The sequence below is a fragment of the Leclercia sp. Marseille-Q4284 genome, assembly GCF_916618945.1.
Classification (GTDB): Bacteria; Pseudomonadota; Gammaproteobacteria; order Enterobacterales; family Enterobacteriaceae; genus Enterobacter; species Enterobacter tamurae.
Genome location: NZ_CAKAKG010000001.1, coordinates 690,749 through 748,126 on the forward strand (window position 1 = coordinate 690,749; position 57,378 = coordinate 748,126).

The following is a 57,378-nucleotide window of genomic DNA, read 5'->3' on the forward strand; positions in this document are numbered from 1 at the left end:
ATATGACGGAAACAGTGGCTGTCGATCTTGCTGGTGTTCATCTCCTGCGAACAGGTAAACAACATCTCCAGCTGCTGGTGGGCCTCGTGCAGATGGTGGGTCTTCTCTTCAACCGAAATTTCCAGCGAGCGATACAGGCTGTGCAGCTCGGTGGCCATATGGTTAAAGGTGCGGGAAAGCAGACCAAGCTCGTTCGGCAGATCGGTATCCGGCACCGGGGTATCAAACCGGCCCTGTTCGATGTGCAGGCTGGAGGCGACCAGATGATTGAGCGGGGCGACCACCTGCCGACGGATGCGCCGCAGCGTGTTGAATGCCAGCAGGATGATGCCGATCCCGCCGGCAAAGGAGATGGCGAACACCAGCTGGATTTTATGTTCGGCGTAATGCTGCAGGGAGAGGACAAAGGCGTCAATACGCGCCACATACTCATCCATATGGTTCTGATACCAGACGTAATCGCCCTGATCGAGCTTCTCGCTTACCCCCTGCCACGCCAGCTGCAGCTGGTGATAATGCTGTTGAACCTCATCCGGCACGTACCAGCTTTTCAGCGTCAGCAGGGCGGGGGCGTTCAGCGTTTGCTGCCAGGTCTGGCGATGGGGCAGCAGATCGGCGCTGCCCCGCTGCATATCGTAACCCAGACGATAGCTCTGCATGCGCAATGACCCCGCCAGGTTGATCGCTTCGGCGTCGCGCTGACTGCTGGCGAGAGTAAACAGGGCGATGGCGCTGGTCAGTAGCGACAGCGCAATGATGGCGAAAAAGGCCCGGGCAAGGCTGCGTGAAACCGGTTGTTTTACAATCACAAATCGCGTCCTGAGCTAATACGAAACAAACCTGAACAACGTTTCCGCGGAGGGAATGAAACGTAATTTCATCAGGAATGAAATTAATTGATCTGACACAGGTTCAGGCGAAATAGTTCGCGTTCTTGGGCAATTGAACATTGCCTGAATTCGTTGCGGTGGGTAAATACATTATTCATACAAAGAATAAGGTTATTCAGCCCAGCAGGGGAACCGTGATGAATCATTTTATTATGGCCAACAGCCAGCTCTGCATTGGATGTCGTGCCTGCGAAGTGGCGTGCGTCATGGCGCATCATAATGAACAACATGCCCTCAGCGCGCGCCATTTTACCCCTCGTATCACCGTGGTGAAAGAGGGCAATACACACAGCGCCGTCACCTGCCACCACTGTGAAAACGCCCCCTGCATCCAGAGCTGCCCGAACGGGGCCATCAGCCGGATGCGCGACAGCGTGCAGGTTGACGCGAAGCAATGTATCGGCTGCAAAGCCTGTGTGGTGGCCTGCCCGTTTGGCACCATGGAGATCGTCACCACCACCGCGCAGAAATGCGATCTGTGCCTGGATCGCCCCGAGGGCCCGGCCTGCGTGGCGAACTGCCCGGCGGATGCCCTGATGCGCGTTACGCCCGCTACCCTGAACCAGCTGGCCCGCACGCGGCAGGTACGCACGGCGCGTCATGAGGCGCAGCCGTGGCAGACCGGGGCGGCGCTCGCTCCCCGTGAGGTCAGCAAACGCGAGCGGATGTTTGCCCTGACCGCCCGCGGCGAGCCGGATAAACTGACTCCCGAAGCACGAGCGGGTAATTTCAACGAAATTTATCTGTCGTTCCGCCCGGCGCAGGCCCAGCGTGAGGCCGACCGCTGCCTGACCTGCGGGGAGCATTCAGTGTGCGAATGGACCTGCCCGCTGCACAACCATATTCCCCAGTGGATTGAGTGCGTCAAGGCCGGGGATATCGACGCCGCGGTGGAGTTATCCCATCAGACCAACTGCCTGCCGGAGGTAACCGGCCGGGTCTGCCCCCAGGATAAACTGTGCGAAGGCGCCTGCACGGTGCGCGACGTTGCCGGGTCGGTGACCATCGGCAATATCGAACGCTATATCTCCGACCAGGCGCTGGCCAAAGGCTGGCGGCCCGATCTGAGCCATGTTATCCCCGTCAATAAGCAGGTCGCCATTATCGGGGCCGGGCCCGCCGGACTGGCATGCGCCGATGCGTTAATCCGCCGCGGGGTCAGCGTCACGGTCTTCGATCGCCACCCGGAAATCGGCGGCCTGCTCACCTTCGGCATTCCGGCCTTTAAGCTGGATAAATCCCTGCTGGCCCGCCGTCGGGAGATCTTCACGGCGATGGGCATCCGCTTCGCGCTCAACTGTGAGGTGGGGAAAGATATCCCGCTGGCGCAGCTGCTCAGCGAGTACGATGCCCTGTTTGTCGGCGTGGGCACCTACCGTTCAATGAAGGCGGGCATTCCCCATGAGGATGCGCCCGGCGTATACGATGCCCTGCCGTTCCTGGTGGGCAACACCCGACAGCTGATGGGGCTGCCGTCGTCGGAGGAAGAACCCTATGTCGATACTGCCGGGCTGAACGTGGTGGTGCTCGGCGGCGGCGATACGGCGATGGACTGCGTACGCACCGCGCTGCGCCACGGGGCTGCCAGCGTCACCTGCGCCTACCGCCGGGACGAAGCCAACATGCCGGGCTCGAAAAAAGAGGTCAAAAACGCCCGGGAAGAGGGAGCCGCCTTTGAATTCAACGTTCAACCAGTGGAGCTGACCCTCGACGAGACCGGGCGGGTTAATGGTATTCGCCTGCTGCGCACCCGGCTGGGCGAGCCGGATGCCCAGGGCCGCCGTCGCCCGGAGCCCATCGAGGGCAGCGAGTTTGTGATGCCTGCCGATGCGGTGATCATGGCCTTTGGCTTCAACCCGCATGCCATGCCCTGGCTACAGGCGCAGGGCGTCGAAGTGGACGACTGGGGGCGGATCGCCGCCAGCGTCGAGACGCGCTACCGCTATCAGACCAGCAACCCGAAGATCTTTGCCGGGGGCGACGCGGTGCGCGGTGCCGATCTGGTGGTCACAGCGATGGCGGAAGGGCGACACGCCGCCCAGGGCATCGTCGACTGGCTTGGGGTTCACGCGCCAGCGGCGCATTAAGCCGACGGACGACAACGCAGGCTTCACAGCGTAAAATGACCGGCATGACGCGTAATGGAGCCCGTATAACCTTGAAAATTGAACTGATTAAAGACAAGTGCCTCTCGGATAACTATTTCATTCTGCGCAACCTGACCTACGATTTGACGCGGCGTAACGGCGAAGTGGTGCGCCACAAACGTGAAGTGTACGATCGCGGTAACGGTGCCACGGTACTGCTCTATAACCCTGCGAAGCAGAGCGTGGTGCTGATCCGCCAGTTCCGTATCGCCACCTGGGTGAACGGCAATCCCGACGGACGCTTGATTGAAACCTGCGCCGGGCTGCTGGATAACGATGAGCCGGAAGTCTGCATTCGCAAAGAGGCGATCGAAGAGACCGGGTTTATTGTCGGTGAGGCGCGTAAGGTGTTTGAGCTGTACATGTCCCCCGGTGGGGTGACGGAAATCGTCCATTTCTTCGTGGCGGAATACAGCGATGCCCAACGTGCGGGCAAGGGCGGCGGCATCGAAGACGAAGAGATCGAGGTCCTGGAGCTGCCCTTTAGCGAGGCGCTATTGATGGTACAATCGGGTGAAATACGGGACGGCAAAACGGTGATACTCTTACAGTATTTGCGCAGTTCTGGGTTAATGGATTGATCTTATTATCCTTAATAAGATGTATTTTATATAAATCTATCCGATAAATCCGATTGAGTAAGCCCGGCCTGAGCAGGAAGATACGGTCTGTTTGTCAGTTTTTGCTTCCGGGATCCTGCTATTCATGCGTCACAGCCTTTTTCTTATCTTTATGCTCAGCGTGCTGCCCGCATCTCTGGTTCAGGCGGCACCTGCTCAGCAGTCGTTTACTGACTGGCAGGTGACCTGCAACAACCAGAACTTTTGCATTGCGCGCAATACCGGTGAGCATAACGGGCTGGTGATGACCCTGAGCCGCAGCGCCGGGGCGAAAACCGATGCGGTGCTGCGTATCGATCTCGGTGGGCTGGCGACAATCGATCCCAAAGCGCCCGCCATCGCGCCTCGCTTGCAGCTCGACGGCGAGCCGCTGCAGCTTGCTCCCCCGCACTGGCAGGTTACCCCCTGGCGTCTGACTACCGATCATACCGCCACCATTACCGCCTTGCTGACCACCCTTCAGCAAAAAAAGGCCATCACCCTCGCGGATGGCAAGCAGGTTATCTCCCTTGATGGACTGAAAGAGGCGCTGCAGTTTATTGACGCCCAGCAGAAGCGTGGCGGGAGTGAAACCGCGTGGATCAACAAAGGCGCGCAGCCGCCGCTGAGCGTCCCGCCCGCACCAGCCCTGAAAGAGGTGGCGGTGGTCAACCCGACCCCCACACCCTTGACCCGTGAGGAGCGCAGCGATCTTACCGACTATGGCACCTGGCGCATCAACAGCAGCCAGTGTTCTCTCGATCCGACGCGTCGTGAAGTGCGGGTCACCGCCTTAACCGATGACAAAGCGCTGCTGATCGTCAGCTGCGAGGCCGGGGCGTATAACACCGTCGATCTGGCCTGGCTGGTGTCGCGCAAAAAGCCGTTTGCCTCCCATCTGGTGCGCCTGCGCCTGCCGTTTGTGCCGTCGAGCGACAGCAGCGAAATGGAGTTGATGAACGCCAGCTTCGATGAGAAGAGCCGCGAGCTGACCACCCTGGCCCTGGGGCGCGGGATTGCCGACTGCGGGATACAGACGCGCTGGCGCTTTACCGGCCAGCGTTTCCGTCTGGTGCGTTACGCCGAAGAGCCAAGCTGCGATAACTGGCATGGACCCGACTCCTGGCCGACGTTGTGGATCACGAGGTAAAAGCAAAACGGCAACCATTCGGTTGCCGTTTTTAGTGTGTGCACCCTCTCCCTGTGGGAGAGGGCGGGGTGAGGGCATCAGGCCGCACAGCCGGGCAAAGCACTTACAGCAAGGCCTGCGCCTTCTCCACCACGTTCTCCACGGTGAAGCCGAAGAACGGGAACAGCTTGTCGGCAGGCGCCGATTCACCATACCCGGTCATCCCGACAATCTTCCCTTTCAGCCCGACATACTTGTACCAGTAGTCCGCGATACCCGCCTCGACCGCGACACGCGCCGTCACGTCAGAAGGCAGCACCGACTCACGATACGCTTCATCCTGGGCATCAAAGATATCCGTTGAAGGCAGGGACACCACCCGCACCGCATGGCCTTCTGCGGTCAGCTTCTCCGCCGCCTTAACGGTGATCTCCATCTCCGATCCGGTAGCAATCAGAATCACATCCGGCTTGCCGCCGCTGTCTTTCAGGATATAACCCCCGCGGGCGATATTTTTCACCTGCTCCGGCGTGCGCTCGATCTGCGCCAGGTTCTGGCGAGAGAGGATCAGCGCCGTCGGGCCATTATGGCGCTCCACCGCCAGCTTCCAGCCCACCGCGGCTTCGACCTGATCGCATGGCCGCCAGGTGCTGAAGTTTGGCGTCAGACGCAGGCTGGCGAGCTGCTCCACTGCCTGGTGGGTCGGACCATCTTCCCCCAGCCCGATGGAGTCATGGGTGTAGACCATGATCTGCCGGGCCTTCATCAGCGCCGCCATACGCGCGGCGTTACGCGCATACTCGACAAACATCAGGAAGGTCGCGGTGTAAGGCACAAATCCGCCGTGATGGGCGATACCGTTGGCAATGGCGGTCATCCCAAACTCGCGCACCCCGTAGTGAATGTAGTTCCCGGCCAGATCTTCCTTGAGTGAGGTTGAGCCCGACCAGATGGTCAGGTTACTCGGGGCCAGATCCGCTGAGCCGCCCAGCAGCTCCGGCAGGATCGGGCCAATGGCGTTTAGGGTGTTCTGCGAGGCCTTACGGGTGGCGATCTTCGCCGGGTTGGCCTGCAGGTTCTCGATCAGCGCCTGGGTGGTCTCTTCCCAGTTCTCCGGCAGGCCGCCGCTCATGCGACGACTGAACTCGGCCGCCAGCTCCGGATGGGCTTTCTGGTAGGCGGCAAATTTTTCGTTCCAGGCCGCCTGCGCTTTTTCGCCCTCTTCACGGGCATCCCAGGCTTTGTAGATCTCTTTCGGGATCTCAAAGGCCGGGTATTTCCAGCCCAGTTTCTGACGGGTCAGGGCCACTTCTTCTTCCCCCAGCGCCGCGCCGTGTGACTCCTCTTTGCCGGCTTTGTTCGGGGAGCCAAATCCGATGACCGTACGACAGATAATCAGCGACGGTTTATCGGTCACGCTTTGCGCTTCCTGAATGGCCGCTTTTAGCGCCTCGGGATCGTGGCCGTCAATCTCGTGCACCACGTGCCAGTGATAGGCTTCAAAGCGTTTTGCCGTGTCGTCAGTGAACCAGCCCTCGGTCTCGCCGTCGATGGAGATGCCGTTGTGATCGTAGAAGCCAATCAGCTTGCCCAGCCCCAGGGTGCCCGCCAGGGAGCAGACCTCGTGGGAGATCCCCTCCATCAGACAGCCATCACCCATAAACACATAAGTGTTGTGGTCGACAATCTCATGTCCCGGCTGGTTAAACTGCGCCGCCAGCGTGCGCTCAGCAATCGCCAGCCCGACCGCATTCGCCAGCCCCTGACCCAGCGGGCCGGTGGTTGTCTCCACCCCAGGGGTATAACCCAGCTCCGGGTGACCCGGGGTTTTCGAGTGCAGCTGGCGGAAGTTTTTCAACTCCTCCAGCGGCAGGTTATAGCCGGAGAGGTGCAGCAGGCTGTAGAGCAGCATCGAGGCGTGACCGTTAGAGAGAATAAAGCGGTCGCGGTCGTACCACGTTGGATCGTTGGGGTTATGCTTCAGGAAATCATTCCACAATACTTCAGCGATATCGGCCATGCCCATTGGTGCGCCTGGATGACCGGAATTGGCTTTTTGCACGGCATCCATGCTGAGGGCGCGAATGGCATTGGCTAACTCTTTACGGGACATAGTTCACTCCATGGCAAGGTTACAGTTTGGCGGCGAGCAGATCTTCGAGTTTGCGTTGGTCGACCGCGAAAAGACGGATCCCTTCTGACAGCTTATCGACCGCCATGGCGTCCTGATTATGCTCCCAGCGGAATTCGGCTTCAGTCATCGGTTTTGGTTTTGGCAGCACCGTTGAGGACGGCACCAGGCGGCGGATCACCGACTCCTCTTTATCCTGCAATTCCTGCAGCAGGTTAGGGGAGATGGTCAGGCGGTCACAGCCGGTGAGGGCGAGGATCTGCTCGGTGCGGCGGAAGCTGGCGCCCATCACGATGGTTTCGTAGCGGTGTTGCTTATAGTAATCGTAGATATTGCGAACGGACTTCACGCCCGGATCTTCTTCTACCACGTAGGGGTCCATCGGCTGGCGGGCCTGATACCAGTCATAAATACGCCCGACGAACGGTGACACCAGGAACACCCCGGCTTCGGCGCAGGCGCGAGCCTGAGCAAAGGAGAACAGCAGCGTCAGGTTGCAGTTAATCCCCTCTTTCTCCAGCACCTCAGCGGCGCGGATCCCCTCCCAGGTGGAGGCCAGTTTGATCAGAATGCGCGATTTCTCGACGTCCTGCTCCTCGTAGAGCTGCACCAGACGCCGCGCTTTGGCGATACTTTTCTCCTGGTCAAAGGAGAGGCGTGCGTCCACTTCGGTAGAGACCCGTCCCGGGATGCTTTTCAGAATTTCGCTACCAATATTGACCGCCAGCTTATCGCTGGCCTCAGCGACCTGTTGCTCTTTGGTTTTGCCGCGTCCTTTACCGTACGCAATCGCATCGTCAATCAGGTGCGAGAAGTGCGACAGCCCGGCGGCTTTCAGCAGCAGCGACGGGTTGGTGGTCGCATCCTGTGGCTGGTAATGGCGGATGGACTCGATATCCCCGCTGTCAGCCACGACCGTGGTGAATTGTTTGATGCCGTCTAGTTGGTTCATAAATAATTACTCCTTGGAAATAAAAGAGTTGGTGGAGTGTGTTAGATCACACTTCTGCGAAATTCGCGATGTACTTAACAAAAAAGCATAGCAGACGGACATGGTCTTGCTTTGATGGGCAGGTAACATGATTGTTATAAATTGATAACAATTTTTGTTTTTTGATGGTGAGAGTTTGGCAGCCTTCAAAGTTTGAACGGCGGTCAGCAGCGATACTATCCGCCACCCAGGGTGAACTCCGACCATAACAACATCACCCATTTTGAACGATACGTGAAAGGAACCTTACAATGGACGAGCAGTTAAGACAGAGTGCCCTCGATTTTCATGAATTCCCCGTTCCCGGTAAAATTCAGGTCTCCCCAACCAAACCCCTCGCGACCCAGCGCGACCTGGCATTAGCCTACTCCCCGGGCGTGGCCGCGCCTTGTCTCGAAATCGAAAAAGATCCGCTGGCGGCCTACAAATACACCGCCCGTGGCAACCTGGTGGCGGTGATCTCCAACGGCACCGCGGTGCTGGGGCTGGGCAATATCGGGGCGCTGGCCGGTAAACCGGTAATGGAAGGCAAGGGCGTGCTGTTCAAGAAATTCGCCGGTATCGACGTGTTTGATATTGAAGTGGATGAACTCGACCCGGACAAATTTATCAACGTGGTGGCGGCGCTGGAGCCGACCTTTGGCGGCATCAACCTCGAAGACATTAAAGCCCCGGAATGTTTCTACATCGAGCAGAAGCTGCGCGAGCGGATGAACATTCCGGTGTTCCACGACGATCAGCACGGGACAGCGATCATTAGCACCGCCGCCATCCTGAACGGCCTGCGAGTGGTGGAGAAGAACCTTTCTGACGTGCGCATGGTGGTCTCCGGCGCGGGCGCGGCAGCCATCGCCTGTATGAACCTGCTGGTGGCGCTGGGGATGCAGAAGCACAACATCGTGGTCTGCGACTCGAAAGGCGTTATTTACAAAGGCCGCGAGGCCAATATGGCCGAAACCAAAGCCGCCTACGCCGTGGACGACGACGGCAAACGCAGCCTGGCGGATGTGATGGACGGGGCGGATATCTTCCTCGGCTGCTCGGGCCCGAAAGTGCTGAACGAAGAGATGGTGATGAAGATGGCGCGCGCGCCGCTGATCCTCGCTCTGGCAAACCCGGAGCCGGAGATCCTGCCGCCGCTGGCGAAAGCGGTCCGTCCGGATGCTATCATCTGTACCGGCCGTTCCGATTACCCGAACCAGGTCAACAACGTCCTGTGCTTCCCGTTCATCTTCCGCGGGGCGCTGGACGTCGGCGCCACTGCCATTAACGAAGAGATGAAGCTGGCGGCGGTTCACGCCATTGCCGAGCTGGCGCACGCCGAGCAGAGCGAAGTAGTGGCCTCGGCCTATGGCGATCAGGATCTGAGCTTTGGCCCGGACTACATCATTCCAAAACCGTTCGACCCGCGTCTGATTGTTAAAATCGCCCCGGCTGTCGCTAAAGCGGCGATGGACTCCGGCGTGGCGACACGCCCGATTCAGGATTTCGATGCTTACGTCGATAAGCTGACCGAGTTCGTCTACAAAACCAACCTGTTTATGAAGCCCATCTTCTCCCAGGCACGCACCGACGCAAAACGCGTGGTGTTGGCGGAAGGGGAAGAGGCTCGCGTCCTGCACGCCACCCAGGAGCTGGTAAGCCTGGGGCTGGCGAAGCCGATCCTGATTGGTCGTCCGAGCGTGATCGAGATGCGTATCCAGAAGCTGGGGCTGCAGATCAAGCCGGGCGTGGACTTTGAGATCGTCAACAACGAATCCGATCCGCGCTTCAAGGAGTACTGGAGCGAGTATTACGCCATCATGAAGCGCCGGGGGATCACCCAGGAGCAGGCCCAGCGGGCGGTGATCAGCAACACCACGGTGATCGGGGCGATCATGGTTCATCGCGGCGAAGCCGACGCGCTGATCTGCGGCACCATTGGCGACTATCACGAACACTTCAGCGTGGTGCAGGAGATCTTCGGCTATCGCGAAGGGGTTCATACCGCCGGGGCGATGAATGCCCTGCTGCTACCAAGCGGTAACACCTTTATTGCCGATACCTACGTCAACGACGATCCGACCCCGGAAGAGCTGGCGGAGATCACGGTGATGGCGGCGGAAACGGTGCGTCGCTTTGGTATCGAGCCGAAAGTGGCCCTGCTGTCGCACTCCAACTTTGGCTCCTCCAAATCGGCGGCGGCCTGCAAGATGCGTCAGACCCTGGATCTGGTGCGTGAGCGCGCGCCAGAGCTGATGATTGACGGGGAGATGCACGGCGATGCCGCGCTGGTGGAGAGCATCCGAAACGAGCGGATGCCGGACAGCCCGCTGAAAGGCTCAGCCAACGTGCTGATTATGCCGAACGTCGAAGCGGCGCGTATCAGCTATAACCTGCTGCGCGTCTCCAGTTCGGAAGGGGTGACCGTCGGGCCAGTACTGATGGGCGTGGCGAAACCGGTGCATGTGTTAACCCCGATTGCCTCGGTGCGTCGGATTGTGAATATGGTGGCGCTGGCGGTGGTAGAGGCACAGACCCAGCCGCTGTAAGGGGGCTTCCCCTCACCCCGGCCCTCTCCCCAGAGGGGCGAGGGTGAAAAGACGGCTCCGTGCGGTTCCCTCTCCCCTTTGGGGAGAGGGTTAGGGGGAGGGGTTAAATCCAGTCCCGAACCTGAATAAACTCTTTCAGGGCAGCCTCGCGGCTGCCTTCTTTTGGATCAAAGTTATACTCCCAACGCACCAGCGGCGGCATCGACATCAGAATTGACTCCGTGCGTCCACCGGTCTGCAGGCCGAACAGCGTGCCGCGGTCCCACACCAGATTGAACTCCACGTAACGCCCCCGACGATAGAGCTGGAACTCGCGCTCGCGCACGCCGTAATCGTGGTTTTTCCGCCGCTCGACAATCGGCAGGTAGGCGTCGGTATAGCCGTTACCCACCGCCTGCATAAAGCTGAAGGCGGTATCAAAATCCGGGGTATTCAGATCGTCAAAGAACAGGCCGCCAATTCCGCGCTGCTCGTCACGGTGCTTCAGGTAAAAATAGTCGTCGCACCACTTTTTGTACTTCGGGTAGATGTCTTCACCAAAGGGCTGGCACAGGTCGTGTGCGGTCTGATGCCAGTGGACAGCGTCTTCTTCAAAGCCGTAGAAGGGGGTTAAGTCGAAGCCGCCGCCAAACCACCACACCGGATCGGCACCCGGTTTTTCGGCGATAAAAAAGCGCACGTTGGCATGGCTGGTGGGCACGAAGGGGTTATGCGGATGCACCACCAGTGAGACGCCCATCGCTTCAAAGCTGCGGCCCGCCAGCTCCGGGCGGTGCGCGGTGGCCGAGGCGGGCATGGCATCGCCGTGCACGTGGGAGAAGTTAACCCCGGCCTGCTCGAACACGCCGCCGTTACGCAGCACGCGGCTGCGCCCGCCGCCGCCGGCTTCGCGCTGCCACTCATCCTGCTGAAATTCACCGCCATCGACGGCGCTCAGTTTCTGGCAAATTTCATCCTGCAACTGGAGCAGGAAGGTTTTGACCAGCTGTGCATTGGGTTTCATTAACGTTTCCTGGAGTGCGCTTTCTGGTTATCGAACCAGTTGAAGTAACTGATGATCCCGGAGGCGATGGCGTTGGCGATCTTCTGGCGAAACGCCGTGGTGCCCAGCAGTCGCTCTTCTTCCGGGTTGGTGATGAAGGAGGTCTCCACCAGCACGGAGGGAATCGACGGGGATTTCAGCACCACAAACGCCGCCTGCTCGGTGCCTTTGCTGTGCAGACGGTGCACCGGCTTAATCTTTTTCAAAATATGCGAGCCGAGGGTGAGGCTGTTCTTGATGGTGTCGGTTTGCACCAGGTCAAACAGCACCTGCTGGAGCAGATGATCTTTGTCGGTAGTTTTCTTTCCGGCCACTTCATCCGCACGGTTTTCACGGTCGGAGAGGTATTTTGCCATGGCGCTACTGGCGCCACGATTGGAAAGGGCAAATACCGAAGCACCCGCCGCCGATGGGTTAGTAAAGCCGTCCGCGTGAATCGACATAAACAGATCCGCGCCGTGCTTGTGGGCGATCTCCACGCGGTCGTACAACGGAATAAAGGTGTCGCCGGAGCGGGTCAGGCGGGCGTCAATGCCGTTGCTGCGTAAAATTGACCGGACGTTTTTTGCAATCGCCAGTACAACATGTTTTTCTTTAGAGCCGTTACGGCCAATGGCGCCGGTATCGATGCCGCCGTGACCCGGATCCAATACCACCACGCGTTTTCCGCCGCTTTTTTTGGCTTTGGGTTTACTGTGTCCGTTGCTGGTTTTAAGCGTGCTCTCGTCTTTTGCCTGAGCCTGCCTGGCGATGCCCGTTAACGTCAATGCCGCCAGCCCCGCTTTAAGAACCTGACGACGCGATGTGAGTGTTTTTAAGGGTTTGAATGTGCTCATGCGGCCTGAAGTGTAAAAAATGAGTGTCCTGGTGTTATATCGTATCGTCTTTTCCGTTACGACAGTCCGTGTGGTGAATTGTTTTACTTTTCATTTCAATACGTGACAAAGTGCCATTATGCCAAATTTCCTGACGTTTTTCGCTGGATATTGGCGAAAGAGGGCGTTCGCGTCATAATCACTGTTTTTGAACCCAAAAAGGCGGTTAATACCATGGAGATACGCGTTTTTCGCCAGGCAGACTTCGAAGAGGTGATCACCCTTTGGGAGCGCTGCGATCTACTGCGGCCCTGGAACGATCCGGAGATGGACATCGAGCGCAAGCTCAATCATGACGTCAGTCTGTTTCTGGTCGCGGAAGTGAATGGCGAAGTGGTGGGCACGGTGATGGGCGGTTACGACGGGCATCGCGGCTCGGCCTACTACCTGGGCGTTCACCCGGAGTTTCGCGGGCGTGGCATTGCCAACGCGCTGCTCAATCGTCTGGAGAAGAAGCTGATTGCCCGCGGCTGCCCTAAAATTCAGATTATGGTACGTGAAGATAATGACATGGTGCTGGGCATGTACGAGCGCCTCAACTATGAACATGCCGACGTGCTGACGCTGGGCAAACGCCTGATAGAAGATGAAGAGTATTGATTTTCACCCTGGCGACTATGACAGCCACGGCCGGGTTCGTCTGCCGTTTCTGTTCTGGTGCGTGCTGCTGCTTCAGGCGCGGACCTGGGTGTTGTTCGTGCTGGCCGGTGCCTCCCGCGATCAGGGCAATACGCTGCTGAACCTGTTTTATCCCGATCATGATAACTTCTGGCTCGGACTGCTGCCGGGGATCCCGGCGGTGCTGGCCTTTTTACTCAGCGGGCGGCGTCATCTGATGCCGCGAATCTGGCGCGCGCTGCGCTGGCTGTTGATCCTCGCCCAGGTGGTGCTGCTGGGCTGGCAACCCCTGCTGTGGCTGAAGGGTGAAGCGCTGAGCGGCATCGGCATTAGCCTGCTGGTGGCCGATATCGTGGCGCTGCTGTGGCTGGTGACCCATCCCCGTTTACGCGCCTGTTTCACGCCCGAGAAAGATTAAACGGCACTTTTTAGCGATGCTGCACTCCAACAAGCGTTAGATTAACCAGAAAGGAACTCCCGATGAAATCGCTGCGTTTACTGTTATGCGCGCTCCCCGTTGCCCTGACGGGCTGTTCAACGCTCTCCGCCGTGAACTGGTCTGCGGCTTATCCCTGGAACTGGTTCGGCTCATCTACCGAAGTGACCGAACAGGGCGTGGGCAATATCACTGCCGCCACGGCGCTGGAACAGAGCGCTATCGAATCGGCGTTAGGCGGTGATTACCGTCTGCGCAGCGGCATGAGAACGCAAAACGGCACCATCGTGCACTACTTCGAAGCGCTGAAAGATGACCAGCTGGCGCTGGTGATTAACGGTGATAAATCCACTGTCGGGCGCATTGAGGTACTGGACAGCGAAATCGAAACCGACACTGGGGTAAAAATCGGTACCCCGTTCAGCGACCTGTATCAGAAAGCCTACGGCAACTGCATAAGCGTGCCGGGTGACGACAGCGTGACGGTGGAGTGTAAGGCCGACGGTAGCCAGCATATCAGCTACCAGTTCAGCGGAACCTGGAACGGCCCGGACGGATTAATGCCTGCTGATGACACGCTGAAGAACTGGAAAATCAGCAAAATTATCTGGCAGCAGTAAATTGCGCCTGGACAAGCCGCCTCGCTGAAAAAGCGGGTATAATCGCCGCCATCTATGCCACGACGTCGTGGCATCTTTTTTTTCAGGAGGAGCGATGTCTCAGGTTCAGAGTGGCATTTTGCCAGAACATTGCCGCGCGGCGATTTGGATCGAAGCCAGTGTTAAAGGGGATATCGATGCCCTGCGTGCGGCCAGCAAAATTTTCGTTGATAAACTGGCCACCTTCCAGGCCAAATTTCCGGATGCCCACTGCGGCGCGGTAGTGGCGTTCGGCCACAACGTCTGGCGTCAGCTGAGCGGTGGGGAAGGGGCTGAAGAGCTGAAAGACTTTGTCCCTTACGGCAAAGGTCTGGCTCCGGCCACCCAGTACGACGTGCTGATCCATATTCTCTCCCTGCGTCACGACCTGAACTTCTCCATTGCCCAGGCCGCGATCGCCGCGTTTGGCGACTGCATTGAGGTTAAAGAAGAGACCCACGGTTTCCGTTGGGTGGAAGATCGCGATCTGAGCGGCTTCGTTGACGGTACTGAAAACCCGGCAGGGGATGAGACGCGTCGTGAAGTGGCGGTAATCAAAGAGGGCGTGGACGCGGGTGGCAGCTATGTGTTCGTCCAGCGCTGGGAGCACAACCTCAAGCAGCTTAACCGCATGAGCGTGCCCGATCAGGAGATGATGATTGGCCGTACCAAAGAGGCCAATGAAGAGATCGACGGCGACGACCGCCCGGCGACCTCCCACCTGAGCCGTGTGGATCTGAAAGAGGATGGCAAAGGACTGAAGATTGTGCGCCAGAGCCTGCCGTACGGCACCGCCAGCGGGACGCACGGCCTCTACTTCTGCGCCTACTGCGCGCGTCTGTATAACATCGAACAGCAGCTGCTGAGCATGTTTGGCGATACCGACGGCAAGCGTGACGCCATGCTGCGCTTTACCAGACCGGTGACCGGCGGTTACTACTTCGCCCCCTCTGTTGAGCGTCTGCTGGCGCTGTAAAAGTACTGTTCTTCTGTAGGCCGGGTGAGCGCTAGCGCCACCCGGCATTTTACCCCGCACCCTTATTCCCTTTTCTGCTTGCAAATCACCAAACGGTATATAAAACCGTTACTCCTTTAGTACTCGTTATAAATATGATGACCCTAAGAAAATCATCACAACGTTTAGGGTGCGCAATGGCCGTTACTGTACTGAAAAAAGGATCTCTGGTGCTGGCAGCTTCAGTGTTGCTGGTCGCTCAGGCGCAGGCAACCGAACTGCTGAACAGCTCTTATGATGTCTCCCGCGAGCTGTTTGCCGCCCTCAACCCGCCGTTTGAACAGCAGTGGGCGAAAGACAATAACGGCGACAAGCTGACCATCAAACAATCTCACGCCGGTTCGTCCAAACAGGCGCTGGCGATCCTGCAGGGGCTGAAAGCGGATGTGGTGACCTACAACCAGGTGACCGACGTGCAGATCCTGCACGACAAGGGCAAGCTGATCCCGGCCGACTGGCAGAGCCGTCTGCCGAACAACAGCTCACCGTTCTACTCCACCATGGGCTTCCTGGTGCGTAAGGGCAACCCGAAGAATATCCACGACTGGAACGACCTCGTACGTTCTGACGTGAAGCTGATTTTCCCGAACCCGAAAACCTCCGGCAACGCCCGCTATACCTATCTGGCTGCCTGGGGTGCTGCGGACAAAGCTGACGGCGGCGATAAAGCCAAAACCGAACAGTTCATGACCCAGTTCCTGAAAAACGTCGAAGTGTTTGATACCGGCGGTCGCGGCGCGACGACCACCTTCGCAGAACGCGGTCTGGGCGATGTGCTGATCAGCTTTGAGTCGGAAGTGAACAACATCCGCAAACAGTACGAAGCCCAGGGCTTCGAAGTGGTGATCCCGAAGACCAACATTCTGGCGGAGTTCCCGGTGGCGTGGGTGGATAAAAACGTCGAAGCCAACGGGACAGAGAAGGCGGCGAAAGCCTATCTCAACTATCTCTACAGCCCGCAGGCGCAGACCGTGATCACCGATTACTACTATCGCGTGAACAACCCGGACGTGATGAACAAACTGAAGGACAAATTCCCGCAGACCGACCTGTTCCGCGTGGAAGACCATTTTGGCGCCTGGCCTGAGGTGATGAAAACGCATTTCGTCAGCGGCGGTGAGTTAGACAAACTGTTGGCGGCGGGGCGTAAGTAATGTTTGCAGTCTCTACCAGACGTGTGCTGCCGGGCTTTACCTTAAGCCTCGGGACCAGCCTGCTGTTCGTCTGTCTGATTTTGTTATTACCACTCAGTGCGCTGGTGGTCCAGCTCTCTGAGATGAGCTGGTCCCAGTACTGGGAAGTGATCAGTAACCCGCAGGTGGTGGCGGCCTATAAGGTGACGCTGCTGTCGGCGTTTGTGGCCTCGATTTTCAACGGTGTGTTCGGCCTGCTGATGGCGTGGATTTTAACCCGCTACCGCTTCCCAGGCCGCACGCTGCTGGATGCGCTAATGGATCTGCCGTTTGCGCTGCCTACCGCAGTGGCCGGTTTAACCCTCGCCTCGCTGTTCTCGGTGAACGGCTTTTACGGTGAGTGGCTGGCGAAGTTTGATATCAAAGTGACCTATACCTGGCTCGGCATTGCGGTGGCGATGGCCTTTACCAGTATCCCGTTTGTGGTGCGAACCGTGCAGCCGGTGCTGGAGGAGTTAGGTCCGGAATATGAAGAAGCGGCCGAAACCCTGGGCGCGACGCGCTGGCAGAGTTTCCGCAAAGTGGTCATGCCGGAACTCTCTCCGGCGCTGGTGGCCGGTGTCGCACTGTCGTTTACCCGCAGCCTCGGCGAGTTCGGCGCGGTGATCTTTATCGCCGGTAACATCGCGTGGAAAACCGAAGTCACCTCGCTGATGATTTTTGTTCGTTTGCAGGAGTTTGATTACCCGGCGGCGAGTGCCATCGCCTCGGTGATCCTCGCGGCCTCGCTGCTGCTGCTGTTCTCGATTAACACTCTGCAAAGTCGCTTTGGTCGACGCGTGGTAGGTCACTGATGGCGGAAATCACTCAATTGAAACGCTACGACGCGCCCCGCATTAACTGGGGAAAATGGCTGCTGATTGGTACCGGCGTGCTGGTATCGGCCTTCATTCTGGTCGTGCCGACGGTGTACATCTTTGTCCAGGCGTTCAGCAAAGGCATTATGCCCGCGCTGCAAAACCTGGCCGACCCGGACATGCTGCACGCCATCTGGCTGACGGTAATGATTGCCTTGATTACCGTACCGGTGAACCTGGTGTTTGGCATCCTGCTGGCCTGGCTGGTAACGCGCTTTGACTTCCCGGGCCGCCAGCTCCTGTTGACCCTGCTGGATATCCCGTTTGCGGTCTCGCCAGTGGTGGCCGGTCTGGTATATCTGCTGTTCTACGGCTCCAACGGCCCGCTGGGCGGCTGGCTGGATGAACATAACTTACAGATTATGTTCGCCTGGCCGGGCATGGTGCTGGTGACGGTCTTTGTGACCTGTCCGTTTGTGGTGCGCGAGCTGGTGCCGGTGATGCTGAGTCAGGGCAGTCATGAAGACGAAGCGGCGATTTTACTTGGCGCGTCCGGCTGGCAGATGTTCCGCCGCGTAACCCTGCCGAACATCCGCTGGGCGTTGCTGTATGGTGTGGTGCTGACCAACGCCCGCGCCATTGGCGAGTTTGGCGCGGTATCGGTGGTGTCCGGCTCGATCCGCGGCGAAACCCTGTCGCTGCCGCTACAAATTGAATTGCTGCAGCAGGACTACAACACCGTCGGTTCCTTTACCGCCGCAGCCCTGCTGACGCTGATGGCTATTTTGACCCTGTTTTTAAAGAGTATGGTGCAGTGGCGTTTAGAGAATCAGGCCAAACGCCAGCATCAGGAGGGAAATCATGAGCATTGAGATTGCCAATATTAAGAAGTCCTTTGGTCGCACCCAGGTGCTGAACGATATCTCGCTGGATATCCCTTCCGGACAAATGGTGGCGTTGTTGGGGCCGTCTGGCTCCGGTAAAACCACGCTGCTGCGTATTATCGCCGGTCTGGAGCACCAGACCAGCGGGCACATCCGTTTCCACGGCACCGACGTCAGCCGCCTGCATGCGCGCGATCGTAAGGTGGGCTTTGTGTTCCAGCATTACGCCCTGTTCCGCCATATGACGGTGTTCGACAACATCGCCTTCGGCCTGACGGTACTGCCGCGTCGCGAGCGTCCCAATACCGCCACTATCAAGGCGAAAGTGACCAAACTGCTGGAGATGGTGCAACTGGCGCATCTGGCTGACCGTTACCCGGCCCAGCTTTCCGGCGGGCAGAAACAGCGCGTGGCGCTGGCTCGCGCCCTTGCGGTTGAGCCGCAGATCCTGCTGCTGGATGAACCTTTCGGCGCGCTGGATGCCCAGGTGCGTAAAGAGCTGCGCCGCTGGCTGCGTCAGCTGCATGAAGAGCTGAAATTCACCAGCGTCTTTGTGACCCACGATCAGGAAGAGGCGATGGAAGTGGCCGACCGGGTGGTGGTGATGAGCCAGGGGAATATCGAGCAGGTCGATGAGCCAGAACAGCTCTGGCGTGAACCGGCCACCCGCTTTGTACTGGAATTTATGGGCGAAGTGAACCGCCTGCACGGCACGGTTCGCGGCGGTCAGTTCCACGTCGGTGCCCATCGCTGGCCGCTGGGTTACACCCCTGGCTATCAGGGCCCGGTAGATCTGTTCCTGCGCCCGTGGGAAGTTGACGTCAGCCGTCGCACCAGCCTCGATTCGCCGCTGCCGGTGCAGGTGCTGGAGGCCAGTCCGAAAGGTCACTACACCCAGTTAGTGGTACAGCCGTTGGGCTGGTATGACGAACCGCTGACGGTGGTGATGCGCGACGAGGAGCCGCCATACCGCGGCGAACGGCTGTTTGTCGGCCTGCAACATGCGCGCATTTATCACGATAAGGATCGCATCGAGACGCGGGGAGATCTTGCTCTGGCGGAATCTGCCTGATAGGTTAACGCCACGTAGTTTTGCCGGGTGGCGCTGCGCTTACCCGGCCTACAATATGATCCCTGTAGGCCCGGTAAGCGAAGCGCCACCGGGCTTTTTATTGGACAGCGATCATGAATACACTCGAACAAACCATCGGCAACACCCCTCTGATCAAACTGCAGCGCATGGGGCCGGACAACGGCAGCGAAATCTGGATCAAACTGGAAGGCAATAACCCGGCGGGGTCGGTCAAAGACCGTGCGGCGCTGTCGATGATTGTCGAGGCGGAAAAGCGCGGTGAAATTAAACCCGGCGATGTGCTGATTGAGGCCACCAGCGGGAATACCGGCATCGCACTGGCGATGATTGCCGCCCTCAAAGGCTATCGCATGAAGCTGCTGATGCCAGACAATATGAGCCAGGAGCGGCGTGCTGCGATGCTGGCCTATGGCGCCGAGCTTATTCTGGTCAGCAAAGAGCAGGGGATGGAAGGGGCCCGCGACCTGGCGCTGGAGATGGCGAACCGCGGCGAAGGCAAACTGCTCGATCAGTTCAACAACCCCGATAACCCTTACGCACACTACACGACGACCGGCCCGGAGATCTGGCAGCAGACCGCAGGCCGCATCACCCATTTCGTCTCCAGTATGGGCACCACCGGCACCATCACCGGGGTATCCCGTTTTCTGCGCGAGCAGGAAAAGGCAGTCACCATTGTCGGTCTGCAGCCCGAAGAGGGCAGCAGCATTCCGGGCATTCGCCGCTGGCCTGCGGAGTACATGCCGGGCATTTTTAATGCCTCACTTGTGGACCAGGTGCTGGATATTCATCAGCGCGAGGCGGAAAATACCATGCGTGAACTGGCCGTGCGCGAAGGGGTCTTCTGCGGCGTCAGTTCTGGCGGCGCGGTAGCCGGCGCCCTGCGGGTAGCAGCGGCAACGCCGGGGGCAGTGGTGGTGGCGATCATCTGCGATCGCGGCGATCGCTACCTCTCTACCGGCGTGTTTGGTGAGGAGAGCTATGCGCAGGGCGCAGGGATCTAAAGGCTATGGAAATGATTTTATTCCGGGACAACTCCCGGGCGCAGCAGACCGATATTGTGGCGGTGCAGTCCCAGGTGGTGTACGGCAGCGTCGGTAACAGCATTGCGGTGCCCAACATTCGCCAGCATCACCTCAACGTGACGGCGATCCCGACGGTGCTGTTCAGCAATACCCCGCATTACGACACCTTCTACGGCGGGGTGATCCCCGACGAGTGGTTTAGCGGCTATCTGAAAGCGCTGGGCGAGCGCGACGTGCTGCGCGAGTTGAAGGCGGTCACCACCGGCTATATGGGCAGCGCCAGCCAGATTGCCCTGCTGGCGGAGTGGCTGCGTGTGGTAAAGGCGCAGCATCCCGATGTACTGATCCTGGTAGACCCGGTGATTGGTGACACCGACAGCGGCACCTATGTCAAACCGGAGATCCCGGAAGCCTACCGTCAGCACCTGCTGCCGCTGGCGCAGGGAATTACCCCGAACGTTTATGAGCTGGAAGTCCTTAGCGGCAAATCGTGCCGGGACAACGCCAGCGCCATTGCCGCTGCCAGAGGGCTGCTATCCGATACCCTGCAGTGGGTGGCGATCACCAGTGCGCCGGTTGCCGGTGATACTGACAGCATCCACGTAGTTTTAGTCTCCCACGATAACGTGACGGTCAGCGCTCATCCGCGCATCAAAGCCGATCTGAAAGGCACCGGGGATCTGTTCTGTTCTGAACTGGTCAGCGCGCTGGTGCAGAACGAGAGCGTGGCTGCGGCGATAAGCCGGGCAGGGGACAGGGTGACGCAGGTGATGCAGCACACCCAGGAAAAGGGGTACGACGAGCTGGTTCTACCGGCCTGACAAACGAAAATGGCGCCCGAAGGCGCCATTTTTCTGTGCGGCAAGAAGTTACTTCTTGATGCGGATAACCGGGGTTTCACCCACGGTAACGCTGCCGGACAGTTTGATCAGTTCTTTGATTTCGTCCATGTTGGAGATAACAACCGGAGTCAGGGTAGACTTGGCTTTCTCTTCCAGCAGTGGCAGATCGAATTCAATAACCGGGTCGCCAACTTTAACGCGCTGGCCTTCTTCAGCGATACGCTTGAAGCCTTCGCCTTTCAGCTCGACGGTGTCGATACCGAAGTGAACGAACAGCTCAATACCGCTATCAGATTCGATAGAAAATGCGTGGTTGGTTTCAAAAATCTTACCGATGGTACCATCAACCGGCGCAACCATTTTGTTACCGGTCGGTTTGATAGCAATGCCATCACCAACAATTTTCTCTGCAAACACGACATCCGGCACGTCTTCGATGTTGACGATTTCACCAGACAGCGGAGCAACAATCTCAATAGTTCCGGTGTCGCTGTTGCCTTTGTCACCGAACAGTTTACTAAATAACCCCATTAGCCATCTCTCCTAAGCAGTAAATTGGGCCGCATCTCGTGGATTAGCAGATTGTTTTTTCTTCAATGAACTTGTTAACCAGCGTCATTAACTCGTCCGTTGTCGGTTGAGCAAGAGCCTGCTCTGCTAATACCTTCGCATCTTCGAAGTTCGTGTTACGGATGATCTTCTTAATGCGCGGGATGGAAATGGCGCTCATAGAGAACTCGTCCAGACCCATACCCAGCAACAGAAGTGTAGCACGTTCATCGCCTGCAAGCTCACCACACATACCAGTCCATTTGCCTTCGGCATGAGAAGCATCAATAACTTGCTTGATAAGCGTCAGCACGGACGGTGACATTGGCTGGTAAAGATGTGAAATCATATCATTACCACGGTCAACTGCCAGGGTGTACTGGGTTAAATCGTTGGTACCAATACTAAAGAAATCGACTTCTTTCGCTAAATGACGGGCAATCGTTGCCGCGGCTGGGGTTTCCACCATCACGCCGACTTCGATAGATTCGTCGAAAGCTTTACCTTCGTCGCGCAGTTCCTGTTTGTAGATCTCGATCTCTTTCTTCAGTGCACGCACTTCTTCAACAGAGATGATCATCGGGAACATGATGCGCAGTTTACCGAAAGCGGAAGCACGCAGGATGGCACGAACCTGGTCACGCAGGATCTCTTTACGATCCATCGCGATACGTACCGCACGCCAGCCCAGGAACGGGTTCTCTTCTTTCGGGAAGTTCATGTACGGCAGCTCTTTGTCGCCACCGATGTCCATGGTACGGACGATAACCGCCTGTGAGCCACACGCTTCAGCTACCGCTTTGTAAGCAGCAAACTGCTCTTCTTCGGTTGGCAGCGCGTCACGGTCCATGAACAGGAATTCAGTACGGTACAGGCCTACACCTTCCGCGCCGTTGCGCTCAGCGCCATCAACGTCACGCACGGTACCGATGTTGGCACAAACTTCAACCTGATGACCGTCCAGCGTGATCGCCGGCAGATCTTTCAGTTTTGCCAGTTCGGCTTTCTCGGTGGCAACCTGTTCCTGAACGGCACGCAGCTCTTCGATTTGCTCGTTGGTTGGGTTGACGTAAACCAGATTGTTTACGGCATCCAGAATCAGATAGTCGTCGTTTTTAACCTGCGCGGTCACGCTACCGGTACCCACGATGGCTGGCAGTTCCAGAGAACGCGCCATGATAGAGGTGTGGGAGGTACGGCCGCCGGCGTCAGTGATGAAACCCAGCACCTTGTTCAGGTTCAGCTGTGCGGTTTCTGACGGGGTCAGGTCAGCAGCAACCAGGATCACTTCGTCCTGAATCGCGCTCAGATCGATGATGGCCAGGCCGAGAATGTTGCGCAGCAGGCGCTTACCGATATCACGCACGTCAGCCGCACGCTCTTTCAGGTATTCATCGTCCAGCTCTTCGAGAGCAGTCGCCTGACCTTCGATAATTTCATGCGCAGCGGCATCCGCTGTCATGTTCTTATCTTTAATCAGGGCTATGATTTCCTGCTCCAGCTCCTCATCTTCGAGCAACATGATGTGGCCTTCGAAGATGGCTTCTTTTTCTTCACCGAAAGTTTCGCCAGCTTTAGTCTTGATCGCTTCCAGTTGCGCAGATGCCTTTGCACGACCACTCAGAAAACGTTCAACTTCCTGACTAACCTTGTCGGCAGAAATTTTTTTCCGGTCGATGACGATCTCGTCTTCCTTCAGCAGCAGTGCTTTGCCGAAAGCGATACCCGGGGATGCTAAAATGCCTGAAATCATAACCCTACCTTACTTGTGACTGATTTTTACAAAGAACCCGGATACTTACTCGAGCTCAGCCATCAGTTTTACCAGATGCTCAACTGCTTTCTGCTCGTCTTCGCCTTCTGCGGAGATGGTCACAACGGTACCCTGAGTCAGGCCCAGAGTCTGCAGTTTGAACAGGCTTTTTGCGCTGGCGCTTTTGCCGTTGGAAGTCACAGTGATCTCAGAAGTGAAGCCTTTTGCTTCTTTAACAAACTGAGCAGCAGGGCGGGTGTGCAGACCGTTCGGAGCGGTAATGGTAACTTCTTGCTGGAACATTGTATTTCCCCAACTTATTGGTTTAGTGTTGTGGAACTAAAGTCTAGCCTGGCGGCAGGACTTTAGCCTGTATTGTTAGCACCGGCTTAACGGCACGAGGCACAGATGTGTCAAACGTATTCCGGTACTGGCATGTCAGGCTGCTGACGTCTCGTTCGACATTAAACATTATGCCGCGAAAGCAAGACTTGAACCAAATCATAAAATCGATTCAGCAGCGGGAATTCGTGTATCGATTAATTTCGAGCTTCAAAATAATTGTCAGCTTAAATACCAGAGCTAACAGGGTGAAGCAATGCCAGACGAGATAAAACTTTGAAGCAGGCCACAAAAAAGCACCCGAATGGGTGCTTTTTTACGCGATATTTACATTCTGGCACTACTGTTGCAATTCTTTCTCTGTGAAGAGATCGGCAAACAGTGCAGTACTTAAATAACGCTCACCCGAGGAAGGAAGAATAACCACGATATTCTTATTGGTAAAGGTTTCATCTTCGAGTAATTGCAGCGCAGCAGCGACGGCAGCACCGGAGGAGATCCCGGCCAGAATACCTTCTTCTTCCATCAGACGACGGGCGGTAGAGATGGCTTCATCGTTGGTGATAGCCACAACTTTATCAATCAGTTTCAGATCCAGGTTGCCCGGAATAAAGCCTGCGCCAATACCCTGAATTTTGTGCGGGCCTGGTTTCAGCTCTTCACCGGCCAGCGCCTGAGCAATTACCGGGGAGTCGGTTGGTTCAACGGCAACGGTAATCAGATCTTTTTTACCTTTCGTGCCTTTAATATAGCGAGAGACGCCGGTCAGCGTACCGCCAGTACCCACGCCGGAAATAAAGACATCCACCTGACCGTCGGTATCTTCCCAGATTTCCGGGCCGGTGGTCTTCTCGTGAATCTCCGGGTTAGCCGGGTTGCTAAACTGCTGAAGCAGCAGATATTTTGCCGGATCGCTGGCAACAATCTCTTCTGCTTTCTGAATAGCACCCTTCATTCCTTTTGCGCCTTCGGTCAGGACCAGATTCGCGCCCAGCGCTTTCAGCAGCTTGCGACGTTCAATACTCATGGTTTCCGGCATGGTCAGGGTCAGTTTGTAACCGCGCGCGGCGGCAACGTAGGCCAGAGCAATACCGGTGTTACCGCTGGTTGGTTCAACCAGCTCAACGCCAGGTTTCAACACGCCACGCTTTTCCGCATCCCAAATCATATTGGCACCGATACGGCATTTTACGCTGAAGCTTGGGTTACGAGATTCTACCTTCGCCAGGATGCGTCCATTACCGATACGGTTCAGTCGAACCAGGGGCGTGTGACCGATAGTCAGCGAGTTGTCTTCAAAAATCTTACTCATGGCCTGTCCTTAACTGTTTGAAATTGGGATACCGTGCCAGCATACCTGTTGCATCAGTATGGGGAAGTAAGGAATTCGCATATCTATATGCTGATGAGAAATAATGCTATCCAGTATGGAATAAGGGATGGCATAAGCCATCCCTTTATTTAACTTATTTCCACAACGCGTGTTTATCACGGTAACAGTCGACCCACATCGCCGTCGCGCCGCACACCGCAACCGGCATGATGAACAGATTCAGGAACGGAACCATGGTGAAGAGGCTGGTCAGCGCGCCAAACTGCATGTTGGTCATCTTGCGGGCACGCAGGGCAGTACGCATCTCTTTAAACGGGACTTTGTGGTTATCGAACGGGTAGTCACAGTACTGGATCGCCAGCATCCACGCGCTGAACAGGAACCATAGCACCGGGGCCACCGTCTGCCCGATACCCGGAATAAAGTAGAGGATCAGCAGCACGATGGCGCGCGGCAGGTACCACGCGAACTTTTGCCATTCGCGTTTCATAATACGCGGCAGATCCTTCATGATGCCCAGCACGCCGGTATCTGGCGGCGTCGCACCCGTTAGCCGGGCTTCGAGTTGTTCGGCGAGCAGGCCATTAAAGGGGGCGGCAATCCAGTTGGCTATCGTGGAAAAGAGATACCCAAAGACCAGCAGGATGGAAATCACCACCAGCGGCCACAGCAGATAGCTGAGCCACTGCAGCCAGTCGGGTACATGGCTCATAATGGCCGGGATCCAGCTGCCCAGGCGAGTGAACAACCACCAGAAGGCGCCTCCCATCAGCAGAATGTTAATCAGCAGAGGGAGGATCACAAAGCGCCGGATACCCGGGAGCGAAACCAGTTTCCAGCCCTGAGAAAAGTACCAGACGCCGCTGCGGGGAGGGGAAGATGTTGATGAAACCATAACCAGGTTGAGCTCCTTTTATCACAACCAGTGAAATTGCCTGCCTATATTAGCCAGTTGCGGCGCATTCACCAGTTCGGAAATGTTCGAAAAAACAGCAAAAAGCACGATTTAGTTCATCTTTATGCTGTGAATGCTCCCCATACACTTGCACTTGACGTAATCGGCAAATACTCTTAGTGAGTAAATGTTTGCCGTGGTGGCAAGGTGTTAGAACAACAGAGAATATAATGATGCAGGATTTGCGTCTGATATTAATCATTGTTGGCGCGATCGCCATAATCGCTTTACTGGTCCATGGGTTCTGGACCAGCCGTAAAGAGCGCTCTTCTATGTTTCGCGATCGCCCACTGAAGCGCATGAAGTCTACTCGTGACGACGATAACGATGACGATATCGAAGACACGGAAGACGAGGGTGTGGGTGAAGTACGTGTTCATCGGGCCAATACTGCGCCCGGCGCAGGCCATGGGGAGCAAGAAGCGCCTCGTCAGCCTCCGCAGCATCAGTACCAGCCGCCTTACGCATCTGCTCAGCCGCGTCCCGCTGCGCCGCCGCAGCCTGTGGTCGAGCCGGTACACCAGCCGCAACCGCAGCAGCATGAGCCTGTGCGCCAGCAACCGGCGCCACAACCCCAGTATGTTGCTCAGCCTGAACCGCAGCCGGTCGTGCAGCAGCAGGCTCCTCAGCCTGTCGCGCCAGCGCCGCAACCGGCCCCTGCGCCTGTTGTTGAGCCAGAGCCGGTAGTTGAAGCCGCCCCAGTGGTTGAAAAACCGCAGCGCAAAGAGACGGTGATCGTCATGAGCGTAGCGGCCCATCATGGCACAACGATTAATGGCGAAGTGCTGCTCAACAGCATTCACCAGGCGGGCTTTAAATTTGGCGATATGAATATCTTCCATCGCCACCTGAGCCCGGACGGGAGTGGTCCTTCCCTGTTCAGCCTGGCGAACATGGTTAACCCGGGCACCTTTGATCCGGAAATGACCGGTGATTTTACCACCCCGGGCATTACCATCTTTATGCAGGTGCCGTCTTACGGCGATGAACTGCAAAACTTTAAGCTGATGCTGCAGTCTGCCCAGCATATCGCGGACGAAGTCGGCGGTATGGTGCTCGACGATCAGCGTCGAATGATGACGCCGCAGAAACTGCGCGAGTATCAGGACCGCATCCGCGAAGTAAAAGAAGCTAACGCGTAAGGTTCCGCGTTTGTTTCACACCACCTCAACCCCCGCATGTCGGGGGTTTTTCTCATTAATGGTGCGACATGGACTCAATCGAACAACAACTCACCGAACTACGAACCACGCTTCGCCACCATGAATATCTCTATCATGTGATGGATGCGCCCGAAGTGCCGGACGCGGAATATGACCGACTGATGCGTGAATTGCGCGAGCTTGAAGCGCAGCGTCCCGATTTAATTACCCCGGACTCACCGACCCAGCGTGTCGGCGCCGCGCCGCTGGCCTTTTTTAGCCAGGTGCGTCATGAAGTACCGATGCTGTCGCTGGATAACGTCTTTGACGAAGAGAGTTTCCTCGCCTTCAACAAACGCGTTCAGGATCGCCTGAAGCAGACCGATGCCCTGAGCTGGTGCTGCGAGCTGAAGCTGGATGGCCTGGCCGTCAGCATTCTGTATGAAAACGGCGTGATGACCCGCGCTGCCACCCGCGGCGACGGCACCACGGGCGAGGACATTACCACCAACGTCCGCACCATCCGTGCTATCCCGCTTAAGCTGCATGGCGAGAACATTCCGGCACGTCTGGAAGTGCGTGGCGAAGTCTTCCTGCCTCAGGCGGGCTTTGAAAAAATTAACGAAGAAGCGCGCCGCACTGGCGGAAAAATCTTCGCTAACCCACGTAATGCCGCCGCAGGCTCGTTACGCCAGCTGGACCCGCGCATTACCGCGAAGCGACCGCTGACCTTCTTCTGCTACGGCGTAGGCATCCTGGAGGGAGGCGAGCTGCCTGATACCCATCTGGGCCGCCTGCTGCAGTTTAAGGCCTGGGGGCTGCCGGTGAGTAACCGCGTGCAGCTGTGCGATTCGCCTGAAGCGGTGCTGGCGTTTTATCGCCAGGTTGAAGCAGACCGTCCGACGCTGGGCTTTGATATCGACGGGGTGGTTATCAAAGTCAACTCCCTCGCGCTTCAGGAGCAGCTGGGCTTTGTCGCCCGTGCGCCGCGCTGGGCGGTAGCCTTTAAGTTCCCGGCCCAGGAGCAGATGACCTTCGTGCGCGACGTGGAGTTCCAGGTCGGCCGTACCGGGGCGATAACGCCGGTTGCCCGTCTGGAGCCTGTCCAGGTAGCCGGAGTGCTGGTCAGCAACGCAACCCTGCATAACGCCGATGAGATCGACCGTCTGGGGCTGCGCATTGGCGATAAAGTGGTTATCCGCCGGGCGGGGGATGTGATCCCGCAGGTGGTCAACGTGGTGGAGTCAGAGCGCCCTGAGGATACGCGTGCGGTCGAATTCCCGACCCACTGTCCGGTGTGCGGCTCAGACGTTGAACGTGTCGAAGGTGAAGCCGTGGCTCGCTGTACCGGCGGTTTAGTCTGCGGTGCCCAGCGCAAAGAGTCCCTGAAGCACTTCGTCTCCCGCCGGGCGATGGATGTCGACGGCATGGGGGACAAAATCATCGACCAGCTGGTTGAGAAAGAGTATGTCCATACGCCGGCCGATCTGTTCCGCCTGACGCCGGGCAAGCTGACCGGGCTGGATCGGATGGGACCGAAATCCGCGCAGAACGTGGCTGACGCGCTGGAAAAATCCAAAGAGACCACCTTCGCCCGTTTCCTCTACGCGCTGGGTATCCGCGAAGTAGGGGAGGCGACCGCAGCAGGGCTGGCGGCATACTTTGGCACGCTGGAGGCGCTTGAGAAGGCGACGATTGACGAGCTGCAAAAGGTGCCGGACGTCGGCATTGTGGTCGCCACCCACGTCTTTAACTTCTTCTCGGAAGAGAGCAACCGTGAGGTGATCGGTCAGTTGCTTAAGGAAGGCATTCGCTGGCCTGCGCCGCAGGTGATCAACGCCGAAGAGATCGACAGCCCGTTTGCCGGGAAAACCGTGGTGCTGACCGGCAGCCTGAGCCAGCTCTCACGCGATGACGCCAAAGCGCGTCTGGTGGCGCTGGGGGCGAAAGTGGCTGGCAGCGTGTCGAAGAAAACTGACCTGGTGATTGCCGGAGAAGCGGCGGGCTCCAAGCTGGCGAAGGCGCAGGAGCTGGGGATTGACGTGATTGATGAAGCAGAGATGCTGCGTCTGTTAGGAGAGTAACGTGGATAAAGCGCAGCTTATCGAGATAGCCAATACAGAGATGCCGTTCGGGAAGTATAAAGGCCGTCGGCTGATTGATGTGCCGGAAGAGTATTTGCTGTGGTTTGCCCGTAAGGATGAGTTTCCTGCCGGGCATCTGGGTGAGCTGATGGCGCTCACGTTACTGATTAAAACCGAAGGGCTGACCCAACTGGTTCAGCCCCTGCGTCGTCCTTAAACTTTCGCCGTGCGGGCCTGCTCCCGGGCCTGCAACTCGTCGGTCTGGCGTTTATAACGACGCGCCATGACCGCGCAAATCATTAGCTGCAGCTGGTGGAAGATCATCAGCGGCAGCACCATCATCCCAATCACCGAGGTCGGAAACAGAATGTTGGCCATCGGGATCCCGTTCGCCAGACTCTTTTTCGAGCCGCAGAAGACAATGGTAATTTCATCGGCTTTGTTGAACCCGAAGCGACGCGCGGCAAAAACGTTGATGCCAATGATAATCGCCAGCAACACCAAGCTGACCACCACGATAAACAGCAGCGACCCGACCCCGACTTTATGCCAGATGCCGTTCACCACGGCTTCGCTGAACGCGGAATAAACCACCAGCAGAATCGACGACTGATCGGTTTTGGCAATCCACTTCTTATGCTTCGCCACAAAGGCCCCGATCCATGGCCGGGAAAGATGCCCCAGCACAAACGGCAGCAGCAGCTGCAGCATGATTTTGCCCACCTGCTCCAGACTGCCTTCCGCACCATGCATGTCCATCACCAGCCCAACCAGCAGCGGCGAGAGGAAAATCCCCAGCAGGCTGGAGGCGGACGCCGAGCAGACGGCAGCCGCCACGTTACCGCCTGCCATAGAGGTAAAGGCGATTGCTGACTGCACCGTGGCCGGCAAAATACAGAGGTACAGGAAGCCGCTATACAGGGTCGGATCGACATTGATCGGCGCCCACCAGGCAAACAGCACGCCCAGCACCGGGAAGACGACAAAGGTGCTGCACATCACCCACAGATGCAGTCGCCAGTGGCTACCGCCAGAGATAATCGCTTCCCGGGAGAGTTTGGCCCCGTGCATAAAGAACAGCAGCGCGATGGCGGCGGTGGTAAGCCCCTCAAAAAAAGGAACAAAGCCACCGCGAGCGGGGAAGAAGGAGGCGAGCAGGACCACGACGATAAGGGTAATAGTGAACGGATCGAGAATGCGAAAAAGTTTCATAAACACTCCTGAAAACAGATAGCGCTATTGTGCTTTCTTCCATTTGAGAAATAAAATTGATTTATTGCATCTATTCATGAGTAAAACAGATGAATTACTCGTTACGTCAGCTGCGTGTTTTTGTCACCGTCGCGCAGGCGAAAAGTTTTAGCCGTGCAGGCGAGATTATCGGCCTGAGCCAGTCGGCGGTCAGTCACAGTGTGAAAGAGCTGGAGCAGCAGACCGGCGTCCGGCTGATCGACAGAACCACCCGCGAAGTGATGCTGACCGAGGCGGGCCATCAGTTGGCGGCCCGGCTGGAGCGGATCCTCGACGAACTTTCCAGCACGCTGCGGGACGTCGGTCGGGTAGGGCAGCAGCTCTCCGGGACGGTACGGGTCGCTGCCAGTCAGACCATTTCGGCGCATCTCATTCCGCACTGTATCGCGTTCAGTAATCATCAGTACCCGGATATCAATTTTGTGCTGCACGATCGCCCCCAGCAGTGGGTGCTGGAGAGTATTCGTCAGGGAGAGGTGGATTTCGGCATCGTCATCGATCCGGGGCCGGTCAGCGATCTGGAGTGTGAAGAGGTGCTCTCGGAACCCTTTTTACTCCTCTGCCGCGACGACGATCCTCTTGCCGCCCTGGAGGAGGTCACCTGGCAGGCGCTGCAGGGGGCGAAGCTGGTGTTACAGGATTATGCCTCTGGCAGTCGACCGCTGATCGATGCAGCCCTTGCCGGGCAGCTGGTGAGGGCGACGATTGTGCAGGAGATTGGCCATCCCGCCACGCTCTTTCCGATGGTGGAAGCCGGGATTGGCATCAGCGTGCTTCCAGCGCTGGCGCTGCCGTTGCCCCAGGGGAGCCGCTTAACGATCAAGCGCTTCACGCCTGTCGTCGAGCGTAAGCTGATGCTGGTTCGTCGCAAGAATCGCTCGCTGTCAGGGGCGGCGCAGGCGCTGTGGGAAGTGGTACGTATGCAGGCGCAGCAGTTGACCGAGGCCCGCATACGCGATCCACTCTTTACTACAGGGACGTGTTAAACGTAGACATCAATCTGGCGATCGCTGGAAGGGGCCTTAACACCTTCGGCTTTGGCTTGTTGTGCCTCCTGCTTCTGCTGCGCTTCTTCCGCCTGACGACGCTGCAGCTGCGCAAGTTGTGCTTGCAGCATTTTGATCTGCGTTTGCAGTAGCTCTTGCTGTTTCTTTTTTTCTTCTGCCGAGCCACTGCCGTTGGCGACATCCTTCAGCTGCTGGGTCAGTTTGGTGATTTGCGAGGTCAGGCGGCTGATCTGTGAGGAGAGATCGTTCCCGCTCGAACTGCTGCCGCTACTGCGTTGGGGTTGTACGGACGCTGCGGATGTTTGAATAGTGGTCATGCTAATTTCCTCTGCCTAAAGAAGTAATATCGGCAGGGAATAGAAGGACTTGAGTCAGACTACCAGTATTGGCAGGAATTGCAGATAGCAAAAAAGCGCCTTTAGGGCGCTTTTTTACATTGGTGGGTCGTGCAGGATTCGAACCTGCGACCAATTGATTAAAAGTCAACTGCTCTACCAACTGAGCTAACGACCCGAAATGGTGGGCGATGACGGGCTCGAACCGCCGACCCCCTCCGTGTAAAGGAGATGCTCTACCAACTGAGCTAATCGCCCATTTCGGAACTGCTATCGATAAGGTGAGAATGGTGGGCGATGACGGGCTCGAACCGCCGACCCCCTCCGTGTAAAGGAGATGCTCTACCAACTGAGCTAATCGCCCATTCTCAATTCTTATCTACACTGCGGCATCTATCGAAGTAGATGGTGGGTGATGACGGGCTCGAACCGCCGACCCCCTCCGTGTAAAGGAGATGCTCTACCAACTGAGCTAATCACCCCCGCTGTGTGGAGTCGCATTATAGGGAGAGTTGAAAATGAGTCAACGGCTTTTCTAAAGATTTTGTTCGTTCGTCGTAAAATTAAACAAAACGATCGCGAAACCGCCAGTGATGCATGATTTCTAAACAAAAACGGCTATGAATGAGGATCTGACAGCAACAAGATTGAGGAATCAGGCGGGAGTGATAGAATATTGCCCACTTTCGTTTCCAGGATATGCCGGTTGTCGGCATCTTTATCACTGTAAGGCCACTTCATGAAAATCAAAACTCGCTTCGCGCCAAGCCCGACCGGCTATCTGCACGTCGGCGGCGCGCGTACTGCTCTCTATTCCTGGCTGTTTGCTCGCAACCAGGGCGGTGAGTTTGTGCTGCGTATCGAAGACACCGATCTCGAACGCTCCACGCCGGAAGCAATCGAAGCCATCATGGATGGTATGAACTGGCTTAATCTGGAGTGGGATGAAGGCCCGTATTTCCAGACTAAACGTTTTGATCGCTACAACGCGGTTATTGATGAGATGCTTGAAGCGGGTACAGCCTATAAGTGCTACTGCTCAAAAGAGCGTCTGGAAGCCCTGCGCGAAGAGCAGATGGCGAATAATGAAAAGCCACGTTATGACGGTCGCTGCCGCCACGATCATCAGCATCACGCCGCGGATGAGCCGTGCGTAGTGCGTTTCGCAAACCCGCAGGAAGGGTCGGTCATCTTTGACGATCAGATCCGCGGCCCGATCGAATTCAGCAACCAGGAGCTGGACGATCTGATCATCCGCCGTACTGACGGTTCTCCAACCTATAACTTCTGCGTTGTGGTTGATGACTGGGATATGGCGATCACCCACGTGGTGCGTGGCGAAGACCACATCAACAACACCCCGCGTCAGATCAACATCCTGAAAGCGCTGAATGCACCGGTTCCGGTTTACGCTCACGTGTCGATGATCAACGGCGACGACGGTAAAAAGCTGTCCAAACGCCATGGCGCGGTCAGCGTGATGCAGTACCGTGACGACGGCTATCTGCCGGAAGCGCTGCTCAACTATCTGGTGCGTCTGGGCTGGTCCCATGGCGATCAGGAGATCTTCAGCCGTGAAGAGATGATCCAGCTCTTCACCCTGAGCGCGGTAGGGAAGTCTGCCAGTGCGTTCAATACCGATAAACTGCTGTGGCTGAACCATCACTACATCAATACCCTGCCGCCAGAGTATGTTGCAACCCAGCTGCAGTGGCACATTGAGCAGGCAAACATCGACACCCGCAACGGCCCGCAACTGGCCGACCTGATCAAACTGCTGGGTGAACGTTGTAAGACCCTGAAAGAGATCGCAGAAAACTGCCGCTACTTCTATGAAGAGTATGACGAGTTTGACGCCGACGCCGCGAAGAAGCATCTGCGTCCGGTTGCACGTCAGCCACTGGAAGTGGTTCGCGACAAGCTGGCCGCCATTACCGACTGGAGCGCTGAGAATGTGCATCATGCCATTCAGGCGACAGCAGATGAGCTGGAAGTTGGGATGGGTAAAGTCGGAATGCCGCTGCGCGTAGCCGTTACCGGTGCAGGTCAGTCTCCGGCGCTGGACGTTACGGTGCACGCGATTGGCAAAACCCGCAGCGTGGCGCGTATCAACAGAGCGCTGGACTTTATTGCTGAGCGCGAAAGCCAGCAGTAATCAGGACGTAAAAAACAAAACGGCAGGTTTCCCCTGCCGTTTTTTATTCCGCTGGCTGATGAATGCTCAGCCGCACGAGAAAACCCTGTATCCCTTCCCGGGTAAGCAGCGTTTCAAGCCGCTCCTGTTCCGCTAAGGTCATATTCTCCAGCGCATTGATGATCCCAGGAAGCACCGCCACGGGCTTAGCGTCACCGTAACTGGCTGCGGTTTCTGCCAGCTGGTAGAGCGCCTGGCGTTTACGAATGGCCGGAATATTCATGATGTGCGCCTTCACCTGCGCATCAATAAGAATGAGGCGCGCGCGCCCACCTTTTACCCCATTAATGCCTTCCGTCTTCCAGCCATTTTTGCGCACCCAGCGGTTTACGGTCTGCCTGGCGACGCCCAGCGTCTCCGCCAGCTCTTCGGTGGTCATTTTGCTACGTAATTTTTTCATATCAGTTCTGATCGCGAATCCCTAAGCGTTGTAACAATCCGGTGATCCCTTCCCGGAGTAATAAAGAGGTAAGCTGTTTCTGCTCTGCCGGCGTCATTTCATTGGCCAGTGTGATCAGCAAGGCCTGCAGCGAGTTATCCGTAGAGGCTTCCGGTAATGTGGCCGCCTCCGGAGCCCGACGCGCATTGCGAATAAATTCCCGTACTTTCTCATTAACATGGACCAGACGCGCCTTACCGCCCTGAACGCCGGGTTTTGGCGAGGTGGACCATCCCTCTTTACGCACCCATTTATTGATGGTCTGGCGGCTATAGCCAGTGAGCCGGGCCAACTCTTCTGGCGTCATTCGTTCCTTGATCATGCAATTTCCTGAGTAAGAGTGTGGGTAATTAGAGGTTCATTTTATAACACCGTTTTACTGGAAAACGTGACAAGATTAACTCATGGCTGCGAGCGTTCTCGCAATGTGATTCATTTGCTTGAATTTTCAGCGGTTGAACGCCAGAGTGAGAATTTGCCGTTGACACCCGGCAAGGGAATTCATATTATGCCGCCCGTCAACACGACACGCTTTACGCGATGGGGCTATAGCTCAGCTGGGAGAGCGCTTGCATGGCATGCAAGAGGTCAGCGGTTCGATCCCGCTTAGCTCCACCAAACTCTGAACCCAACAGAGTCTGGTGCGTAAACAACATTGTGGGGCTATAGCTCAGCTGGGAGAGCGCTTGCATGGCATGCAAGAGGTCAGCGGTTCGATCCCGCTTAGCTCCACCAAAATTTGAACCCTCGCCGAATGGCGGGGGTTTTTTTATGCCTGCAATAAACTCCTTTAGTTTCACCGCATTGACAAATAAATAGCTTTTTCCGGTAAAAACTTTACTAAATGTAATGACTTTTCCTGGCCTGGAATGTTGTATCAGGGTTTTAAAGAATCTATGATTAATATGAATTTAATAACGCCAGGTTAATAGTTAAATAAAATTAATGAAAAGCAAAAGTCATTTTAACGGAAAAAGCTTCGTGCTTGCTCTGGCGTTATGCATGATTGTCGTGCCATTTTCCCGCCTTATTTCCCCGAAATCTGTTATCGATGGCTTTGAGGTTTATCTTGCATGGATGCCGCTGAGCGTCATGCTGGCGATCCTATTATTATTCGGACGTCAGGCTGTCCTGCCAATTATTATCAGCTTCGCCATACTGAATGAATGGAACCTGGAACTGTCGGCAAAGCAGGATCTTATCTTGCTCTTTTGTCAGGTGTTCAGCACGCTGGGAGTCTGCGCCATGCTCCGCTGGCAGGTGGGGCCGCGCTGGCGCTACCACGTACCCAGTCGGTTCATGGCGGCTCGTATTACGTGGTTGGGATTTGTCCTGCCGCTGGTAATAAAACTGACAATGTTCCTGGCCGGCTATTTATGTGATTTTCCCGTTACTCTCGCCAATTTCACGGATCGCGGCTCGGTAATTTATCATGTGGTCGATGTTCAAAGCCTGGTTTGCGCCGTTATCATCTTCACCATGTTGTTCTATTATCCGATAAGAATGGTTATTAATCCTAATTATGCCCGCGCATTCTGGCGAAGAAATATACATAATTCATTCTCATCCCGAAACCAGTTATTTACATCTGTATTACTTCTTTGCCTTATTGCTGGCCTTCTTCTGCTCTGTTTACCCTTTACTTCAGATATTATTGCCGGCTATCTGGTACCTGTTATTTTCATTTTATTTACAATTGGCATTAGCCGCTTTCGCTATCCGCTGATTGTCCTTGGCTGGGCACTGAGTGCCCTGATGTTGCTCACCTACAACAGTAACTTTTTGCAGGGCGTGCAGAACGGCTACTCGCTGGCCTTCGTACTATCGGTCCTGATCTCCTTTGCTATCTGCCTGGCTTACATGTCACGCATTTATCAGCGCAGCGAATGGCTCAAACGCGGCTGGCAGGAGAGGGCGCTGATCGATCCGCTGACCGGTTTACGTAACCTGCGCGCCCTGGAATCCTTTTTGACGGACAACAAGGGCACCACCTTGTGCTGTTTGCGGATGGATAATCTGGAATTCCTGAGCCGTCATTATGGCCTGATGATGCGCGTCCAGTGTAAACGCGCCATTATTCGCCAGCTGCAGCCGCTGCTGATGCCTAATGAACAGGTATTCCAGATCCCCGGTAACGAACTGGTGGTGGTGCTGAGCGGCCCGGAAACCGGGGCGCGGTTACAGCACATCGTGGATCACCTCAACAGCCGTAAAATCTACTGGAACAACACCGGGCTGGACATTGAGTTTGGCGCCGCCTGGGGAGGCGTGGAATACCAGTGCGGCGAAAGTCTCTACCATACGCTCGGGCAGCTCAGCTGGCTGGCGGAAAAGTCCTGCTCGGCGCATCAGGTCCTGTCGCTGAATAACAGCCTTGAGACAGTGTCGGGGCAGACGACCGAGCGCGTCCTGATGCTTAGCCGGGTGAAACGGGCCCTGGATGAGGGCGGTTTACGTCTCTATGCCCAGCCGATCCAGCGGGGCGATGGGGTGGGCTACCACGAAATCCTGTCGCGGCTGGAGAGTGAAGGCGAGTTGCTGACTCCCGATAAGTTTCTGCCGCTGGTGGCGCAATTTAACCTGAGCCGGCGCTTCGATATCAGCGTGGTGGAAGCGGTACTGGTGTGGCTGCGGGATCACCCCTCGGAAGACCGCTGCGCGCGTTTCTCGGTGAACCTGATGCCTTTGACGCTGATGCAGAAAGAGATCGCGGCGGAGATCATTGCTCTGTTTGAACGCTACCAGGTGAAACCGCAGACGGTGATCATCGAAGTGACCGAAGAGCAGGCCTTCTCGAATTCCGAAGTCAGCATCGCCAACATTCAGCAGCTGCGTCATTACGGCTTCAAACTTGCCATCGACGACTTCGGTACCGGCTACGCCAATTACGAACGTCTCAAGCGCCTGCAGGCGGACGTCATTAAGATTGATGGCTGCTTCGTGAAGGATATCTGTAGCGACAGTATGGATGCGATGATTGTGAAATCGATCTGCAATCTGGCGAAGACCCGATCGCTGTGTGTGGTGGCGGAGTTTGTCGAAACGGAAGAGCAGCGTGAGATGTTGCTCGCCTCGGGGGTGGATTACCTGCAGGGATATCTGATAGGTAAACCGCAACCGCTCAGTGAATAACAGACGTAAAAAAACCGGGGAGGATAAGTCCCCGGTTTTTTTGAGCTGATTACAGGACCAGTGCAGCGATAGACGCAGACAGGACGCTGACCAGCGTAGAGCCGTAAACCAGCTTCAGACCGAAGCGGGAGACCACGTTACCCTGCTCTTCGTTCAGGCCTTTAATCGCACCCGCGATGATGCCGATAGAAGAGAAGTTGGCGAAGGAGACCAGGAATACGGAGAGGATACCTTCAGCGCGCGGGGAGAGGGAACCGGCGATTTTTTGCAGATCCATCATGGCGACGAATTCGTTAGAAACCAGTTTGGTTGCCATAATACTGCCCACCTGCAGCGCTTCGCTTGCCGGGACACCCATCACCCAGGCGACCGGGTAGAAGATGTAACCCAGAATGCCCTGGAAGGAGATACCCAGCACAGCAGCAAACAGGGCGTTCAGCGCGGAGATCAGGGCGATAAAGCCGATCAGCATCGCAGCAACGATAACCGCCACTTTGAAACCTGCCAGAATGTACTCGCCCAGCATTTCGAAGAAGCTCTGACCTTCGTGCAGATTCGCCATCTGCAGGTTCTCTTCACTCTCATCCACGCGGTACGGGTTGATCAGCGACAGAACAATAAAGGTGCTGAACATGTTCAGAACCAGCGCAGCCACCACATATTTTGGCTCCAGCATGGTCATATACGCGCCCACGATAGACATGGAAACGGTAGACATTGCGGTAGCCGCCATGGTGTACATGCGGTTGCGGGACATTTTGCCGAGGATATCTTTATAGGCGATAAAGTTCTCAGACTGACCGAGGATCAGGGAGCTTACGGCGTTGAAAGATTCCAGTTTGCCCATGCCGTTCACTTTAGACAGCACGGTACCGATAGCGCGGATCACAATCGGCAGAATGCGAATGTGCTGCAGAATACCGATCAGGGCAGAGATGAAGACGATAGGGCACAGAACCTTCAGGAAGAAGAACGCCAGACCTTCATCGTTCATTTTACCGAATACGAAGTTAGTCCCTTCGTTGGCAAAGCCGAGGAGGCTTTCGAACATCTCGGAGAAGCCCTTTACGAAACCCAGACCCACGTTGGAGTTCAGGAAGAACCACGCGAGCAGAACTTCAATAACGAGTAATTGAATAACATAACGAATGCGGATTTTTTTACGATCGCTGCTGACCAGCAACGCAAGCACGGCAACGACAACAAGTGCCAGGACAAAATGTAGGACGCGGTCCATATTTGCTCCAAATATGAGGCAGGTTTAATTTCGCTGCACATTCTATGAAACAAGCGTAAAGAAAACGAGATCAAAGCCACACTATAGTCACGTCCTGTGACGAGACTCAAAAATAGTGACATACGATACGTTTTTGTTATGTTGTGTAAATGAGTTAAAAGTTAAGTTTGTGTGCTACGCTTCACAAAGGTTGCGTGTATTTATCGTTTGGCAGCCTTTCCACGTTTTCAGCCTGCTTATTGTTCTTCGCTATCACTGTAATCAATATAACCATTTTAAATGAACTTGATAATCATTCGCATTTTGATAGCATTAAACATAGCAAAGGCTATATTTCTGAGGCAAAAATGACCAACAGTCGCATTGATGAGAGTAGCAGTGGCAAAGCAGCACGCAAAATGCGGTTTGCATTAATGGGACCTGCGTTTATTGCCGCTATTGGCTACATCGATCCCGGTAACTTTGCGACCAACATTCAGGCCGGGGCCAGCTTCGGCTATAAACTGCTGTGGGTGGTGGTGTGGGCTAACCTGATGGCGATGATGATCCAGGTGCTGTCGGCAAAACTGGGCATCGCCACCGGCAAAAACCTCGCAGAGCAGATCCGCGACCACTATCCGCGTCCGCTGGTCTGGTTTTACTGGGTGCAGGCCGAAATTATCGCCATGGCGACCGACCTTGCGGAGTTTATCGGTGCCGCAATCGGCTTTAAGCTGATCCTGGGCGTATCGCTCCTTCAGGGGGCGGTGTTAACCGGTATTGCCACCTTCCTGATCCTGATGCTGCAACGCCGCGGGCAAAAACCGCTCGAAAAAGTGATTGGCGGCCTGCTGCTGTTCGTGGCGGCGGCCTATATCGTTGAGCTGATCTTCTCCCAGCCTGACGTCGTCCAGCTCGGCAAAGGGATGGCGATCCCGAGCCTGCCCACCACGGAAGCGGTGTTCCTGGCGGCCGGGGTGCTGGGCGCCACCATTATGCCGCACGTAATCTATCTGCACTCCTCGCTGACCCAGAACCTGCACGATGGGTCGCGGCATGAGCGTTATTCTGCAACCAAATGGGATGTGGCGATCGCCATGACCATCGCCGGGTTTGTTAACCTGGCGATGATGGCCACCGCCGCGGCAGCATTCCACTTTAACGGTCATACCGGTGTGGCCGATCTGGATCAGGCCTATCTGACCCTCGAACCGTTACTCAGCCACGCCGCGGCCACCATTTTTGGCCTGAGCCTGGTGGCAGCGGGTCTTTCGTCAACGGTGGTCGGTACCCTGGCGGGACAGGTGGTGATGCAGGGATTTGTGCGCTTCCATATTCCGCTATGGGTGCGTCGTGCCGTCACCATGCTGCCGTCCTTTATTGTGATCCTGATGGGGCTCGATCCGACCCGCATTCTGGTGATGAGCCAGGTGCTGCTGAGCTTTGGTATTGCGCTGGCGCTGGTGCCGCTGCTGGTGTTCACCAGTAATAAGACGTTGATGGGCGATCTGGTGAACAGCGTGCTGGTGAAACGGGCAGGGTGGGCGATAGTGGTGCTGGTGGTGGCGTTGAATCTTTGGCTGCTTATCGGCACTGCGTTGGGATTATAAAAAAGGCGCCGTGAGGCGCCTTTTTCGTATTAGTGACGATGACCGTGTCCGCCATGACCGTGACCTTTGCGGCCGCGATGGTCATCACGATCGCGCCAGCCTTCACGGTAGCCGCGTTCATAGGCGTTACGTTTATCCCAGCCACGGTGGTAGCCGTTGTCATGTTTGTGCCAGCGTTTGCCACGCCATTCATAATTACGATGCCAGTAGCCGCGGTCACGCCAGCCGCCACCGTCCCAGTAGTTACCGTAATTATCGCGATCGCCAATTTGTAATTTTACGGATGGCAACAGGGTGATTTCGCCAGCATTAGCGACCAGCGGGGCTGAAGCCATTAATACTGCTGCCAGAATCAGGGACCTGAACATTATTATTCTCCTTCACGATCGGAGCCGTAAGCGGCTTGTTAACGCAATATTAAGGGGCGGTAAAGCCCCGGATAATCGCTTTAACTCCTAATTCAGAAGGCGTAGCACTTTTTGCTAAAAGTGCTTTTAAATAACGCTGCTCAGGATGGATTCTATTTCGCTCAGCTCCTCAGGGGTGAAGTGACGATTCGCCAGCATCCCCACCGCATCGTCGATTTGCGCCGTTTTGCTGGCGCCGATCAACACCGAGGTGATGGCCTCGTGATGTAACACCCAGGCCAGCGCCATCTGCGATAATTTCTGGTTACGACGTTCGGCCAGGGCATTGAGCTGACGCACTTTCTCCAGCTTCTCGTCGGTGACCTGATCCGGGTTGAGGAAGCGGCTGCCGCTGGCGGCGCGGGAATCTGCCGGAATACCGTTCAGATAACGGTCGGTAAGCTGGCCACCGGCGAGCGGCGAAAACGCAATGCATCCCACCCCTTTCTGCTTAAGCACATCCAGTAATCCTTCTTCCGGGGCGCGTTCCAGCATCGAAAACTTTGGCTGGTGAATAAGGCAGGGGGTGCCCAGATCGTCGAGGATGTCGATGGCCTGTTGGGCCAGCTCCGCCGGGTAGTTGGACAGTCCGACGTACAGTGCCTTGCCCTGACGCACCAGATGGTCGAGCGCTTTCATGGTCTCCCGTAGCGGCGTTTCCGGATCCGGGCGGTGATGATAGAAGATATCGACATACTCCAGCCCCATGCGTTTCAGGCTTTGATCGAGGCTGGCAATCAGGTATTTACGCGACCCCCAGTCGCCGTACGGCCCCTCCCACATGGTATAGCCCGCTTTGCTTGAGATGATCAACTCATCACGCAAATTGCCGAAATCTTCCTGCAGGATCCGGCCGAAGTTACGCTCCGCCGATCCCGGCGGTGGACCGTAGTTATTGGCAAGGTCGAAATGGGTAATCCCCAGATCGAAAGCACGATGTAAAAGTTGACGGCTGTTTTCGATCAGCGTTGCATCGCCGAAGTTGTGCCACAGCCCGAGGGAGATGGCAGGCAGCTTAAGACCGCTTTGCCCGCATCGTTGATACGACATTGATTGATAACGATTTTGCTCCGCCTGATAAACCATAAGTTTTTCCCTCTACGTCAGATAGTCTTTCAGTGTATACGTTTACACCACGACTGAGGCACACAGAGTAACGCGCAAAAATACGTAAAGCATGGTTTCCATGATCTGAATATCGCCATTCCTGGACAGCTATCACGCTTCTTCAATACTCAAAGTGACGTCAACATTATAAGGATAACAGTCATGCTTACCCCCTACACCGTCGCCGATTACCTGCTGGACCGCCTTACAGATTGTGGTGCCGATCATCTGTTTGGCGTGCCAGGCGACTACAACTTACAGTTCCTCGATAACGTTATCGCCAGCCCGGATATTGGCTGGGTGGGTTGTGCTAACGAGTTGAATGCGGCCTACGCCGCCGATGGCTACGCGCGCTGCAAGGGTTTTGCCGCGCTGTTGACCACCTTTGGGGTGGGCGAGCTCAGCGCCATGAATGGTATCGCGGGCAGTTTCGCCGAGCATGTTCCGGTTCTGCATATCGTGGGCGCGCCGGGTAGCGCCTCGCAGAAAAGAGGGGAACTGCTGCACCATACGCTGGGTGACGGCGAGTTTCGTCACTTCTATAAAATGAGTGAGCCCGTGACCGTCGCCCAGGCACACCTTACCGAACAGAATGCCTGCTATGAAATCGACCGGGTGTTGACCGAAATGCTCCGTGAGCGCCGTCCGGGCTACATCATGCTGCCGGCCGATGTGGCAAAAAAACCTGCCACCCCGCCTGTAAGCGCTCTCATTGATCGTCTTTATGAAAGCGACAGTTTCCGCCTCGATGCCTTCCGCCAGGCGGCAGAAAAAAGACTGGCGGCCAGTGAGCGCACTGCGCTGCTGGCCGATTTCCTCGTCCTGCGCTACGGCCTGAAAAGCCAGCTCCAGCGCTGGGTGGAGCAGACGCCGATGGCCCACGCCACCCTGCTGATGGGGAAAGGGATCTTTGACGAGCGCAAACCGGGCTTCGCGGGGACCTACAGCGGCTCTGCCAGTGCCGCCGGGGTCAACGAGGCCATTGAAGGCGCCGATACGGTGATCTGCGTGGGGACGCGCTTTACCGATACGCTCACCGCCGGGTTCACCCACAAGCTCACGCATCAGCAGACGATCGACGTACAGCCGCACGCCTCGCGGATCGGGGATGTCTGGTACACCGGGATCCCGATGACCCAGGCGATTGAGGTCCTCTCCAGCCTGTGCCACCAGTACGCGAGCGCCACTACGGAAACCCGTCCGGCCCGGCAACTGCATGCTGTTCACCCCGGGACGCTGAGCCAGGACAGCTTCTGGAAAACGCTGCAAAACTTTATTCGCCCGGGGGATATTATTCTCGCCGACCAGGGAACATCCGCCTTTGGCGCGGGCGCGCTGCGTTTACCTGAGGAGGTGAATTTTATCGTTCAGCCGATCTGGGGCTCGATTGGCTATACCCTTGCCGCCGCCTATGGCGCGCAGACGGCCTGTCCGGATCGCCGCGTGATTGCGATTACCGGCGACGGCGCGGCGCAGCTCACTATCCAGGAACTGGGCTCGATGCTGCGGGACAAACAGTGCCCGGTGATCATGGTCCTGAACAACGAAGGCTACACGGTTGAGCGCGCCATTCATGGCCCGAATCAGCGCTATAACGACATTGCGCTGTGGAACTGGACGCAGATCCCGCAGGCCCTCAGCCTGAACTGTCAGGCCGAGTGCTGGCGGGTGAGTGAGGCGGTGCAGCTGGAAGAGGTGCTGGAGAGAGTGGCGCACCCGGAACGGCTTTCGCTGATTGAGGTCATGCTGCCGAAAGCCGATGTTCCACCGCTGCTGAGTGGCATCATCCAGGCGCTGGAAGCACGTAAAAGCGCCTGATTATTTATCCTCGTTAGAGGCAGCCAGCATAGGTCTGCCCGCCAGCAACAGCCAGGCGGGCAGCATCACGATACAGAGGAGCGGCAGCAGGGTGGTGTCTGGCACCACCACTGCCGCCATAAACAGGCTCAGCCACGCATCCCGGGTGACAACCAGCACCAGCCCCAGAATCGAACAGGAAACGGTAATCGCCGCCGGGACCGCCTCGACGTGCTCATGCAGCATCAACCCCAGCGCGGCACCGACAAACACCGCCGGGAAAATCCGTCCACCACGAAAACCACAGGCCGCTGCCACCACCAGCGCCGCCAGTTTGATCAGCGCAAAGAGCAGATAATCTGAAACGCTGAACAGCTGACTGAATGCCATCTGCTGCATCTCATCCAGTCCTTTAAACAGCGTGATATTGCCGCCAATAGCGCCGAGGATCCCTAGAATCAACCCGCCTGTCCCGAGGATAAGTACCGGGTGCTTCAGGCGATGCATCAGCCGGTGCAGGCGCGGCAGGCACCAGACCGCCACCATCCCCAGCGCAATGGCGATGGCGACAACAATCGCCCCGCTAAAGATATCGGCCAACTGCATCTGGCTGTAATGGGCGATGGGCAAGGAGAAGTGGGGATGGAAAAAGAGGCTGGTGGTCAGGGCACCGGCGGCGGCGGAAAGTAGTGGGGCGAACAGGCGATCCCAGAGGGGGATCTCGGTGTTGCCGCTCAGGGTCTGGGAAAATATCAGCGCCGCCGCGACGGGCGTGCCGAACAGCGCGCCAATGGTGCCCGCCGAGGCGAGAATGGTCCAGTCCAGGGCGTTGACCCGGGGAAACACGCGCGATCCCACGGCAACGGCGAGGGCGATATTCACCGCCATCACCGGATGCTCTGGCCCGAGGCTGACGCCCCCCGCCAGGCCAATAATCAGGGCGATAATCAGCCCGGGCAGGGCGGCCGTATCCACCGGGGCACCAATCAGCGGCTCTGTCGCCGGGTCCGGCCCGGCATGACCGGGGGTGTAGCGGATCACCAGCCCCACGGCGATGCCGGTCAGGGTCAGGGTCAACACCACCCAGGTCGGAGAACTCGCGTTAAGGCCGACTGCGGAAGGTAATGACGTCCAAAGTACTGCCTGTAATACGGAGGCAACTTTCATGATCACAATCAGAATCAGGCTGGAGGCGACGCCAATAATCAGCGCGGGAGGGGCCAACAGCAGCATCGTTCTGGCTCGCGGATGGAGCATGATGATTTCCTTGTAAAAAATGGCGGTCATTACTTTGCACGCTCAGACTGATGCTAATAGTGCAAATGGTGCTGAAACGGTAAAGTTATTCTGTGACGAAGATCGATTATCCTGGGGTGCTTTTATTCAGGCCGTTGTTGTTATCGGGCCTTGAATTTAGAGTGTGCCAAAGAGTTATTTTGACTTTAGCGGAGCAGTAGAAGAATGACAAAGTATGCTTTGGTAGGAGATGTAGGAGGCACTAACGCGCGTCTGGCGTTATGTGACGTCAGTACGGGGGAGATCTCCCGCGCCAGGACCTATTCCGGGCTGGATTATCCCAGCCTTGAAGCGGTGGTTCGTGTCTATCTGACCGAGCATGATGTCAGCGTGGAGGATGGCAGTATCGCTATTGCCTGCCCAATTACCGGTGACTGGGTGGCGATGACCAACCACACCTGGGCGTTTTCCACGGCGGAGATGAAAGCGAACCTTGGGTTTGCGCATCTGGAAATTATTAACGACTTTACCGCGGTGTCGATGGCGATCCCGATGTTAAAGCCGGAGCATCTGATCCAGTTCGGCGGCACCCAGCCGGTGGAAGGTAAACCGATCGCCGTCTATGGCGCCGGCACCGGGCTGGGCGTCTCGCATCTGGTGCACGTCGACAAGCGCTGGATCAGCCTGCCAGGGGAAGGTGGCCACGTCGATTTCGCGCCGAACAGCGAAGAAGAGGGCATTATCCTCGAAGAGCTGCGAGCAGAACTGGGCCACGTGTCGGCGGAACGCGTGCTCTCCGGTCCGGGCCTGGTGAATCTCTACCGGGCGATCGTGAAGTCCGACGGGCGACTGCCGGAAAACCTGAAGCCGAAAGACGTGACCGAACGTGCGCTGGAAGACAGCTGCACCGACTGTCGTCGCGCGCTGTCGCTGTTCTGCGTGATCATGGGACGGTTTGGCGGCAACCTGGCGCTGAATCTGAGCACCTTTGGCGGGGTTTATATCGCGGGCGGCATTGTGCCGCGCTTCCTCGACTTCTTTAAATCCTCCGGTTTCCGCGGCGGCTTTGAAGACAAGGGCCGCTTCCGCGAATACGTCCGCGATATCCCGGTATACCTGATTGTCCATGACAACCCGGGCCTGCTGGGCGCGGGCGCGCATCTGCGTCAGACTTTGGGACAGGTGCTGTAATCCTTCCTCCCCGGTGAACGTCCGTTCGCCGGGGACCATCCTCACAGGTGCATCAGCTGGCGAAACTCTTTCACCTTGCTGCGACTTACCGGCACCTGAAAATCCAGATCCTTCAGCCGCAAAATGTAGGTGTTGTTAAACCAGGGCTCGATCTCGCGGATCTTATGCAGGTTGACGCAAAATGAGCGGTGGCAGCGGAAAAAATGGCTGGTCGGCAGCTTGCCGCAGAATTCGGTGATGTTCATCGGCATCACAAACGACTCGCGACGGGTATAGACAAAGGTCATCTTCTCATGCGCTTCGGCGTAGTAGATATCGTCCACCGGCGTCACGATGATGCGTTCATCCTTGATCAAATTGATGGTGTCATTTTCGCGCGTGACCGGCGAGGCGGCGACCTGTCCCGCGCCGGATTGCTGCTGCCAGGCTTGCTCAAGCTTTTGCAGCATGCTGACGATCCGCGACTCCTGGTAAGGCTTGAGAATATAGTCGAAGGCTTCCAGCTCGAAGGCCTCCACCGCATGCTCTTTCCACGCGGTGACAAAGACGATAAAGGGCTTGCTGGCAAACTGACTGATGTTTTGCGCCAGCAGCACGCCGTCCAGCGACGGAATATTGATATCCAGAAAAATGGCGTCGACCCTGTTGTGCTGAAGGTATTTCAGCACGTCCAGCCCGTCCTCAAAGGTGCCGACGATCTCCATCTGGCTATGTTCTTTGATAAGCCAGCTCAGCTCCTGTTGCGCGAGTATTTCATCTTCCACAATGATGACTTTCATGGGTCACTCTCTCCAGGGCGATAACAACGTCTGCGCATGAACGGGGGACCGTTCATTGGGCACATAAAAAGCGATCTCGGTGCCCGGTTCAAGGCGGCGAATGTGCAGCCCTTCACCATAAAGCAGCTTAACGCGGTGATGAACATTCAGCAGACCAATTTTATTACCTGGCATCTCGTTTGACTCCACCCGCTCAATCACCTGGGGATCGATACCGTGGCCGGTGTCGCGTACCGCCACCCGCACGCGGTTACCGCACTCCGCCACGCTTATCGTCACCACGCCTTTGCCCTTGCGCGGCTGAATGCCGTGAACAATGGCATTCTCCACCAGCGGCTGGATCAGCAGGCTCGGGATGACGCAGTTCACCTCTTCATCAATGTCATAGATGACGGTGAGCTTATCGCCAAAGCGCGCCTGCTCAATGGCGATGTAATCCTTAATCTGGTAGAGCTCTTTTTTGATGTCGATCTGCTCATCATCCTTCAGCTCAATGTTGTAGCGCAAATAGCGCGACAGATTGAAGATCAGCTGCCGGGCGGTGTCCGGATTGAGGCGGATTGACGAGGAGATGGCATTCAGGGCATTGAACAGGAAATGGGGATTGATTTTACTCTGCAGCGCGCGCAGCTCGGCTTTGTTGGCCATCTCCCGCAGCTGCTCGGCACGGGACACCTCCAGCTGGGTGGAGATAATCTGCGACAGCCCGACCGCCATCTCCTGCAGGGAGGAGGTAATCTGGTGCGCGTGGCAGTAGTAAATTTTTAGCGTGCCGGTGACGACCCCTTTTTCCCACAGCGGGATCACCAGCATGGAGTGGATCTCCGGGGTGCGGTGAGCTTCGTCGTTATTCTTGATGATAATTTTGCCATCGCTGATGGCCTGGCGGGTGGTGGGGCTGACGGTATCGTCATTATCCCGGTAGTTATGCTCCCCCACGCCCACGTAGGCCAGCACCCGATTAATATTGGTTATGGCCACCGCATCGGCGTGAATGTCGGTGCGGATGATGTCGCACACCTGACGCAGGGATTCGACATTAATATCGCGAAACAGCGGCAGGGTTTTATTGGCAATATCCAGCGCCAGCTTGGCCTGACGGGCGGCGCTGGCCTCTTTTTCGCCCTCCACGCTCTGTACCAGCAGCACGATAAAGCCCACGCAGACGCTGCCGAGGATCATCGGGATGCCGATTTTCGACACTATATCCAGCCCAAGCTCAATGGTCGGTGCCCAGGCCACCACCAGGATCATGGTGAGAGTTTCGCAGATCATCCCGGCGATAATGCCCGCCCGCCAGTGCTGCTTTTTGGGAACCTTACGGTTGATCCAGCCCGACAGCACGCCCGCGATGATGCTGGTGATCAGGCAGGGGATCGCCGTCACGCCGCCGATATCGATCAGGTAACGGTGGGTCCCGGCGATGACGCCGGTGATGATCCCGACCCAGGGGCCAAACAGGATCCCGCCGGACATCACGGCAATTACGCGCACGTTGACCAGGGAGCCCTCCACTGGCACCCCGGACCAGGTGCTGAACAGGGCAAACATTGAGAAAATGGCGGTCACGGCCAGCAGCTCGCGCGGCGAGTGGGCCGATTTATGCAGCAGCTCGCGGAACAGGCGGATACGGATCAGGAAGAACAGGCAAATCAGCATTAATGCCGCGCGATCGAAGACCGCCAGCAGCATATCGAATATTTCGTGCACGGGATGACCTGGGCAAACGGGAAACAACCATGATAAAAAACCTGACGCCCAATGACCAGTTATCCGTCAGTTTTATCAAATGGGGAGAAGGCGCACTTTTCAAAGGGGATAGTGTCAGGTTGACCTGCCAGGTGCGCTTACGAGAAAACCCACCCGAAAGTCGTAAATCTATTGATATTAAAGTGTTAATAAAATGGCATCAGAAATGCCGCTATTCATTTTTACTTCCCATTTTAGTCGCAGCAGAGTTCCCGTTTTAGCGCTACGTCTTTTTTTATTTTTCCCCTCTCGACAAGCCGAATTTTTTCGGGTTATTTTCTAAGCACGCCACACATCGTGGCGACGTCGCTCGGACGGTCCGGGCGCTAACGTTATCTGAGGTATCTATGGCTGATTCCAGTCCTGAACGCCGTTTTTCGCGTATCGATCGTCTCCCCCCGTATGTTTTTAATATTACCGCTGAACTGAAAATGGCTGCGCGTCGGCGCGGCGAAGACATTATTGATTTCAGTATGGGCAACCCGGACGGCGCTACGCCGCCACATATCGTGGAAAAACTCTGCACGGTCGCCCAGCGCCCGGATACGCATGGCTACTCCACCTCCAAAGGGATCCCCCGTTTACGCCGCGCCATCTCGCGCTGGTATCAGGACCGCTATCAGGTTGAGATCGATCCCGAGAGTGAAGCCATCGTCACCATCGGTTCGAAAGAGGGGCTAGCGCATCTGATGCTGGCCACGCTGGATCATGGCGACACGGTGCTGGTGCCGAACCCCAGCTACCCAATTCATATTTACGGCGCGGTCATCGCCGGGGCGCAGGTACGCTCTGTGCCGCTGGTGGAAGGCGTCGACTTTTTCAACGAGCTGGAGCGCGCTATCCGCGAAAGCTATCCGAAGCCGAAGATGATGATCCTCGGCTTCCCCTCCAACCCGACCGCCCAGTGTGTCGAACTCGATTTCTTTGAGAAGGTGGTGGCCCTGGCGAAGCGCTACGACGTGCTGGTGGTACATGATCTGGCCTACGCCGATATCGTCTATGACGGCTGGAAAGCCCCGTCGATTATGCAGGTTCCCGGCGCGCGCGACGTGGCGGTGGAGTTCTTCACCCTGTCGAAAAGCTACAACATGGCGGGCTGGCGCATCGGCTTTATGGTCGGCAACAAGACGCTGGTAAATGCCCTGGCGCGCATCAAGAGCTACCACGACTACGGCACCTTTACGCCGCTGCAGGTGGCGGCCATTGCTGCCCTGGAAGGAGATCAGCAGTGCGTGAAGGATATCGCCGCACAGTACAAACGCCGTCGCGATGTGCTGGTCAAAGGGCTGCATGAGGCGGGCTGGATGGTTGAGATGCCGAAAGCCTCCATGTACGTCTGGGCAAAAATCCCGGACGCCTATGCGGGGATGGGCTCGCTGGAGTTCGCCAAGAAACTGCTGCAGGACGCGAAAGTCTGCGTCTCACCGGGGGTGGGCTTTGGCGAATATGGTGATACGCACGTGCGTTTCGCGCTGATTGAGAACAGCGACCGTATTCGCCAGGCGGTGAGGGGGATCAAGAGTATGTTCCGGGCCGACGGGCTGTTGCCGCAGGGGACAAAATCCGCGTCTGAGTAAGCCAGTCAATAAGCATAAAAAAACAGGCGCCAATAGCGCCTGTTTTTTTTGCATTTTCTTTGCTCAGTTCATCATCAGGGCAAAGGTGCCGACCCAGGCGAACACAATAACTGAAAAACCCATAAAGAAATATTTCACGTTCATCGCTCCGCGTATATCGTGATACGCATTAAATTCAGAGTCCAACTGAGTATAGAGAGGTGAAGTCAGGCCAGAGCGGAAATGAGAATTATCCCCGTTTTGACATCGACTCCAGCTCAGAATTCTGTGCTTTCAGGTAGCCAGACGGCGCTAATGTACGCTTAAATTTCAGGGGTGACAAGAGGGGATTTTTTAAATACTTTCCGCGACTTACGAGTGTCGTGGAACGGCGACAGTTTAATTTCCCAGGGTAATAAATTGCCCTTGAGCAACATAGCGTGCTAACGATAAATCAGGGTGATTACAGGTTATTGAAAAGGCTAGTTTCAAGGCGAAACTAACCTTTAGCAGAGGGTTACCGGTAGAGGGACGGTTCGCCTTCAGGGCGAGTTTTGAAGCGGCGATGCACCCATAAATACTGTTCAGGTGCACGCATGATCTCTTTCTCGATCACCTGGTTGATATACGCCGCGGCGGCCACCTCTTCCTCAGGGTAATTTTCCAGTTCCGGCATAATAAACAGGCGATAGCCGCTGCTATCGTTTTTTCTTACCATCGTCACGGTCAGCATTACCGATTTAGACAGGCGTGATATCACGAATGTGCCGTTGGTGGTGGCGACCTCTTTTACCGCGAAGAACGGGGCGAAGCTGCTGCCATTGCGGCCATAATCCTGATCGGGGGCAAACCACACCGCTTCCCCTTTTTTCAGGGCGCCAACCAGCCCGCGTAAATTATTCCGGCTGATCATCGCTTTATTGGAGCGCATACGGCCGCGGGTCTGCACCCACTCCATTAGCAGGCTGTTGTGCGGTCGATAGGTGGCCATCATCGGCTGGCATAACCCCATCACGCGACCGCCCAGCTCCAGCGACATAAAGTGCACGCCAATCACCATCACGCCGCGCTGTTTGGCCTGTGCGCGCTGTAAATTTTCCAGACCTTCCACATCGAACCACTTACGTACCCGATGGTCCGGCCAGAACCAGGCCATTCCGGTTTCCAGTAACGCCATGCCGATAGATTTAAAATTCTCAGTAATCAGACGCTCACGCTCTTCGGGCGATAAAGCCGGAAAACAGAGCTCGAGATTTCTGCGGCCGATAGATTCCCGGCGTTTGAGAAAACGACGCGAGAGGCTACCGAGGGTGGAGCCCAACCAGAGCAGCGCCGGGTAGGGGAGTTGTACGAGCAGCCACAGGACGCCCAGACCAAACCACGTAAACCAGTAACGGGGATGCAAGAGGGCGAGTGTGAATTTGCATTGAGACAAGATAAAACGACCTTTTTGAAGAGTGTGGAAGTAGCGCCAGACAGGCGATACGCCGTACTGTTTTTATGACCCGTATTAATACTAATGGTTCCAGGCCGTTACCGTAAAGGTCGACTGGTCTGATAGTGCGTGTCGCCGCGTGGCGGCGTAATGTAGCACTGAATATATCTTAACGGCTATCACTACTTCACGCTTGAAAAACCAGCAAAAAACAGGCCCGTTTATTGTCCTGGAAAAGACCTTACTTATCACGCGTTTCGTAGCCAAAATCAAAGTCCATTAACAGATTCTGGCGTAGGGCGTGGTTTAACGGATAGCTGTAACTTTGCCCGATGCTGACCGCATGAATGACCCGCAGCAGCGTGCCGCCGCTCAGCGACGAGGACGCCCCGGTAATCGCCACGTCCGCCCCCTGTAATCCATGACGCAAGGCATGATAGGCCGGAGAGGCCGTGATGCTGTTATTCATCAGGCTGAACATCCCCAGCAGCAGGCAAATCAGCAGCACCGGAAAGAGTAGCGCATGTCGGTTGAGCAGGCGAACCGGACGCCACGAGGTGATATACAGCAGGGCCGCACTCAGGGGGAGCAGCAGCAGATAGAGCAGTTTTGCCAGATGGGTAAGCGCGCCGAGCAGTGAGAACATCAGCGCAATCGGCGGAACAATCACCGCCCGCGCCGCATCCTCTCCCGCTTTTTCATTCGCACCGCCCGGGCCATAGCTGGCCAGCGCGGCCTGCAGGTGGGGGAGCTGCTGTTGCATAGCGTAATCAAGATGAGGGGCTTGCAGCTCAAGGGCAAACTGCTTAAGGGCATCATCTTTGGGGTATTCAGAGCGAACCCGGCTCTGAGGAGGAAGCGCCAGCGTTTCACGCAGCCTGCTCTGCACCACGTCCAGCATGAAAAACGCCTCCCAGTCGAGTCGGGCAGGGATCATCGCCTCGTGATAACGCACGTTTTTCTGCGTCACGCTGGAATAGTCGAGATAGTCCTTATAAATGTCCGCACGCGCCGCCAGCCAGGCTTTGTAATAGCCGAGGATCCCTCCCTCCTGGACGCTGATGCTGTCGCGCAGATTCTGCGCCGTCTCGCTTTCCAGCAGCGGGTGATAGCGGCTGACCGAGCTCATCAGCAGCGGCAGCATCGCCAGAAACGCTTTCCCCGAGGGGCTGGTCCACATCTGGCGCTGCCCGCCGTCTTCATCCAGCGGGATCCCCTCCAGCGTCTGGTGCCCGTCAATCAAGGATTGCTGGTAGAGCTGTGCCAGCAGCGATTTCTGACGAAATTCGCCGGTACTTTGCGCGACCTGCTTTTCAATCACGCGTTCCACTGTCTGCCAGGTCACCACGCCGGTGAGCAGGCAGAGTGAAAACACCATGCTTGCCACGTACAGCGGGGGAAAATCGATGCCGCGTTTTTTCAGCCGGACGTTGCCTGCCAGCACCAGCTGGAGCACCAGCAGGGCCGCGGCAATGGCGGTTAACGCCCGGCCATAGCGTTCCATACTGTGGATGTCTTCGGGGGTAGAGAGACTTCCCACCAGATCGAGCAGGCGCGAGTTAAATGCCAGTTCGCAGATGAGGTAGGTGAGGGTGATGATAATCACCAGACCGTTTTGCCAGAGAGGCAGGGTCGGGCGCCTGATATCAGGCTGGCTGCTCAGTTCACCGATGGCGCGTTCGGTCATGATTTCAGCTCCAGACTCGTCTGACGGCTTGTCGCCGGTTGCCAGATCTGCTCGGGCAACGAATTATCCAGCACCGGCATCGCTCTGGGCTGACGTTGTTCTGCGGCTTTGGTCGGCGGGCGTTTTTTCGTTTTCACCGGCGGCGCCTCCTCTGGCGCTACGCTCCAGGGTTCCGGCGCGCGCTGCACGGGCATCACCGGGGGCGGAATGTACGCGGGGCGGTAGTATTTTTGCACCGGTCGTCCCCGGCTGGCGGTATTGTCCCCGGAAGAGCATCCGCTGAGCCCCAGGAGTAGCATGAACAGCATAAGCCCGCAGCGGGGTATGTTTTGCAGTGGCACGCTCATCAATGTGTCCTGACCCTGTATCACAGCGGCGTTATGGTCAGTATGTATTCGCCCTCAACATTCACGCCTCATAATTTTTTAGTATTCATGGCGGGCCCCTCATCTGAAGTCATGAGACCGAAGCGGCTGTCCAGGGTCATAGTGAGCATATATTCGCCGTCCACGTTGACGGCATGCCAGGCCGCGCCATGCTCGCCAATTGCCATTCCCTGCAATTTCAGCTGGGCGATCAGATCGGCAAACTCAGCCTCGTTAACCGGGCGCGGCTGCCAGAAGGTCCGTTTATTGTCGGTAAAAATTGGCAGAAGCTGGATCTGCGGTATCGAATGACCGAGCAGCAGGCGGACGATAAACCCGTATGCGGGCATGCCACGCTCCCGGTATTCGCCGTTGCTGTTAAACACGGCGTTGCCAATGCTGTAGACCACCAGGCTCTCGTCCAGTCGGGCGGCATCGCCCGCCATATGCGGCCCGGAACCAATGATGAGATCGGCCCCGGCCTCGCTCAGGCGCTTCGCCTGTGCCCGCTGTCCGGCGGTGGTCCAGCGGTAGTCCAGCCCCCAGTGGGCGAGCACGATGGTGGTGGCCGGACGGGCGCTGGCTTTCTCCTGTCGCAGCTGTTCGATGAGCCCGCCGCTCAGGCAGGCGACGCCCGCGCGGCGCGGCCGGGCGTAGAAGGCGCACTCCTGCTCCATATAGCGGCGATACCAGTAGGCGCTGAAAATCTTGTACTGCCTGCCACCCACCGTCAGCACCAGCGGGGCATACGCCTGCTGAGCATTGAGCCCGGCCCCGATGCAGGCGATCCCGCCATCACGAAACGCCGCCAGGGTGCTGTGCAGACCCGGCAACCCGGCATCCATGGCGTGATTGTTACCCAGCGCTACCGCGTCGATGCCCTGTTTGCGCAGGGCGGCAACCGAGGCGGTCGGATCTCCGATCAGACAGAAGGGTTTGCGGCCCTCCAGGCTGGCGCTCAGGTCGGTGGTCAGGGCCGCTTCGAAGTTGGCGAGGGTAAAGTCACTCCCGCGCAGCAGCGGAGCGATCGCCGCAAAGCTGTGGTCATACCCGTGGCGCTGGAGGGCGTCATCAATCCCGCGCGCCTGCCGGCGGCGGGTGTACCACTCGCCAAAATAGGTGTCCCCCAGCAGGGTGAGGGTGGCGGCTGGCTTTTCGATCTGCCGGACGACTGACGCCGGTGCGGGCGGTCGGCCTTCGGCCCGGGCCAGCAGTTCATCCAGCAGATAGTCGAGATGGAAGGCGTCATTTGCTCCGGCGGCGCAGGCCAGCCACAGCTCACCCGCTACCCACTGCAGCGCAACGCCCCAGCGCCCGGCACAGAACTGCCCCCAGGCGCTGCCGTTACTGTGCAGGTTGCCGGTTTTACGGTACACCCGCTCGCCGATCGCCGCCTCATACTCCCCCAGCCACGGCAACAGGTGCGGGTAGCGCTGGTGGAAATGGCGCATCAGCCGGGCAATATCGGCCAGCGTGGTGCGCTGGCCGGGGCGCGGGCGGCCGGAGACGTTATTGAGATGGGTGTGATGCATGCCCAGTGTGGCGCTCAGCGCCCGGAGCTGTTTCAGCGCCTCTGCGCTGCTGCCCGCCAGCAACTCCGCGAGGTGAATAGCGGCATCGCAGGCGGTATGGATCAGCATCCCCTGCACCAGCGATTTTACCGTTGCCGCGCTGCCCCGGGGCAGGCCGAGCGCCGGGTTGCCCTCCAGGATGGCGGCGGCAATGTCGCGCACCTTTACCGGGGTATCGAGTGTGATTTTTTTTGCCAGCAGACGATCCGCAATGCAGCAGGTCAGTAGCAGCTGGCTGAGATACGTCGGCGCAAAGGTGCTGCCGCTCAGCTGAGATACCCGCTGATCGCCGGTGGTGAGGTTGATCAACAGGCGTGCGGTTTGCCCTTTCCCGAGCGCAGGCGGGGCCGCGAAACGGGCTTTCAGCAGGCCGGCGACCCGCTTAAAGTCGGAATTGCGCGCGCTGCCTTTGACCAGCACGATATCGCCGTCGCGCAACGTCGGGGTTACGGCCTCCACCAGTGCTTCAGCGGTAAGGAAGTGACCGCCGCGAACGCCGTCCGGCAGGGCATCGTGCAGGGTCGCCATCTCCTCGCCGTGCAAAAATGCCTGCTGGCAGTCCGCCGCCAGCAGGGGCTCTGCCAGCGCGCGGTGGATCGCCCCGGACTGCTCGCCGAGGTTGACAATCCGCCCCAGCAGGGCAATGACCCGGCCACCGCCGTCGCGGGCACGCTGCGCCGCCACCTCAAAGGCGTTGAGCATCGACAGGTATTCGGCGTTGTAGCTGTCGTCAATCAGGGTAACGGCACCACCGTCCGGCAGCGGCAGCGCGGTAATGCCCATATGTTGGCCGTCGCCGCGCCAGGCCTCCAGGCTGGTGATGCTCTGCTCCGGGCTGACGCCCAGCAGATCGGCGGCGATCAGCGCCGCCACCGAGTTAAGCGCGCCACCCTTATCGGGCACCGCCAGCCGGTAACGCAGGGGCTGGTTGCGGAAGAGAAGGGTAATCTGGCTCCCGTACGCGTCCGGGGTGAACGCCGTGATGGGCACGTCGGCGGCAGCGTCGAAACCGTAGCTGATGATGCGGGCGCCGTCCCGGAGGACGCTCTCTGCCACGCGGTCATACAGGGCCATGTCGCGGTTTAGAATGGCGTAGCCGCCCGGAATCAGACCCTGGCTGATGCGGGCTTTAAAGCGCGCTACATCCTCGAGAGAGGTGACGTTTTTCCCCACCTGGGTGATGCCGACTTCGGTCACGATGACGATATGCGGCTTGATACGTGGGCCGATCCCGCCGTTGCGCATCCACAGGGCCGAGATTGCCACCTCCATTACCACTGACTGCGGGTTGCAGGCGGTACGGGCCAGCGTGACCAATGCCCCTGTACGGGTGTTGTGGTTGCCGCGGCTCGCCACCACCGACATGCGGGGAGCAAGAATGCTGTCCAGCATCGCTTTGGTCGTGGTTTTCCCAACCGTACCGGTGATCGCCACCACTTTGCCGTCCAGCCGTCGCCGGGCCGCTTCCGCCAGCCTCTGCAGCGCCTGATAGCTGTTGCCCACCACCAGTTGGGGGAAGTCGGGAGGCAGATCCTCAAGGCGTCGCTGGACGATCGCCCCACAGTAGCGGGAGGCGTGACGGGAAAGTGACAGATGGGTATCGGTCCAGGTCGCGTAAATCCCGGTATTGCCGGAGCCCTTGAGCCAGGTATCGGTATCCATGGCAATAAACAGGCAGGGGCGGGTGGCGTGCGCCTTGTCGTGAAAAAGGGCAATGTCGTCGGCACGCCAGTCCGCATCCGGACGATGATGCCAGATGCCGCCGGACAGTTTTTCGAGGTCGGCGGCCGTCCATCCCGGTGCGTCAGCGTGGCGTGGGCGGGGTGATGTCTGGCTCATGGTCCTGTCCTTACGGTTTTGGGGTATGCCCGCGCTGCGGACAAAGCTTAATGGCGTTGATCGCGGCATTACCCAGCAGATCGTGGTACTCCGGCGGAGCGGCGGGACGTTCGAGCAGCATTACCCGGTGGCCATGCTCGCGCAGCGCAGCGGCAAAGCGCGCCTGCAGATCGAACGGGGTGTTGCGATCCTGCGGGTTGCCGATCACCAGGATCAGCCGCAGGGGATCGGCGGCGATCCCGCTAATATGATCGAGCGGGTCCCAGGGATGAGGCAATCCCGTGCTGTCCAGCGCGGGGGCAGGGGGCGCATTGCGCTGCTGGCGCATACGCTGCGTCCGCTCCAGCAGCCCCCAGGCACCGGAGGTCAGCACCGCGCAGTCGATATCCCGCCGACCGGTAGCCAGCAGCGCCGAGGCGGCAGTGGCTCCGCCGCTGTGTC

Annotated in this window: 51 protein-coding genes and 6 tRNA genes (2 of these 57 only partly in view); 27 read left to right on the forward strand and 30 right to left on the reverse strand. The window is 57.1% G+C overall.

Annotated elements, in window-relative coordinates:
- Positions 1-809, reverse strand: partial view of a nitrate/nitrite two-component system sensor histidine kinase NarQ gene (narQ, locus tag LG383_RS03180; protein ID WP_225758304.1) — the 5' portion only. It extends 886 nt beyond the left edge of the window; the window shows 809 of its 1,695 coding nt (coding positions 1-809); the start codon lies at positions 807-809; the stop codon falls past the left edge of the window.
- 218 nt (positions 810-1,027) lie between these two features.
- Here narQ and aegA point away from each other — a divergent pair, with 218 nt between their 5' ends.
- The 3 genes from aegA to LG383_RS03195 all read left to right on the forward strand — a co-directional run bounded on the left by aegA (position 1,028) and on the right by LG383_RS03195 (position 4,786).
- Entirely contained in the window at positions 1,028-2,977 is a 1,950-nt protein-coding gene (gene aegA / locus LG383_RS03185; protein WP_255639575.1) for a formate-dependent uric acid utilization protein AegA, read from the forward strand.
- 65 nt (positions 2,978-3,042) lie between these two features.
- The gene (gene nudK, locus LG383_RS03190; RefSeq protein WP_106994734.1) at positions 3,043-3,618 is read left to right on the forward strand and encodes a GDP-mannose pyrophosphatase NudK; all 576 of its coding nucleotides are present in this window, start codon (positions 3,043-3,045) and stop codon (positions 3,616-3,618) included.
- Positions 3,619-3,742: 124 nt separating this feature from the next.
- Positions 3,743-4,786: a DUF1176 domain-containing protein gene (locus LG383_RS03195; protein WP_225758305.1), complete on the forward strand. Its 1,044-nt coding sequence runs from the start codon at positions 3,743-3,745 to the stop codon at positions 4,784-4,786.
- Positions 4,787-4,889: 103 nt separating this feature from the next.
- Here the strand turns inward: LG383_RS03195 and tkt are convergent, their stop codons facing one another.
- Together tkt and tal are read right to left on the reverse strand one after the other, a co-directional pair.
- On the reverse strand, positions 4,890-6,878 hold the full coding sequence (gene tkt / locus LG383_RS03200) for a transketolase (RefSeq protein ID WP_225758306.1): 1,989 nt from the start codon (positions 6,876-6,878) through the stop codon (positions 4,890-4,892).
- A gap of 19 nt (positions 6,879-6,897) precedes the next feature.
- Positions 6,898-7,848 carry a transaldolase gene (tal, locus tag LG383_RS03205; protein WP_106994652.1) on the reverse strand — a complete coding sequence of 317 codons (951 nt, stop codon included), beginning with the start codon at positions 7,846-7,848 and terminating at the stop codon, positions 6,898-6,900.
- A gap of 290 nt (positions 7,849-8,138) precedes the next feature.
- On the opposite strand from tal, the gene maeB reads away from it, so the two are divergent.
- Complete coding sequence (gene maeB, locus LG383_RS03210) at positions 8,139-10,418, forward strand: NADP-dependent oxaloacetate-decarboxylating malate dehydrogenase (RefSeq protein ID WP_225758307.1); 2,280 nt, start codon at positions 8,139-8,141, stop codon at positions 10,416-10,418.
- Positions 10,419-10,521: 103 nt separating this feature from the next.
- Here the strand turns inward: maeB and hemF are convergent, their stop codons facing one another.
- Positions 10,522-11,421 carry an oxygen-dependent coproporphyrinogen oxidase gene (hemF, locus tag LG383_RS03215; protein ID WP_166183280.1) on the reverse strand — a complete coding sequence of 300 codons (900 nt, stop codon included), beginning with the start codon at positions 11,419-11,421 and terminating at the stop codon, positions 10,522-10,524.
- A complete protein-coding gene (gene amiA / locus LG383_RS03220; protein WP_106994656.1) occupies positions 11,421-12,296 on the reverse strand; it encodes an N-acetylmuramoyl-L-alanine amidase AmiA in 876 nt (291 codons plus the stop codon). Before amiA ends, hemF begins: the two co-directional genes overlap by 1 nt.
- A gap of 213 nt (positions 12,297-12,509) precedes the next feature.
- On the opposite strand from amiA, the gene LG383_RS03225 reads away from it, so the two are divergent.
- From LG383_RS03225 to pdxK, 10 genes are all read left to right on the forward strand, one after another.
- Positions 12,510-12,935, forward strand: a complete 426-nt coding sequence (locus tag LG383_RS03225) for a GNAT family acetyltransferase (RefSeq protein WP_106994657.1) — start codon at positions 12,510-12,512, stop codon at positions 12,933-12,935.
- Positions 12,922-13,371, forward strand: a complete 450-nt coding sequence (locus LG383_RS03230) for a DUF2919 domain-containing protein (protein ID WP_225758308.1) — start codon at positions 12,922-12,924, stop codon at positions 13,369-13,371. Before LG383_RS03225 ends, LG383_RS03230 begins: the two co-directional genes overlap by 14 nt.
- Positions 13,372-13,433: 62 nt before the next feature.
- Positions 13,434-14,009, forward strand: a complete 576-nt coding sequence (locus LG383_RS03235; RefSeq protein ID WP_106994659.1) for an RpoE-regulated lipoprotein — start codon at positions 13,434-13,436, stop codon at positions 14,007-14,009.
- 94 nt (positions 14,010-14,103) lie between these two features.
- On the forward strand, positions 14,104-15,003 hold the full coding sequence (locus tag LG383_RS03240; RefSeq protein WP_225758309.1) for a Dyp-type peroxidase: 900 nt from the start codon (positions 14,104-14,106) through the stop codon (positions 15,001-15,003).
- Between the two features lie 176 nt (positions 15,004-15,179).
- Entirely contained in the window at positions 15,180-16,196 is a 1,017-nt protein-coding gene (locus LG383_RS03245) for a sulfate ABC transporter substrate-binding protein (protein ID WP_106994661.1), read from the forward strand.
- Positions 16,196-17,029 (forward strand): sulfate/thiosulfate ABC transporter permease CysT, encoded by an 834-nt coding sequence (cysT, locus tag LG383_RS03250; RefSeq protein WP_106994662.1) that lies wholly within the window; start codon positions 16,196-16,198, stop codon positions 17,027-17,029. The genes LG383_RS03245 and cysT overlap by 1 nt, the downstream gene beginning before the upstream one ends.
- Positions 17,029-17,904 (forward strand): sulfate/thiosulfate ABC transporter permease CysW, encoded by an 876-nt coding sequence (cysW, locus tag LG383_RS03255; protein WP_106994663.1) that lies wholly within the window; start codon positions 17,029-17,031, stop codon positions 17,902-17,904. Before cysT ends, cysW begins: the two co-directional genes overlap by 1 nt.
- Entirely contained in the window at positions 17,894-18,988 is a 1,095-nt protein-coding gene (cysA, locus tag LG383_RS03260; protein WP_225758310.1) for a sulfate/thiosulfate ABC transporter ATP-binding protein CysA, read from the forward strand. The genes cysW and cysA overlap by 11 nt, the downstream gene beginning before the upstream one ends.
- Before the next feature lie 113 nt (positions 18,989-19,101).
- Positions 19,102-20,013, forward strand: coding sequence for a cysteine synthase CysM (gene cysM, locus LG383_RS03265; RefSeq protein ID WP_106994666.1), 912 nt, complete (start codon positions 19,102-19,104; stop codon positions 20,011-20,013).
- 5 nt (positions 20,014-20,018) lie between these two features.
- Positions 20,019-20,855, forward strand: coding sequence for a pyridoxine/pyridoxal/pyridoxamine kinase (pdxK, locus tag LG383_RS03270; protein ID WP_166183272.1), 837 nt, complete (start codon positions 20,019-20,021; stop codon positions 20,853-20,855).
- Between the two features lie 48 nt (positions 20,856-20,903).
- Here the strand turns inward: pdxK and crr are convergent, their stop codons facing one another.
- The 5 genes from crr to cysZ all read right to left on the reverse strand — a co-directional run bounded on the left by crr (position 20,904) and on the right by cysZ (position 25,748).
- Complete coding sequence (gene crr, locus LG383_RS03275; protein WP_032612978.1) at positions 20,904-21,407, reverse strand: PTS glucose transporter subunit IIA; 504 nt, start codon at positions 21,405-21,407, stop codon at positions 20,904-20,906.
- Between the two features lie 43 nt (positions 21,408-21,450).
- Positions 21,451-23,178, reverse strand: a complete 1,728-nt coding sequence (gene ptsI, locus LG383_RS03280) for a phosphoenolpyruvate-protein phosphotransferase PtsI (RefSeq protein ID WP_166183270.1) — start codon at positions 23,176-23,178, stop codon at positions 21,451-21,453.
- Positions 23,179-23,223: 45 nt separating this feature from the next.
- Complete coding sequence (gene ptsH, locus LG383_RS03285; RefSeq protein ID WP_000487600.1) at positions 23,224-23,481, reverse strand: phosphocarrier protein Hpr; 258 nt, start codon at positions 23,479-23,481, stop codon at positions 23,224-23,226.
- A gap of 379 nt (positions 23,482-23,860) precedes the next feature.
- Complete coding sequence (cysK, locus tag LG383_RS03290; RefSeq protein WP_106994669.1) at positions 23,861-24,832, reverse strand: cysteine synthase A; 972 nt, start codon at positions 24,830-24,832, stop codon at positions 23,861-23,863.
- 154 nt (positions 24,833-24,986) lie between these two features.
- A complete protein-coding gene (gene cysZ / locus LG383_RS03295) occupies positions 24,987-25,748 on the reverse strand; it encodes a sulfate transporter CysZ (protein ID WP_106994670.1) in 762 nt (253 codons plus the stop codon).
- 230 nt (positions 25,749-25,978) lie between these two features.
- On the opposite strand from cysZ, the gene zipA reads away from it, so the two are divergent.
- From zipA to LG383_RS03310, 3 genes are all read left to right on the forward strand, one after another.
- Positions 25,979-26,950 (forward strand): cell division protein ZipA, encoded by a 972-nt coding sequence (gene zipA, locus LG383_RS03300; RefSeq protein ID WP_225758311.1) that lies wholly within the window; start codon positions 25,979-25,981, stop codon positions 26,948-26,950.
- Between the two features lie 68 nt (positions 26,951-27,018).
- Complete coding sequence (gene ligA / locus LG383_RS03305) at positions 27,019-29,034, forward strand: NAD-dependent DNA ligase LigA (protein WP_225758312.1); 2,016 nt, start codon at positions 27,019-27,021, stop codon at positions 29,032-29,034.
- Position 29,035: 1 nt separating this feature from the next.
- Positions 29,036-29,251: a DUF3820 family protein gene (locus LG383_RS03310; RefSeq protein WP_032612964.1), complete on the forward strand. Its 216-nt coding sequence runs from the start codon at positions 29,036-29,038 to the stop codon at positions 29,249-29,251.
- On the opposite strand, the gene LG383_RS03315 is transcribed toward LG383_RS03310, so the two are convergent.
- Entirely contained in the window at positions 29,248-30,246 is a 999-nt protein-coding gene (locus LG383_RS03315; RefSeq protein ID WP_225758313.1) for a bile acid:sodium symporter family protein, read from the reverse strand. The two genes, LG383_RS03310 and LG383_RS03315, sit on opposite strands and share 4 nt — an antisense overlap.
- Before the next feature lie 89 nt (positions 30,247-30,335).
- Here LG383_RS03315 and LG383_RS03320 point away from each other — a divergent pair, with 89 nt between their 5' ends.
- A complete protein-coding gene (locus LG383_RS03320; protein WP_225758314.1) occupies positions 30,336-31,271 on the forward strand; it encodes a LysR family transcriptional regulator in 936 nt (311 codons plus the stop codon).
- Here LG383_RS03320 and LG383_RS03325 read toward each other — a convergent pair.
- The 5 genes from LG383_RS03325 to LG383_RS03345 form a co-directional block, all read right to left on the reverse strand.
- On the reverse strand, positions 31,268-31,609 hold the full coding sequence (locus LG383_RS03325) for a FlxA-like family protein (RefSeq protein WP_166183260.1): 342 nt from the start codon (positions 31,607-31,609) through the stop codon (positions 31,268-31,270). The two genes, LG383_RS03320 and LG383_RS03325, sit on opposite strands and share 4 nt — an antisense overlap.
- A 120-nt stretch (positions 31,610-31,729) precedes the next feature.
- Positions 31,730-31,805 (reverse strand) — tRNA-Lys (locus LG383_RS03330).
- Between the two features lie 4 nt (positions 31,806-31,809).
- Positions 31,810-31,885, reverse strand: a tRNA-Val gene (locus tag LG383_RS03335).
- Between the two features lie 30 nt (positions 31,886-31,915).
- Positions 31,916-31,991 (reverse strand) — tRNA-Val (locus LG383_RS03340).
- 42 nt (positions 31,992-32,033) lie between these two features.
- Positions 32,034-32,109, reverse strand: a tRNA-Val gene (locus tag LG383_RS03345).
- A 257-nt stretch (positions 32,110-32,366) separates the two neighbouring features.
- On the opposite strand from LG383_RS03345, the gene gltX reads away from it, so the two are divergent.
- Positions 32,367-33,782, forward strand: a complete 1,416-nt coding sequence (gltX, locus tag LG383_RS03350) for a glutamate--tRNA ligase (protein ID WP_106994676.1) — start codon at positions 32,367-32,369, stop codon at positions 33,780-33,782.
- Positions 33,783-33,825: 43 nt separating this feature from the next.
- Here the strand turns inward: gltX and LG383_RS03355 are convergent, their stop codons facing one another.
- Positions 33,826-34,221, reverse strand: coding sequence for a YfeC-like transcriptional regulator (locus tag LG383_RS03355; protein WP_106994677.1), 396 nt, complete (start codon positions 34,219-34,221; stop codon positions 33,826-33,828).
- A 1-nt stretch (position 34,222) separates the two neighbouring features.
- Positions 34,223-34,582: a YfeC-like transcriptional regulator gene (locus LG383_RS03360; protein WP_106994678.1), complete on the reverse strand. Its 360-nt coding sequence runs from the start codon at positions 34,580-34,582 to the stop codon at positions 34,223-34,225.
- Positions 34,583-34,802: 220 nt separating this feature from the next.
- On the opposite strand from LG383_RS03360, the gene LG383_RS03365 reads away from it, so the two are divergent.
- The 3 genes from LG383_RS03365 to LG383_RS03375 all read left to right on the forward strand — a co-directional run bounded on the left by LG383_RS03365 (position 34,803) and on the right by LG383_RS03375 (position 37,392).
- Positions 34,803-34,878 (forward strand) — tRNA-Ala (locus LG383_RS03365).
- Positions 34,879-34,919: 41 nt separating this feature from the next.
- Positions 34,920-34,995: transfer RNA gene (locus LG383_RS03370), tRNA-Ala, on the forward strand.
- A gap of 210 nt (positions 34,996-35,205) precedes the next feature.
- Positions 35,206-37,392 (forward strand): EAL domain-containing protein, encoded by a 2,187-nt coding sequence (locus LG383_RS03375; RefSeq protein WP_225758315.1) that lies wholly within the window; start codon positions 35,206-35,208, stop codon positions 37,390-37,392.
- A gap of 49 nt (positions 37,393-37,441) precedes the next feature.
- Here the strand turns inward: LG383_RS03375 and LG383_RS03380 are convergent, their stop codons facing one another.
- Positions 37,442-38,629, reverse strand: a complete 1,188-nt coding sequence (locus tag LG383_RS03380) for a NupC/NupG family nucleoside CNT transporter (protein WP_166183252.1) — start codon at positions 38,627-38,629, stop codon at positions 37,442-37,444.
- 347 nt (positions 38,630-38,976) lie between these two features.
- Here LG383_RS03380 and LG383_RS03385 point away from each other — a divergent pair, with 347 nt between their 5' ends.
- Positions 38,977-40,218, forward strand: a complete 1,242-nt coding sequence (locus tag LG383_RS03385; protein ID WP_106994735.1) for an Nramp family divalent metal transporter — start codon at positions 38,977-38,979, stop codon at positions 40,216-40,218.
- 29 nt (positions 40,219-40,247) lie between these two features.
- On the opposite strand, the gene ypeC is transcribed toward LG383_RS03385, so the two are convergent.
- Together ypeC and LG383_RS03395 are read right to left on the reverse strand one after the other, a co-directional pair.
- Positions 40,248-40,586, reverse strand: a complete 339-nt coding sequence (gene ypeC, locus LG383_RS03390) for a DUF2502 domain-containing protein YpeC (RefSeq protein ID WP_106994681.1) — start codon at positions 40,584-40,586, stop codon at positions 40,248-40,250.
- A 126-nt stretch (positions 40,587-40,712) separates the two neighbouring features.
- Entirely contained in the window at positions 40,713-41,711 is a 999-nt protein-coding gene (locus LG383_RS03395; protein WP_106994682.1) for an aldo/keto reductase, read from the reverse strand.
- A 183-nt stretch (positions 41,712-41,894) separates the two neighbouring features.
- On the opposite strand from LG383_RS03395, the gene ipdC reads away from it, so the two are divergent.
- A complete protein-coding gene (gene ipdC / locus LG383_RS03400; protein WP_106994683.1) occupies positions 41,895-43,550 on the forward strand; it encodes an indolepyruvate decarboxylase in 1,656 nt (551 codons plus the stop codon).
- Here the strand turns inward: ipdC and LG383_RS03405 are convergent, their stop codons facing one another.
- Positions 43,551-44,786: an ion channel protein gene (locus LG383_RS03405; RefSeq protein ID WP_225758316.1), complete on the reverse strand. Its 1,236-nt coding sequence runs from the start codon at positions 44,784-44,786 to the stop codon at positions 43,551-43,553.
- A 204-nt stretch (positions 44,787-44,990) separates the two neighbouring features.
- Between LG383_RS03405 and glk the strand changes: the two genes are divergently transcribed.
- A complete protein-coding gene (glk, locus tag LG383_RS03410; protein ID WP_225758317.1) occupies positions 44,991-45,956 on the forward strand; it encodes a glucokinase in 966 nt (321 codons plus the stop codon).
- 41 nt (positions 45,957-45,997) lie between these two features.
- Here the strand turns inward: glk and LG383_RS03415 are convergent, their stop codons facing one another.
- Positions 45,998-46,735 carry a LytTR family DNA-binding domain-containing protein gene (locus tag LG383_RS03415; protein WP_106994686.1) on the reverse strand — a complete coding sequence of 246 codons (738 nt, stop codon included), beginning with the start codon at positions 46,733-46,735 and terminating at the stop codon, positions 45,998-46,000.
- Between the two features lie 3 nt (positions 46,736-46,738).
- On the reverse strand, positions 46,739-48,445 hold the full coding sequence (locus LG383_RS03420; RefSeq protein ID WP_166183240.1) for a sensor histidine kinase: 1,707 nt from the start codon (positions 48,443-48,445) through the stop codon (positions 46,739-46,741).
- Between the two features lie 29 nt (positions 48,446-48,474).
- Here LG383_RS03420 and LG383_RS03425 point away from each other — a divergent pair, with 29 nt between their 5' ends.
- Positions 48,475-48,705 carry a hypothetical protein gene (locus tag LG383_RS03425; protein ID WP_225758318.1) on the forward strand — a complete coding sequence of 77 codons (231 nt, stop codon included), beginning with the start codon at positions 48,475-48,477 and terminating at the stop codon, positions 48,703-48,705.
- A gap of 126 nt (positions 48,706-48,831) precedes the next feature.
- Positions 48,832-50,061, forward strand: a complete 1,230-nt coding sequence (gene alaC, locus LG383_RS03430; RefSeq protein ID WP_106994688.1) for an alanine transaminase — start codon at positions 48,832-48,834, stop codon at positions 50,059-50,061.
- 63 nt (positions 50,062-50,124) lie between these two features.
- Here the strand turns inward: alaC and ypdK are convergent, their stop codons facing one another.
- The 6 genes from ypdK to LG383_RS03460 form a co-directional block, all read right to left on the reverse strand.
- Positions 50,125-50,205 (reverse strand): membrane protein YpdK, encoded by an 81-nt coding sequence (ypdK, locus tag LG383_RS22985; RefSeq protein WP_098946261.1) that lies wholly within the window; start codon positions 50,203-50,205, stop codon positions 50,125-50,127.
- Positions 50,206-50,557: 352 nt separating this feature from the next.
- Positions 50,558-51,478, reverse strand: coding sequence for a kdo(2)-lipid IV(A) palmitoleoyltransferase (lpxP, locus tag LG383_RS03440; protein ID WP_225759502.1), 921 nt, complete (start codon positions 51,476-51,478; stop codon positions 50,558-50,560).
- A 238-nt stretch (positions 51,479-51,716) separates the two neighbouring features.
- Positions 51,717-53,162 (reverse strand): hypothetical protein, encoded by a 1,446-nt coding sequence (locus LG383_RS03445; protein WP_225758319.1) that lies wholly within the window; start codon positions 53,160-53,162, stop codon positions 51,717-51,719.
- Positions 53,159-53,509 (reverse strand): hypothetical protein, encoded by a 351-nt coding sequence (locus tag LG383_RS03450; RefSeq protein ID WP_225758320.1) that lies wholly within the window; start codon positions 53,507-53,509, stop codon positions 53,159-53,161. Before LG383_RS03450 ends, LG383_RS03445 begins: the two co-directional genes overlap by 4 nt.
- 68 nt (positions 53,510-53,577) lie before the next feature.
- On the reverse strand, positions 53,578-56,937 hold the full coding sequence (locus LG383_RS03455; protein WP_225758321.1) for a CapA family protein: 3,360 nt from the start codon (positions 56,935-56,937) through the stop codon (positions 53,578-53,580).
- A 10-nt stretch (positions 56,938-56,947) separates the two neighbouring features.
- Positions 56,948-57,378, reverse strand: the final stretch of a protein-coding gene (locus LG383_RS03460) for a S9 family peptidase (RefSeq protein WP_225758322.1). The gene runs 448 nt beyond the window's last position; 431 of the gene's 879 nt are visible here — the last part of the coding sequence; its start codon lies beyond the right edge, outside the window — the gene reads right to left on this strand; the stop codon is at positions 56,948-56,950.

What these genes read in the sequence shown, in the direction of transcription:
- LG383_RS03405 (WP_225758316.1), bottom strand. Translation starts at nt 44,786, where the DNA reads ATGCTCCATCCGCGAGCCAGAACGATGCTGCTGTTGGCCCCTCCCGCG.
- glk (WP_225758317.1), top strand. Translation starts at nt 44,991, where the DNA reads ATGACAAAGTATGCTTTGGTAGGAGATGTAGGAGGCACTAACGCGCGT.
- LG383_RS03395 (WP_106994682.1), bottom strand. Translation starts at nt 41,711, where the DNA reads ATGGTTTATCAGGCGGAGCAAAATCGTTATCAATCAATGTCGTATCAA.
- LG383_RS03320 (WP_225758314.1), top strand. Translation starts at nt 30,336, where the DNA reads ATGAATTACTCGTTACGTCAGCTGCGTGTTTTTGTCACCGTCGCGCAG.
- LG383_RS03315 (WP_225758313.1), bottom strand. Translation starts at nt 30,246, where the DNA reads ATGAAACTTTTTCGCATTCTCGATCCGTTCACTATTACCCTTATCGTC.
- LG383_RS03225 (WP_106994657.1), top strand. Translation starts at nt 12,510, where the DNA reads ATGGAGATACGCGTTTTTCGCCAGGCAGACTTCGAAGAGGTGATCACC.
- LG383_RS03235 (WP_106994659.1), top strand. Translation starts at nt 13,434, where the DNA reads ATGAAATCGCTGCGTTTACTGTTATGCGCGCTCCCCGTTGCCCTGACG.
- gltX (WP_106994676.1), top strand. Translation starts at nt 32,367, where the DNA reads ATGAAAATCAAAACTCGCTTCGCGCCAAGCCCGACCGGCTATCTGCAC.
- ligA (WP_225758312.1), top strand. Translation starts at nt 27,019, where the DNA reads ATGGACTCAATCGAACAACAACTCACCGAACTACGAACCACGCTTCGC.
- tal (WP_106994652.1), bottom strand. Translation starts at nt 7,848, where the DNA reads ATGAACCAACTAGACGGCATCAAACAATTCACCACGGTCGTGGCTGAC.
- LG383_RS03355 (WP_106994677.1), bottom strand. Translation starts at nt 34,221, where the DNA reads ATGAAAAAATTACGTAGCAAAATGACCACCGAAGAGCTGGCGGAGACG.
- ptsH (WP_000487600.1), bottom strand. Translation starts at nt 23,481, where the DNA reads ATGTTCCAGCAAGAAGTTACCATTACCGCTCCGAACGGTCTGCACACC.
- cysZ (WP_106994670.1), bottom strand. Translation starts at nt 25,748, where the DNA reads ATGGTTTCATCAACATCTTCCCCTCCCCGCAGCGGCGTCTGGTACTTT.
- LG383_RS03425 (WP_225758318.1), top strand. Translation starts at nt 48,475, where the DNA reads ATGATAAAAAACCTGACGCCCAATGACCAGTTATCCGTCAGTTTTATC.
- LG383_RS03385 (WP_106994735.1), top strand. Translation starts at nt 38,977, where the DNA reads ATGACCAACAGTCGCATTGATGAGAGTAGCAGTGGCAAAGCAGCACGC.
- cysT (WP_106994662.1), top strand. Translation starts at nt 16,196, where the DNA reads ATGTTTGCAGTCTCTACCAGACGTGTGCTGCCGGGCTTTACCTTAAGC.
- LG383_RS03380 (WP_166183252.1), bottom strand. Translation starts at nt 38,629, where the DNA reads ATGGACCGCGTCCTACATTTTGTCCTGGCACTTGTTGTCGTTGCCGTG.
- cysW (WP_106994663.1), top strand. Translation starts at nt 17,029, where the DNA reads ATGGCGGAAATCACTCAATTGAAACGCTACGACGCGCCCCGCATTAAC.
- ypdK (WP_098946261.1), bottom strand. Translation starts at nt 50,205, where the DNA reads ATGAACGTGAAATATTTCTTTATGGGTTTTTCAGTTATTGTGTTCGCC.
- LG383_RS03325 (WP_166183260.1), bottom strand. Translation starts at nt 31,609, where the DNA reads ATGACCACTATTCAAACATCCGCAGCGTCCGTACAACCCCAACGCAGT.
- LG383_RS03455 (WP_225758321.1), bottom strand. Translation starts at nt 56,937, where the DNA reads ATGAGCCAGACATCACCCCGCCCACGCCACGCTGACGCACCGGGATGG.
- crr (WP_032612978.1), bottom strand. Translation starts at nt 21,407, where the DNA reads ATGGGGTTATTTAGTAAACTGTTCGGTGACAAAGGCAACAGCGACACC.
- hemF (WP_166183280.1), bottom strand. Translation starts at nt 11,421, where the DNA reads ATGAAACCCAATGCACAGCTGGTCAAAACCTTCCTGCTCCAGTTGCAG.
- LG383_RS03245 (WP_106994661.1), top strand. Translation starts at nt 15,180, where the DNA reads ATGGCCGTTACTGTACTGAAAAAAGGATCTCTGGTGCTGGCAGCTTCA.
- LG383_RS03240 (WP_225758309.1), top strand. Translation starts at nt 14,104, where the DNA reads ATGTCTCAGGTTCAGAGTGGCATTTTGCCAGAACATTGCCGCGCGGCG.
- tkt (WP_225758306.1), bottom strand. Translation starts at nt 6,878, where the DNA reads ATGTCCCGTAAAGAGTTAGCCAATGCCATTCGCGCCCTCAGCATGGAT.
- alaC (WP_106994688.1), top strand. Translation starts at nt 48,832, where the DNA reads ATGGCTGATTCCAGTCCTGAACGCCGTTTTTCGCGTATCGATCGTCTC.
- LG383_RS03415 (WP_106994686.1), bottom strand. Translation starts at nt 46,735, where the DNA reads ATGAAAGTCATCATTGTGGAAGATGAAATACTCGCGCAACAGGAGCTG.
- LG383_RS03195 (WP_225758305.1), top strand. Translation starts at nt 3,743, where the DNA reads ATGCGTCACAGCCTTTTTCTTATCTTTATGCTCAGCGTGCTGCCCGCA.
- maeB (WP_225758307.1), top strand. Translation starts at nt 8,139, where the DNA reads ATGGACGAGCAGTTAAGACAGAGTGCCCTCGATTTTCATGAATTCCCC.
- LG383_RS03375 (WP_225758315.1), top strand. Translation starts at nt 35,206, where the DNA reads ATGAAAAGCAAAAGTCATTTTAACGGAAAAAGCTTCGTGCTTGCTCTG.
- zipA (WP_225758311.1), top strand. Translation starts at nt 25,979, where the DNA reads ATGATGCAGGATTTGCGTCTGATATTAATCATTGTTGGCGCGATCGCC.
- amiA (WP_106994656.1), bottom strand. Translation starts at nt 12,296, where the DNA reads ATGAGCACATTCAAACCCTTAAAAACACTCACATCGCGTCGTCAGGTT.
- ypeC (WP_106994681.1), bottom strand. Translation starts at nt 40,586, where the DNA reads ATGTTCAGGTCCCTGATTCTGGCAGCAGTATTAATGGCTTCAGCCCCG.
- aegA (WP_255639575.1), top strand. Translation starts at nt 1,028, where the DNA reads ATGAATCATTTTATTATGGCCAACAGCCAGCTCTGCATTGGATGTCGT.
- ipdC (WP_106994683.1), top strand. Translation starts at nt 41,895, where the DNA reads ATGCTTACCCCCTACACCGTCGCCGATTACCTGCTGGACCGCCTTACA.
- cysA (WP_225758310.1), top strand. Translation starts at nt 17,894, where the DNA reads ATGAGCATTGAGATTGCCAATATTAAGAAGTCCTTTGGTCGCACCCAG.
- ptsI (WP_166183270.1), bottom strand. Translation starts at nt 23,178, where the DNA reads ATGATTTCAGGCATTTTAGCATCCCCGGGTATCGCTTTCGGCAAAGCA.
- LG383_RS03445 (WP_225758319.1), bottom strand. Translation starts at nt 53,162, where the DNA reads ATGACCGAACGCGCCATCGGTGAACTGAGCAGCCAGCCTGATATCAGG.
- cysK (WP_106994669.1), bottom strand. Translation starts at nt 24,832, where the DNA reads ATGAGTAAGATTTTTGAAGACAACTCGCTGACTATCGGTCACACGCCC.
- LG383_RS03450 (WP_225758320.1), bottom strand. Translation starts at nt 53,509, where the DNA reads ATGAGCGTGCCACTGCAAAACATACCCCGCTGCGGGCTTATGCTGTTC.
- cysM (WP_106994666.1), top strand. Translation starts at nt 19,102, where the DNA reads ATGAATACACTCGAACAAACCATCGGCAACACCCCTCTGATCAAACTG.
- LG383_RS03360 (WP_106994678.1), bottom strand. Translation starts at nt 34,582, where the DNA reads ATGATCAAGGAACGAATGACGCCAGAAGAGTTGGCCCGGCTCACTGGC.
- LG383_RS03230 (WP_225758308.1), top strand. Translation starts at nt 12,922, where the DNA reads ATGAAGAGTATTGATTTTCACCCTGGCGACTATGACAGCCACGGCCGG.
- pdxK (WP_166183272.1), top strand. Translation starts at nt 20,019, where the DNA reads ATGGAAATGATTTTATTCCGGGACAACTCCCGGGCGCAGCAGACCGAT.